The 56,962-nt window shown below is 72.4% G+C and carries 47 protein-coding genes and 3 tRNA genes (2 of these 50 running past the window's edge); 22 read left to right on the top strand and 28 right to left on the bottom strand.

The features are described 5' to 3' along the window. Positions 1-42, bottom strand: the start of a protein-coding gene (locus ACZ6BG_RS03965) for an MFS transporter (protein ID WP_468996589.1). Its footprint begins 1,431 nt before the window's first position; 42 of the gene's 1,473 nt are visible here — the first part of the coding sequence; the start codon lies at positions 40-42; its stop codon lies off the left edge, out of view. A gap of 102 nt (positions 43-144) precedes the next feature. Between ACZ6BG_RS03965 and ACZ6BG_RS03960 the strand changes: the two genes are divergently transcribed. Together ACZ6BG_RS03960 and dusB are read left to right on the top strand one after the other, a co-directional pair. Further along, positions 145-1,035 carry a helix-turn-helix transcriptional regulator gene (locus ACZ6BG_RS03960; RefSeq protein ID WP_468996587.1) on the top strand — a complete coding sequence of 297 codons (891 nt, stop codon included), beginning with the start codon at positions 145-147 and terminating at the stop codon, positions 1,033-1,035. A gap of 50 nt (positions 1,036-1,085) precedes the next feature. Further along, positions 1,086-2,234: a tRNA dihydrouridine synthase DusB gene (dusB, locus tag ACZ6BG_RS03955; protein ID WP_468996585.1), complete on the top strand. Its 1,149-nt coding sequence runs from the start codon at positions 1,086-1,088 to the stop codon at positions 2,232-2,234. Between the two features lie 31 nt (positions 2,235-2,265). Here dusB and ACZ6BG_RS03950 read toward each other — a convergent pair whose 3' ends face one another. Together ACZ6BG_RS03950 and ACZ6BG_RS03945 are read right to left on the bottom strand one after the other, a co-directional pair. Beyond that, a complete protein-coding gene (locus ACZ6BG_RS03950) occupies positions 2,266-4,281 on the bottom strand; it encodes an amylo-alpha-1,6-glucosidase (protein WP_468996582.1) in 2,016 nt (671 codons plus the stop codon). Continuing rightward, on the bottom strand, positions 4,274-5,902 hold the full coding sequence (locus ACZ6BG_RS03945; RefSeq protein WP_468996581.1) for an MGH1-like glycoside hydrolase domain-containing protein: 1,629 nt from the start codon (positions 5,900-5,902) through the stop codon (positions 4,274-4,276). The genes ACZ6BG_RS03950 and ACZ6BG_RS03945 overlap by 8 nt, the downstream gene beginning before the upstream one ends. 287 nt (positions 5,903-6,189) lie before the next feature. Between ACZ6BG_RS03945 and ACZ6BG_RS03940 the strand changes: the two genes are divergently transcribed. Further along, a complete protein-coding gene (locus ACZ6BG_RS03940) occupies positions 6,190-7,446 on the top strand; it encodes an ROK family protein (RefSeq protein WP_468996579.1) in 1,257 nt (418 codons plus the stop codon). Between the two features lie 429 nt (positions 7,447-7,875). Continuing rightward, positions 7,876-10,611 (top strand): pyruvate, phosphate dikinase, encoded by a 2,736-nt coding sequence (gene ppdK / locus ACZ6BG_RS03935; RefSeq protein ID WP_468996577.1) that lies wholly within the window; start codon positions 7,876-7,878, stop codon positions 10,609-10,611. Positions 10,612-10,782: 171 nt separating this feature from the next. On the opposite strand, the gene ACZ6BG_RS03930 is transcribed toward ppdK, so the two are convergent. Next, a complete protein-coding gene (locus tag ACZ6BG_RS03930; RefSeq protein ID WP_468996575.1) occupies positions 10,783-11,229 on the bottom strand; it encodes a DUF6086 family protein in 447 nt (148 codons plus the stop codon). A gap of 152 nt (positions 11,230-11,381) precedes the next feature. Here ACZ6BG_RS03930 and ACZ6BG_RS03925 point away from each other — a divergent pair, with 152 nt between their 5' ends. The 3 genes from ACZ6BG_RS03925 to ACZ6BG_RS03915 all read left to right on the top strand — a co-directional run bounded on the left by ACZ6BG_RS03925 (position 11,382) and on the right by ACZ6BG_RS03915 (position 14,120). Beyond that, complete coding sequence (locus tag ACZ6BG_RS03925) at positions 11,382-12,971, top strand: alpha/beta hydrolase (protein WP_468997908.1); 1,590 nt, start codon at positions 11,382-11,384, stop codon at positions 12,969-12,971. A gap of 221 nt (positions 12,972-13,192) precedes the next feature. Further along, the gene (locus tag ACZ6BG_RS03920; protein ID WP_468449620.1) at positions 13,193-13,567 is read left to right on the top strand and encodes a hypothetical protein; all 375 of its coding nucleotides are present in this window, start codon (positions 13,193-13,195) and stop codon (positions 13,565-13,567) included. Between the two features lie 187 nt (positions 13,568-13,754). Further along, complete coding sequence (locus ACZ6BG_RS03915) at positions 13,755-14,120, top strand: ArsR/SmtB family transcription factor (RefSeq protein ID WP_468997906.1); 366 nt, start codon at positions 13,755-13,757, stop codon at positions 14,118-14,120. Positions 14,121-14,129: 9 nt separating this feature from the next. Here ACZ6BG_RS03915 and ACZ6BG_RS03910 read toward each other — a convergent pair whose 3' ends face one another. The 4 genes from ACZ6BG_RS03910 to ACZ6BG_RS03895 all read right to left on the bottom strand — a co-directional run bounded on the left by ACZ6BG_RS03910 (position 14,130) and on the right by ACZ6BG_RS03895 (position 19,167). Next, positions 14,130-14,966, bottom strand: a complete 837-nt coding sequence (locus ACZ6BG_RS03910; protein WP_468996571.1) for a carbohydrate ABC transporter permease — start codon at positions 14,964-14,966, stop codon at positions 14,130-14,132. A 1-nt stretch (position 14,967) separates the two neighbouring features. After that, entirely contained in the window at positions 14,968-15,897 is a 930-nt protein-coding gene (locus tag ACZ6BG_RS03905) for a carbohydrate ABC transporter permease (RefSeq protein ID WP_468997904.1), read from the bottom strand. An 11-nt stretch (positions 15,898-15,908) separates the two neighbouring features. Continuing rightward, a complete protein-coding gene (locus ACZ6BG_RS03900; protein ID WP_468996569.1) occupies positions 15,909-17,168 on the bottom strand; it encodes an ABC transporter substrate-binding protein in 1,260 nt (419 codons plus the stop codon). 145 nt (positions 17,169-17,313) lie between these two features. After that, positions 17,314-19,167, bottom strand: coding sequence for an APC family permease (locus ACZ6BG_RS03895; protein ID WP_468996567.1), 1,854 nt, complete (start codon positions 19,165-19,167; stop codon positions 17,314-17,316). A gap of 230 nt (positions 19,168-19,397) precedes the next feature. On the opposite strand from ACZ6BG_RS03895, the gene ACZ6BG_RS03890 reads away from it, so the two are divergent. Then, positions 19,398-20,054, top strand: coding sequence for a hypothetical protein (locus tag ACZ6BG_RS03890; RefSeq protein WP_468996565.1), 657 nt, complete (start codon positions 19,398-19,400; stop codon positions 20,052-20,054). 11 nt (positions 20,055-20,065) lie between these two features. On the opposite strand, the gene ACZ6BG_RS03885 is transcribed toward ACZ6BG_RS03890, so the two are convergent. The 5 genes from ACZ6BG_RS03885 to ACZ6BG_RS03865 all read right to left on the bottom strand — a co-directional run bounded on the left by ACZ6BG_RS03885 (position 20,066) and on the right by ACZ6BG_RS03865 (position 26,176). Continuing rightward, positions 20,066-21,019: an oxidoreductase gene (locus ACZ6BG_RS03885; protein ID WP_468996563.1), complete on the bottom strand. Its 954-nt coding sequence runs from the start codon at positions 21,017-21,019 to the stop codon at positions 20,066-20,068. Between the two features lie 79 nt (positions 21,020-21,098). Next, on the bottom strand, positions 21,099-21,875 hold the full coding sequence (locus ACZ6BG_RS03880; RefSeq protein ID WP_468996561.1) for an SDR family NAD(P)-dependent oxidoreductase: 777 nt from the start codon (positions 21,873-21,875) through the stop codon (positions 21,099-21,101). A gap of 90 nt (positions 21,876-21,965) precedes the next feature. Next, entirely contained in the window at positions 21,966-22,367 is a 402-nt protein-coding gene (gene nirD, locus ACZ6BG_RS03875; protein ID WP_468996560.1) for a nitrite reductase small subunit NirD, read from the bottom strand. Continuing rightward, positions 22,364-24,943, bottom strand: a complete 2,580-nt coding sequence (nirB, locus tag ACZ6BG_RS03870) for a nitrite reductase large subunit NirB (RefSeq protein WP_468996559.1) — start codon at positions 24,941-24,943, stop codon at positions 22,364-22,366. The genes nirD and nirB overlap by 4 nt, the downstream gene beginning before the upstream one ends. Positions 24,944-24,946: 3 nt before the next feature. Beyond that, a complete protein-coding gene (locus tag ACZ6BG_RS03865; protein ID WP_468996557.1) occupies positions 24,947-26,176 on the bottom strand; it encodes an NAD(P)/FAD-dependent oxidoreductase in 1,230 nt (409 codons plus the stop codon). A 296-nt stretch (positions 26,177-26,472) separates the two neighbouring features. Here ACZ6BG_RS03865 and ACZ6BG_RS03860 point away from each other — a divergent pair, with 296 nt between their 5' ends. Further along, positions 26,473-27,255, top strand: a complete 783-nt coding sequence (locus ACZ6BG_RS03860) for a sulfite exporter TauE/SafE family protein (protein ID WP_468996555.1) — start codon at positions 26,473-26,475, stop codon at positions 27,253-27,255. 31 nt (positions 27,256-27,286) lie between these two features. Here ACZ6BG_RS03860 and ACZ6BG_RS03855 read toward each other — a convergent pair whose 3' ends face one another. The 4 genes from ACZ6BG_RS03855 to soxR form a co-directional block, all read right to left on the bottom strand. Then, positions 27,287-27,928: a class F sortase gene (locus ACZ6BG_RS03855; RefSeq protein ID WP_468996553.1), complete on the bottom strand. Its 642-nt coding sequence runs from the start codon at positions 27,926-27,928 to the stop codon at positions 27,287-27,289. 175 nt (positions 27,929-28,103) lie between these two features. Next, positions 28,104-28,655, bottom strand: coding sequence for a hypothetical protein (locus tag ACZ6BG_RS03850; RefSeq protein ID WP_468996551.1), 552 nt, complete (start codon positions 28,653-28,655; stop codon positions 28,104-28,106). A gap of 229 nt (positions 28,656-28,884) precedes the next feature. Further along, the gene (locus ACZ6BG_RS03845) at positions 28,885-29,730 is read right to left on the bottom strand and encodes an aminotransferase class IV (protein ID WP_468996550.1); all 846 of its coding nucleotides are present in this window, start codon (positions 29,728-29,730) and stop codon (positions 28,885-28,887) included. A 78-nt stretch (positions 29,731-29,808) separates the two neighbouring features. Next, positions 29,809-30,267: a redox-sensitive transcriptional activator SoxR gene (gene soxR, locus ACZ6BG_RS03840; RefSeq protein WP_468996548.1), complete on the bottom strand. Its 459-nt coding sequence runs from the start codon at positions 30,265-30,267 to the stop codon at positions 29,809-29,811. Positions 30,268-30,330: 63 nt separating this feature from the next. On the opposite strand from soxR, the gene ACZ6BG_RS03835 reads away from it, so the two are divergent. Continuing rightward, the gene (locus ACZ6BG_RS03835; protein WP_468996545.1) at positions 30,331-31,038 is read left to right on the top strand and encodes an NADPH-dependent FMN reductase; all 708 of its coding nucleotides are present in this window, start codon (positions 30,331-30,333) and stop codon (positions 31,036-31,038) included. 74 nt (positions 31,039-31,112) lie between these two features. Here the strand turns inward: ACZ6BG_RS03835 and ACZ6BG_RS03830 are convergent, their stop codons facing one another. Both ACZ6BG_RS03830 and ACZ6BG_RS03825 read right to left on the bottom strand, forming a co-directional pair. Further along, the gene (locus tag ACZ6BG_RS03830; protein ID WP_468996543.1) at positions 31,113-32,441 is read right to left on the bottom strand and encodes an ATP-binding protein; all 1,329 of its coding nucleotides are present in this window, start codon (positions 32,439-32,441) and stop codon (positions 31,113-31,115) included. Beyond that, entirely contained in the window at positions 32,438-33,229 is a 792-nt protein-coding gene (locus ACZ6BG_RS03825; RefSeq protein WP_468996541.1) for a hypothetical protein, read from the bottom strand. The genes ACZ6BG_RS03830 and ACZ6BG_RS03825 overlap by 4 nt, the downstream gene beginning before the upstream one ends. 236 nt (positions 33,230-33,465) lie before the next feature. Between ACZ6BG_RS03825 and cutA the strand changes: the two genes are divergently transcribed. Together cutA and ACZ6BG_RS03815 are read left to right on the top strand one after the other, a co-directional pair. Further along, positions 33,466-33,786 (top strand): divalent-cation tolerance protein CutA, encoded by a 321-nt coding sequence (gene cutA, locus ACZ6BG_RS03820; RefSeq protein ID WP_468997902.1) that lies wholly within the window; start codon positions 33,466-33,468, stop codon positions 33,784-33,786. Then, on the top strand, positions 33,783-34,238 hold the full coding sequence (locus tag ACZ6BG_RS03815; protein WP_468996539.1) for a gamma-glutamylcyclotransferase family protein: 456 nt from the start codon (positions 33,783-33,785) through the stop codon (positions 34,236-34,238). Before cutA ends, ACZ6BG_RS03815 begins: the two co-directional genes overlap by 4 nt. 240 nt (positions 34,239-34,478) lie before the next feature. On the opposite strand, the gene ACZ6BG_RS03810 is transcribed toward ACZ6BG_RS03815, so the two are convergent. Next, positions 34,479-36,605 carry a molybdopterin oxidoreductase family protein gene (locus ACZ6BG_RS03810; RefSeq protein ID WP_468996537.1) on the bottom strand — a complete coding sequence of 709 codons (2,127 nt, stop codon included), beginning with the start codon at positions 36,603-36,605 and terminating at the stop codon, positions 34,479-34,481. A gap of 146 nt (positions 36,606-36,751) precedes the next feature. After that, positions 36,752-37,054 carry a hypothetical protein gene (locus ACZ6BG_RS03805; protein WP_468996535.1) on the bottom strand — a complete coding sequence of 101 codons (303 nt, stop codon included), beginning with the start codon at positions 37,052-37,054 and terminating at the stop codon, positions 36,752-36,754. Between the two features lie 355 nt (positions 37,055-37,409). Here ACZ6BG_RS03805 and ACZ6BG_RS03800 point away from each other — a divergent pair, with 355 nt between their 5' ends. The 5 genes from ACZ6BG_RS03800 to ACZ6BG_RS03780 all read left to right on the top strand — a co-directional run bounded on the left by ACZ6BG_RS03800 (position 37,410) and on the right by ACZ6BG_RS03780 (position 44,884). Then, positions 37,410-38,480: a sirohydrochlorin chelatase gene (locus ACZ6BG_RS03800; RefSeq protein ID WP_468996533.1), complete on the top strand. Its 1,071-nt coding sequence runs from the start codon at positions 37,410-37,412 to the stop codon at positions 38,478-38,480. A gap of 54 nt (positions 38,481-38,534) precedes the next feature. Beyond that, entirely contained in the window at positions 38,535-39,860 is a 1,326-nt protein-coding gene (locus tag ACZ6BG_RS03795; RefSeq protein ID WP_468996531.1) for a deoxyguanosinetriphosphate triphosphohydrolase, read from the top strand. A gap of 164 nt (positions 39,861-40,024) precedes the next feature. Next, positions 40,025-41,287, top strand: a complete 1,263-nt coding sequence (locus ACZ6BG_RS03790) for an NAD(P)/FAD-dependent oxidoreductase (protein WP_468996529.1) — start codon at positions 40,025-40,027, stop codon at positions 41,285-41,287. 166 nt (positions 41,288-41,453) lie between these two features. Next, positions 41,454-43,358: a DNA primase gene (gene dnaG / locus ACZ6BG_RS03785; protein WP_468996527.1), complete on the top strand. Its 1,905-nt coding sequence runs from the start codon at positions 41,454-41,456 to the stop codon at positions 43,356-43,358. Positions 43,359-43,597: 239 nt separating this feature from the next. Then, positions 43,598-44,884: an RNA polymerase sigma factor gene (locus ACZ6BG_RS03780; RefSeq protein ID WP_468996525.1), complete on the top strand. Its 1,287-nt coding sequence runs from the start codon at positions 43,598-43,600 to the stop codon at positions 44,882-44,884. A gap of 19 nt (positions 44,885-44,903) precedes the next feature. Here ACZ6BG_RS03780 and ACZ6BG_RS03775 read toward each other — a convergent pair whose 3' ends face one another. The 4 genes from ACZ6BG_RS03775 to ACZ6BG_RS03760 form a co-directional block, all read right to left on the bottom strand. Further along, positions 44,904-46,853 carry an ABC transporter ATP-binding protein gene (locus ACZ6BG_RS03775; protein ID WP_468996523.1) on the bottom strand — a complete coding sequence of 650 codons (1,950 nt, stop codon included), beginning with the start codon at positions 46,851-46,853 and terminating at the stop codon, positions 44,904-44,906. A 26-nt stretch (positions 46,854-46,879) separates the two neighbouring features. Then, positions 46,880-48,613: an ABC transporter ATP-binding protein gene (locus ACZ6BG_RS03770; RefSeq protein ID WP_468996520.1), complete on the bottom strand. Its 1,734-nt coding sequence runs from the start codon at positions 48,611-48,613 to the stop codon at positions 46,880-46,882. Positions 48,614-48,967: 354 nt separating this feature from the next. Further along, entirely contained in the window at positions 48,968-50,410 is a 1,443-nt protein-coding gene (locus ACZ6BG_RS03765; protein ID WP_468996518.1) for a xylulokinase, read from the bottom strand. A 111-nt stretch (positions 50,411-50,521) separates the two neighbouring features. Next, on the bottom strand, positions 50,522-50,821 hold the full coding sequence (locus ACZ6BG_RS03760) for a YtxH domain-containing protein (protein WP_289951082.1): 300 nt from the start codon (positions 50,819-50,821) through the stop codon (positions 50,522-50,524). A gap of 168 nt (positions 50,822-50,989) precedes the next feature. Here ACZ6BG_RS03760 and ACZ6BG_RS03755 point away from each other — a divergent pair. From ACZ6BG_RS03755 to ACZ6BG_RS03745, 3 genes are all read left to right on the top strand, one after another. Then, a tRNA-Asn gene (locus tag ACZ6BG_RS03755) sits at positions 50,990-51,062 on the top strand. 5 nt (positions 51,063-51,067) lie between these two features. After that, positions 51,068-51,140: transfer RNA gene (locus ACZ6BG_RS03750), tRNA-Asn, on the top strand. 242 nt (positions 51,141-51,382) lie between these two features. Beyond that, positions 51,383-51,456, top strand: a tRNA-Ile gene (locus ACZ6BG_RS03745). Positions 51,457-51,954: 498 nt separating this feature from the next. Here the strand turns inward: ACZ6BG_RS03745 and ACZ6BG_RS03740 are convergent. Further along, positions 51,955-52,521, bottom strand: a complete 567-nt coding sequence (locus ACZ6BG_RS03740) for a type 1 glutamine amidotransferase domain-containing protein (protein ID WP_468996516.1) — start codon at positions 52,519-52,521, stop codon at positions 51,955-51,957. Between the two features lie 361 nt (positions 52,522-52,882). Here ACZ6BG_RS03740 and ACZ6BG_RS03735 point away from each other — a divergent pair, with 361 nt between their 5' ends. Further along, positions 52,883-53,128 carry a DUF6479 family protein gene (locus ACZ6BG_RS03735; RefSeq protein WP_468996513.1) on the top strand — a complete coding sequence of 82 codons (246 nt, stop codon included), beginning with the start codon at positions 52,883-52,885 and terminating at the stop codon, positions 53,126-53,128. 156 nt (positions 53,129-53,284) lie between these two features. Beyond that, positions 53,285-54,751: an aminotransferase class I/II-fold pyridoxal phosphate-dependent enzyme gene (locus tag ACZ6BG_RS03730; protein WP_468996511.1), complete on the top strand. Its 1,467-nt coding sequence runs from the start codon at positions 53,285-53,287 to the stop codon at positions 54,749-54,751. A 159-nt stretch (positions 54,752-54,910) separates the two neighbouring features. Here the strand turns inward: ACZ6BG_RS03730 and ACZ6BG_RS03725 are convergent, their stop codons facing one another. Continuing rightward, complete coding sequence (locus tag ACZ6BG_RS03725; protein WP_468996507.1) at positions 54,911-56,035, bottom strand: D-alanine--D-alanine ligase family protein; 1,125 nt, start codon at positions 56,033-56,035, stop codon at positions 54,911-54,913. A 549-nt stretch (positions 56,036-56,584) separates the two neighbouring features. Then, positions 56,585-56,962: the end of a hypothetical protein gene (locus ACZ6BG_RS03720; protein WP_468996505.1), read on the bottom strand. 2,787 nt of this gene lie beyond the right edge of the window; 378 of the gene's 3,165 nt are visible here — the last part of the coding sequence; its start codon lies beyond the right edge, outside the window; it ends in the stop codon at positions 56,585-56,587.

Raw genomic sequence — 56,962 nt, 5'->3', positions numbered from 1 at the left:
GGTACGCGTACGAGGCGGGGTGCCGTTGGTCGTGGGAGTCACGGGTACGACGATGGGCGGGCGCCCCAGGGGGGTACCAGAGTCTCTTTATCCTGGTAGTGGGCGCACCTGGCAACGGGGTGAGGGGTGCGGCAGCCTGGGGGTGTGACCGTTACCGCAGAGCCCGTCGTCGCGGCGGCCCCCGCAGGAGCCCTCGCAACGGCCCCCGACATCCGCCGCCAGGAGCTCGCCGCCTTCCTGCGCAGCCGCCGCGAGCGGATCTCGCCCGAGCAGGTCGGGCTGCCTCGCGGGGCGCGGCGCCGCACGCCGGGGCTGCGGCGCGAGGAGGTCGCACAGCTCTCCGCGGTCGGCGTCACCTGGTACACGTGGCTGGAGCAGGGCCGGGCCATCCGGGTCTCCGCGCAGGTCCTGGACGCCATCGCCCGCGCGCTCCTCATGGACCCGACCGAGCGCGGCCACCTCTTCGTCCTCGCGGGCGTCATCGACCAGCGCCCCGACTACGACTGCCCGCTCCTCTCCCCGACCGCGCTGCGCCTGATGCACACCATCGCGCCCTACCCGGCCACCCTGCAGAACGCCCGCTACGACGTCCTCGCCCACAACCGCCCCTTCGCGCAGGTCTTCGGCGACCTGAGCGAACTGCCGCCGCGCGAGCGCAACTGCCTGTGGCTGCTGACCACCAGCAAGCGCTGGCGGGAGACGTTCCTCGACCGGGACGAGATGCTGGGTGACCTGATCGCCAAGTACCGCGTGGGCATGGCCGAGCACATGGCCGAGCCCGCCTGGAAGGAGCGGCTCGACGGGCTGCTCGCACAGTCCGCGGAGTTCCGCGAGCTGTGGGGGCGGCACGAGGTCGCGACGATGTCGCCGCACGTCAAGCGGTACCGGCACCCCGAGGTGGGGCTGCTGAGCCTGGAACACCGCAACCTGTGGATGGCCCCGCAGTCGCAGGCGCACCGCCTCGTGGCGTACGTCCCCGCCGACGAGGAGACGGAGGAGCGGCTGGGACGGCTGGCGGAGCTGTCCGGCGCGTGAGGGACAATGGAGGCTTGCCCCCTTCTCGTACGTTCCCGGAGAGCCGCCCGATGTCCCAGCTCACGCCGTCGCTGTCGGCACTGTCGATTGGCCCCCACGATGTGCGGCCGCCCGTCGTGCTCGCGCCCATGGCCGGGATCACGAACGCGCCGTTCCGGACGCTGTGCCGGGAGTTCAGTGGCGGCAAGGGCCTCTTCGTCAGCGAGATGATCACCACCCGCGCGCTGGTCGAGCGCAACGAGAAGACCATGCAGCTGATCCACTTCGACGCGAGCGAGACGCCGCGCTCGATCCAGCTGTACGGGGTCGACCCCGCGACCGTCGGCAAGGCCGTCCGCATGATCGCGGAGGAGGACCTGGCCGACCACATCGACCTGAACTTCGGCTGCCCCGTCCCGAAGGTGACCCGCAAGGGCGGCGGCTCGGCGCTGCCGTACAAGCGGCCGCTGCTGCGGGCCATCCTCAAGGAGGCCGTGAGCGGCGCCGGGGACCTGCCCGTCACCATGAAGATGCGCAAGGGCATCGACGACGACCACATCACGTTCCTGGACGCGGGCCGCATCGCGGTCGAGGAGGGCGTGACGGCCATCGCCCTGCATGGCCGCACCGCCGCCCAGCACTACGGCGGCACGGCCGACTGGGACGCCATCGCCCGCCTCAAGGAGCACGTCCCGGAGATCCCGGTGCTCGGCAACGGCGACATCTGGTCGGCGGACGACGCGGTGCGGATGATGCGGGAGACCGGGTGCGACGGGGTGGTCGTGGGGCGTGGGTGCCTCGGCCGGCCGTGGCTCTTCGGCGATCTCGTGGCCGCGTTCGAGGGCACGGGGGCGCCCGCGGCTCCCTCCCTGCGGGAGGTCTCCGCCGTGATGCTGCGGCACGCCACCCTCCTCGGCGAGTGGATCGGCGACGAGGCCCGTGGCGTCATCGACTTCCGCAAGCACGTCGCCTGGTACCTGAAGGGCTTCGCGGTCGGCTCCGAGATGCGCAAGCGCCTGGCGATCACCTCCTCGCTCGCCGAACTCGAGGACGGCCTCGGCGAGCTGGACCTCGACCAGCCGTGGCCCACCGGCGCCGACGGCCCCCGCGGCCGCACCTCCGGCAACAACCGCGTGGTCCTCCCGGACGGCTGGCTGAAGGATCCGTACGACTGCGCGGGCATCTCCCCGGACGCGGAACTGGACACGTCGGGCGGCTGACCCACCCCTCCCCAGGGCCGGGCACGTCGGACTACGCGCCCCCCACCGCCGTGAGCAGCGCCAGCGGCGCCGCCGCCGAGCGCGACTCGCGCACGCAGGCGTGGGGATACGGGACGGGCACGGGGTACGCCGCGCGTTCGTAGCCCGCGAGGACTTCGGGGAGGCGGCCCGAGGCCGTGGCGGCGGCGTCGACGAGGGCGTGGGCGACGGCGCGGGCCTCGTCGTGGAGGCCGTAGCGGGCGAGGCCGAGGGTGATGAGGGCGTTGTCGTGGGGCCAGACGGAGCCCCGGTGGTAGGAGAGCGGGTGGTAGGCGCCCTGCCCGGCGGCGAGCGTACGGACGCCCCAGCCGGAGAAGAAGTCCGGTTCGAGGAGGCGACGGCCGACCGCCTCCCCGTACTCCTTGTCGAGGAGCCCCGACCACAGCAGGTGCCCCGCGTCGGAGGCGAGCGCGTCGACCTGCCCGCCGTTCCCGTCCAGCGCCAGCGCGGGGAACGACCGCGCGGGCATCCAGAAGTCCCGCTGGAACCGGTCACGGAGGTCCGCGGCGGTCTGCGCGAGCAGCGCCGCGTACACCTCGTCGTCCCACACGGTGCGCGCGAGCCACGCCGTGCGCCGCAGCGCGTCGTAGGCGTACCCCTGCGCCCCCGCGGCCATCACGGGCCCGAGCGTCCGGGTCCCGTCGGCGTCGCAGATCGCGCCGGGGGAGTCCTTCCAGTTCTGGTTGGCGAGCCCGCCCTCGTCCGCGCGGTACACCAGGTAGCCGCGGGCGGTGAGCCCGCCGTGGTCGAGCATCCAGCCGACGGCGGCCCGCGCGTGCGGCTGCAGGCGCAGGGCGAGGGCGGTGTCGCCGGTCTGCTCGGTGTACGCGCCGAGGAGCACGAGGAACAGCGGGGTCGCGTCGACGGAGCCGTAGTACCGCCGGAAGGGGACCTGGCCGAAGTGGGCCAGCTCCCCGTGCCGCACCTCGTGCACGATCTTGCCGGGCTGGGCGACACGGCCCTCGGTGTGCTCGGTGGCCTGGGTGGCGGCGAGCGCGGGCAGCGTCGCGGCGGCCAGACGCGGTACGTAGGGGAGCGCGAACAACGAGGTCAGGAGCGCGTCCCGGCCGAGCAGGGTGAGGAACCACGGCACTCCGGCGGCGGGCACGCTCAGCTCCTCGCCGTCGGGCCCGCGCGCCGGCACCTGGAGCGAGGCGAGGTCGGTGAGGCCGCGCGTACAGGCCGCTGCCAGCTCGGGCCAGCTCGCGGGGAGCGTCACGGAGGACGTCAACTCGGCCTGGGTCTCGGTGAGTTGGCGCAGCGCGGCGCCCGGAGAGCGGGGTGGTGCGGGCAGCGGCGGCCCGCCGTGCGGCCCCGCCGTGACGGTCAGCGCCATGTCGGCCGACCCGTGCGCGGCCAGCTCCAGGGTCCACACCATGCGGCGCGCGCCGGTGCCGGTCTCCTCGACGGTGTCGGGGGCGGGCTCGGAGGTGACGGTGGTGCGGGCCAGCCAGTCACCCCGGCGGTACCCGAACTCCACGCCGAGGACGGCAGGTTGGGCGGTGCCCCGGTGGGTCCCGGCCGCGCCGTCGTCCGGCGCCGTCAGGACCCGCCGCGACCGCACGGCCCCCGTCTTCGTGTACGTACGGTGGTCCGCGCGCAGCTCGAACTGGTCGGTGAAGTCGGCGTCGACGGTCAGCGCGAGCAGCAGCGTCGTCGGCACGGGCCGGTTGCTGGTGATCCGCAGCGCCTCCACCAACGAGCCGTCCACGACGGCCTGTTCGCGGAAGAGGGTGTACGCGGGCGGCTCCTGGCGCCCGCCGCGCGGCACGAGCACGCAGCGCGCCACATCGGCGGCGTCGGCGGCGGGGCCGTACGCGGTGGCGGGCGTGAGCACTTCGGGCACGGCGCCGTCCACCGTCAGCTGCCAGCGGCTCAGATGGCGGGCGTCGCGCACGAACAGCCCGTCGGGGGCGGTGCCGCCGGGCACGCCCCGGATGTCGCCGCCCGCGCCGACGGCGGCGAACGTCGCGCCCCGCACCAGCAGTCGATGCTCCCGGTCAGTCATTCCGAGCCCCTTCGTCCGAACCAGGCCCCGCTGTCGTGTCCCTGCTCAAGTCGAGGTCGAGCGCCGCGGTCGCGCCCGGGTCGAGGTCGTGGGCCGCGGCCACGCCCAGGTCGAGGGCGAGCGCCGCGCTCCAGCCGAAGCCGCGGGCGCCGCAGCCGTCTCCGGTGTACGGATCGACGTACTCGGCGAAGTCCGATGCCACCGCCGCATCGAGGAGCGCGGCGCGCAGCGCGTCCGCGTGCTCCCGCGCGCCGTGCAGCCGCAGCCCGCGCTCCAGGAGCCAGTTGGTGTTGAACCAGGCGGGTCCGCGCCAGTAGCGCCGCGGGTCGAACGCGGGGCTGAGCAGATCGTGGCTCGGCACCAGGCGGGCCCGGCCGCCGAGCTCGAAGTGCGGGCCGCGGACCGTGCGCACCAGGTCGGCGGCGACGCCCCGGGGCAGCCCGGGCACGACCAGGGGAATCAGCCCGGTGACCCCGCGCTCACCCACGAGCGCCCCACTCGCGCCCCCGGCGCCGGACGCACCCTGCGCGAGGCCCTCGGCCACGGGAGCGTGGCCCCCGGCCAGCAGATCCCGGCACCGGAAGATCCCGCCCTCCCCGTCCCACAGCCGCTCCACGAGCACCCGCGTCAGCCGCTCCGCGCGGTCGTGGCGGGCCGTCGCGGGCGCGCCCAGCTCGCGGGTGATGCGGGCGAGGGCGTGCTCGGAGGCGATGAGGAGGGCGTTGAAGGCGGGGTCCTCGACGGCGAAGCCGAACCCATCGGGCCCGCCGCCGGACACTCCGGCGCCCGCCCTCGTCCCGGCCCCGTACCCCCCGTCGCGGTACTCCGCCGCCAGGCGCACATACCGTCCGTAGTCGAGGTCCGTCGGCCGGTCCTGGGGTGAGCCGTGGTCGAGGTCGGCGCGGCGGTAGCTGCGCGGGCGCGCGGGTGGGACGCGGCTCAGGGGGCCGTCCCAGCAGGGGCTGTTGTCCATGCCCTGTTCCCAGGGGTGGACGACGGCCGCGAGGCCCGCGCCGCCGAGGTCGCGGTGGTGCAGCAGATAGCGGTGCCAGGCGGCGAGGCGCGGGTGCAGGCGGGACAGGAAGGAGCGGGCCCGGGAGAGGCCGGGGTCGGCCAGGTGCACCAGCCAGGCGGCGAGCGCGTGCACCGGGGGCTGCACGATGCCGGAGGTCTGCACGGCGCCGGGCGCGCCCGCCGCGCGCCCGGCGGTGGTGGAGAGCCAGAAGTCGGGGCTCGGGAAGTAGGCGTCGAGGGGGACGGCCGGGTTGAACACGATGTGCGGCACGCGGCCGTCGGCCCACTGCGCGGCCAGGAGCGTCTCCAGTTCCAACTGGGCGCGCAGCGGCGAGAGATGACGTAATCCGATGGCGATGAACGCCGAGTCCCAGGACCACTGGTGGGGATACAGCGCGCGGGAGGGGACGGTGGAGGTGCCGGTCCAGTTGGCGCCGAGGACCCGGGCGGCGCGCTCGCGGAGCGCGGCGGGGGCGGCCGGTGGGGCCCCTGGGGTCCGGGGGGTGTGCGGTGGGGGCGCCGGGCCCGCGCCGCGCCGCGCCGGGGGCCCGGCGGTGCTGGCGGCAGGGGACCGGATCGCGGCCCTCGTCGTGGTCGTACGGTCCACGCGGCACTCCCGGGGCTGGGGGAGCGGCGAACCGAAGTCGCGCCCGACAGCCTGTCAGTTTGGATCCATCCACCATAGAGTTACGTCTGCGCAACACGCAAAACTCAATATGTAACGTCGAGTTGACGAGCGCAAGAGGCTGTCCGCCTTGGCGCGGGGGCACCCAAGAGGTAGGCAAGGGCAGGCACGGCACGGGCGCGACGCAGGCACAGGTCAGGCGGCAGGCGGGCCCGGGGCGCGCGCGGGGCGTACAAGGGAGCGGGGCGGCGCATGAGCAGGGAGTGGGCATGAGGAACGGGACTCCGGCACGTCCGGCCGCCGCCCAGGCGAGCGCGGGCGACCTGCTGCACCTGGTCCGCAGCGGCCGCGCGACCACGCGCGGCGCGCTGCAACGGGTCACCGGCCTGTCCCGGGCCACCGTCGGCCAGCGCCTGGACCGGCTGTTCCGCGCGGGCTGGCTGCGGGAGGGCGCGGGCACCCCGGTCAGCTCGCCGCTCGGCGGCCGCCCCTCGGTGCGCCTGGAGTTCGACGACGCGCACGCCCTCGTCCTCGCCGCCGACCTGGAGACCCGGCACGCCCGCACGGCCCTGCTGACCCTCACCGGTGAGGTCGTCGCCGAGCGCGGCGGCGCGCTGCGCGTGGAGGAGGGCCCGGAGCGGGTCCTCGACCGGCTCGGCGCGGTCTTCGGCGAGCTGCTGCGCGAGAGCGGCCGGGACCCGGCCGCGGTGTGCGGCATCGGCCTGGCCGTGCCGGGCCCGGTCGACTCCGGCACCGGCCGGGTGGTGCAGCCGCCGATCATGCCCGGCTGGGACGGCTACGACATACGGGGCAGACTGCGCCGCGCCTTCACGGAGCACACGGCGCGCGGTGAGCACTTCGAGCACGCGGGCGCCCCGGTGCCGGTGCTCGTCGACAACGACGCGAACCTCATGGCGTACGCGGAGCAGCGCGCCCACTACCCGGACTGCTCGGCGTTCGCGCTGGTCAAGGTCTCCACCGGGATCGGTGCGGGCGTCGTCGTCGACGGCTCGCTCTACCGGGGCATCGACGGCGGCGCGGGCGACATCGGGCACATCCGGGTGCCCGGGGTGCCGGGGAGCGCCGCCGCGCCGTGCAAGTGCGGCTCGTACGGCTGCCTGGCCGCCGTGGCCAGCGGGCGGGCGGTGGCGGCCAGGCTCGCGGCGGCGGGGGTGCCGGCCGCGTCGGGCTCGGACGTGCGGGAGCTGCTCGCCGCGGGGCACCCGGAGGCGGTGGGGCTCGCGCGGGAGGCCGGGCGGCAGGTCGGCGAGGTCCTCGCCACCGTCGTGACGCTCCTCAACCCCGGCGTTCTCATGATCGCCGGAGATCTGGCCGGAACCCCTTTCCTCACCGGCGTGCGCGAGCTGCTCTATCAGCGGGCCCTGCCGCGCTCCACGGCCCACCTGGAGATCGTCACCTCGCGGCTCGGCTCGCGCGCGGGGCTCATCGGGGCGGGCGCGCTGGTGGTGGAGCACCTGTACGCGCCGGAGCGGGTGGAGGAGCGGCTCGCTGCGCTCGGGGTGTGAGGGGGTGCGCGGGGGCGCCGACCGGTGGGCGCGGAGGTGCCCGGATGCCGAGACCGGCCCCGGATCCAGCCGCTTCAAACGGCGTGATTCTCGCCACCCTTGATTGGCCTTGCGCTCAGATGAGCGCATTCCGGATGGCTGCACTTCTCCAAGGGGTGGCACTCAGTGCCATCGCTCGATCATTTATGACCTGAACTCACATCTGAGTTCACTCCGCTCATCTGAGCGAAATGGCGGTTTATTGAGGGCTGTGCGTTCAACTCCTGAACTCAATTGCGCCACCTGTGCTACTCCCGAGTCACTTTCGATCTAGCGGCGGACGGGTGGTTACGCCCGGGCGACCCACAAGTGGACGTACCCAGACGCCTTCGATCTGGGTATGTTCCTCGCCGTCAGGGCAGCCACCGCGTCCTCGAGGAGTCGAGACCCGTGTCGGAAAACAAAGATCCCCACGTACCTCAGGGAACTCAGGGCGTGAAGTTCGTCTACGACTTCACCGAGGGCAACAAGGAGCTCAAGGACCTCCTCGGCGGCAAGGGCGCGAACCTCGCCGAGATGACCAACCTGGGCCTCCCCGTGCCGCCGGGCTTCACCATCACCACCGAGGCCTGCAAGGTCTACCTCGACAGCGGCGACGAGCCCGCGGCACTGCGTGACGAGGTGAGTGCGCACCTCTCCGCCCTCGAGAAGGCGATGGGTAAGAAGCTCGGCCAGGCCGACGACCCGCTCCTCGTCTCCGTCCGCTCGGGCGCCAAGTTCTCCATGCCCGGCATGATGGACACCGTCCTGAACATCGGGCTCTCCGACAAGTCCGTGCAGGGCCTCGCCAAGCAGTCCGGCGACGACCGCTTCGCGTGGGACTCCTACCGCCGCCTCATCCAGATGTTCGGCAAGACCGTCCTCGGCGTCGACGGCGAACTCTTCGAGGACGCGCTGGACAAGGCCAAGCAGGCCAAGAAGGTCACGGTCGACACCGACCTGGACGCGGCCGAGCTGAAGAAGCTCGTCACCAAGTTCAAGAAGATCGTCAAGACCGAGGCGGGGCGCGACTTCCCGCAGGACCCGCGCGAGCAGATGGACCTCGCCATCCACGCGGTCTTCGACTCCTGGAACACCGACCGCGCCAAGCTCTACCGCCGCCAGGAGCGCATCCCCGGCGACCTCGGCACCGCGGTCAACGTCTGCTCGATGGTCTTCGGCAACCTCGGCCCCGACTCCGGCACCGGCGTCGCCTTCACCCGCGACCCGGCCTCCGGCCAGCAGGGCGTGTACGGCGACTACCTGCAGAACGCGCAGGGCGAGGACGTCGTCGCGGGCATCCGCAACACGGTCCCGCTCGCCGACCTGGAGCGGATCGACAAGAAGTCGTACGACCAGCTCATGCAGATCATGGAAACGCTCGAAACGCACTACAAGGACCTGTGCGACATCGAGTTCACCATCGAGCGCGGCCAGCTGTGGATGCTCCAGACCCGCGTCGGCAAGCGCACCGCCGGTGCCGCCTTCCGCATCGCGACCCAGCTCGTCGACCAGGGCCTGATCGACGAGGCCGAGGCCCTCCAGCGCGTCAACGGCGCGCAGCTCGCGCAGCTGATGTTCCCGCGGTTCGACGAGGACGCGAAGGTCGAGCAGCTCGGGCGTGGCATCGCCGCGTCGCCGGGTGCCGCCGTCGGCAAGGCCGTCTTCGACTCGTACACCGCCATCAAGTGGTCGCGCTCCGGCGAGAAGGTCATCCTGATCCGCCGCGAGACCAACCCCGACGACCTCGACGGCATGATCGCGGCGGAGGGCATCCTGACCTCCCGCGGCGGCAAGACGTCCCACGCGGCCGTCGTGGCGCGCGGCATGGGCAAGACCTGTGTCTGCGGCGCCGAGGACCTGGAGGTCGACACCAAGCGCCGCCGCCTGACGGTCAACGGCCACGTCGTCGAGGAGGGCGACGTCGTCTCCATCGACGGCTCCACCGGCAAGGTCTACCTGGGCGAGGTCCCGGTCGTCCCGTCCCCGGTCGTGGAGTACTTCGAGGGCCGCATGCACGCGGGCGCCGACGACGCCGACGAGCTGGTCAAGGCCGTGCACCGGATCATGGCGTACGCGGACCGGGTCCGCCGCCTGCGGGTGCGCGCCAACGCCGACAACGCCGAGGACGCGCTGCGCGCCCGGCGCTTCGGCGCCCAGGGCATCGGCCTGTGCCGCACCGAGCACATGTTCCTCGGCGAGCGCCGCGAGCTGGTCGAGCACCTGATCCTCGCGGACACCGACGAGGAGCGCGAGAACGCCCTCAAGGAGCTCCTGCCGCTCCAGAAGAAGGACTTCATCGAGCTGTTCGAGGCGATGGACGGCCTGCCGGTCACCGTCCGCCTCCTCGACCCGCCGCTGCACGAGTTCCTGCCCGACATCACCGAGCTGTCGGTGCGTGTCGCCCTCGCCGAGTCCCGCAAGGACCACAATGAGAACGACCTGCGCCTGCTCCAGGCCGTGCACCGCCTGCACGAGCAGAACCCGATGCTGGGCCTGCGCGGCGTACGCCTCGGCCTCGTGATCCCCGGCCTGTTCACCATGCAGGTCCGCGCGATCGCCGAAGCCGCCGCCGAGCGCAAGAACGCCAAGGGCGACCCGCGCGCGGAGATCATGATTCCGCTCGTCGGCACCGTCCAGGAGCTGGAGATCGTCCGCGAGGAGGCCGAGCAGGTCATCGCCGACGTCGAGCGGACCACCGGCGTGCACTTGAAGCTGGCGCTCGGCACGATGATCGAGCTGCCGCGGGCCGCGCTCACCGCCGGGCAGATCGCGGAGGCCGCCGAGTTCTTCTCCTTCGGCACGAACGACCTCACCCAGACCGTGTGGGGCTTCTCCCGCGACGACGTGGAGGCCTCCTTCTTCACGGCCTACCTGGAGAAGGGCATCTTCGGCGTCTCCCCGTTCGAGACGATCGACAAGGACGGCGTCGGCAAGCTCGTCCGCGACGCCGCCGCGGCCGGCCGCGCCACCCGCCCCGACCTCAAGCTCGGCGTCTGCGGCGAACACGGCGGCGACCCGGAGTCCGTCCACTTCTTCCACGAGGTGGGCCTGGACTACGTCTCCTGCTCCCCGTTCCGCATCCCGGTGGCCCGCCTGGAAGCGGGCCGCGCGGCCTCCACCTCGACGGGCAGCGACCACCGCTGACCCCGGCGGGCCACCGGCCCGCGAAGACCCCGGGCCCGCCACCGTGTCCCCGACCCTCAACCGATGCGGCGGCGGTCCCGGTCCACGATGAAGGGGCGCCACCCTGTGCGGGGGTGGCGCCCCTTCGCCTGTGCCCTGGGTGTTCCCCTCAGCGGGCCCGTGCGTACCGGCTCAGCGGGCCATCCACCGGTCCATCTCCCGCGCCCTCGCGTCCAGCGCGTCGACGGCGGCGGGCGGCGCGGTCTGCGGATCGCCGGGGACCTGTACGTCGCGCCGGGCTCCGGCACGCACCTGGCCGGTTCCTGGGTCGAGCATCTCCACCTCGATCCGCGCCCGCCGTGCCAGCGCGACCGCTGTCGCCACGAACCCCTCGGACAGCGCGAGGATCACGGAATGCCCCGTCCGGCCGTGCCAGGCGACCAGGCGGCGCACGAACTCCGCGTAGAGCGACGCGTCGACCTCCAGGGTGTCCGGGTCGCCCTGACTGCTGCCCGGCCCGATTCCCGAGGGCAGCTGAAGCTCCGCTTCGAAGACCTGTGTCTGCCGCAGGAAGAGACGGCCGGCCCCGTTCGAGGGGTTCCACAGGGTCTCTTCGCCCATGTCGAAGTACATGCTCATCGCCGATCCCCCGCTCAGTCACCCCGGCTCAGAGTAAAGGGCGATCCGGTGGAGGTGTACAGGGTTGCTTCTGCGTCCAACTGAGCGGTACCAAAACCGATCAGAAGGAGCGTCACGTGCAACATCCCGCATATCGGCGGCGCCTCGTGCCGGTGCTCGCGCTGGGAGTGGTGGCCGGGCTCGCGCCGGGGCTTGTCGCCGGGTCGGCGTCGGCGGCCCCGGCGGCCCCGGCGACCCCGTCGGACTCGGCGGCCGGGCCGGCCTCCACGGCGGCCAGAGCCGCTGCCGGAGTCGATGCCGAGCGCCTCGCCCCTTACACCCGTCAGAAGCTCACCTGGAAGCGGTGTGCCGCCGATCGGCCCGCCAAGTACCGGTGCGCCACGCTGAAGGTGCCGCTCGACTACCGGAAGCCCGAGGGGAAGCGGATCGACGTCGCGATATCCCGGGTCAAGACCAGTGTGCCGGGCAAGCGGCGCGGGGTGCTGACCTTCAACCCGGGCGGGCCCGGCGGGGCCGGGCTCGATCTGTCGCTGATGTTCGCCAACGGGCTGCCGAAGAACGTGCGCGAGCAGTACGACCTGGTCGGGTTCGACCCGCGCGGGGTCGGTGAGAGCACGCCCGTCGCGTGCGGGCTCACCGACGCCGAGCAGGTCTACCCGCGCCCCACCCGCGACGCCGCCGAGCACGCCGCGAACAACAAGTGGGCGAAGACCGTGGCCGACAAGTGCCGGGCCAAGTACGGGAAGGTGCTGCCCCACATCAGCACCCGCAACACCGCACGCGACATGGACGTCATGCGCGCCGCCCTCGGCGAGAAGAAGCTGAACTACTTCGGCGTCTCCTACGGCACCGCACTCGGCGCCGTCTACATGCAGCTGTTCCCGCAGCGCGCCGACCGCTTCGTCCTGGACAGCGCCGTCGACCCGGGGCGGATGTGGCGCGGCATGTACCAGGTCTGGGCGCCGGAGGTCGAGCGGGCCTTCAAGCGGTGGACCAAGTGGACGGCCGCGCGCGACGCCACGTACCACCTCGGTGACTCCCCGGCGAAGGTCGCGCGGACCTTCCGCAAGCTGGTGGCGCGGGCGGACGTCGACCCCATCGTCATCGACGGCCAGAAGCTCGACGGTGCCGCCGTGCGGGACATCACCCGCGCCGAGTTCTTCACCGTCCGCAGCGGCGCCAAGACGGTGGCGGACCTGAGGAAGGCGGCCGAGGGCCGTCAGGTGCGCGAACTGCCCGGAACGCAGGAGCAGTCGCTCGACAACATGACCTCCAGCCAGCTCGCCGTCGTCTGCTCCGACGCCTCCTGGCCGCGCGACCCCGAGACGTACCGCCGCGACGCGATCCGTGACGCCGCCCGCCACCCGCTGTACGGCGACTTCGCCTCCACGATCACCCCCTGCGCCTACTGGGACCGGGGCGCCGAGCCCGCCACCAAGGTGAACAACGGCGTCAAGTCGCTTGTCGTGCAGAACGAGTGGGACTCGCAGACTCCGCTGGTCACCGGCCAGGCCATGCACCGCGCGCTGAAGGGCTCCCGGATGGTCACCGTCGCCGGCGGCGAGGGTCACGGCGTCGTCTTCGGTGACAGCCGCAACTCCTGCGCGGAGAAAGCCACCATGGGCTACCTGGTCACCGGCAAGCTCCCGGCGAAGGACGTCACCTGCGAGGCGACCCCCGGAGGCCAGCGGCGCGCCGGGACCGCCAAGCCCGCACCCGCGCCCTTCGGGCCCGGGCGCTAGAACGGGGCCCGCGCGCGGGGACGCCCCGCGCGCGGGCTCAGTCCTCGATCGTGCCCCGCGTCGCGCAGGACGCGATCCGGACCGTGCGAAAGCGCATCCAACCGATCCGGATCGGGCAACTGCAGTTGCTTTCGTCCTATGTCACCTCAGGGGGCGGCGCGACTCCTAGAGTCCCCGCGTGGGCCGGAGAACCAGCCCTCATCACCCTCAGAGGAGGACTCGTGACCAGTGTGGAAGTGTCCCTCAAGACCCTGCTGACCGAGGCCGACGGAGCGCTGGGAGCTGCCGTCGTCGACTACACCAGCGGTATGGCGCTCGGCACCCTGGGCGGCGGAAAGGACCTGGACCTGTCCGTCGCAGCAGCCGGCAACACCGACCTGATCCGCGCCAAGATGCGCACCATGGAGACACTGGGCCTCCAGGACAAGATCGAGGACATGCTGGTCACCCTGGGTTCCCAGTACCACCTCATCCGCCCGGTGGCCGGCAAGGCCGGAAACGGCCTGTTCATCTATCTCGTCATCGACAAGGCCCGGTCCAACCTCGCCATGGCGCGCCATCTCCTGAAGCGCACCGAGGAGCAGATGGAGGTGTGACCGCCGGCGCTTTTTCTGCGCCCGCTACTTGAAGAATTCTTCAAGCAGACATCTCTTCATCTGTCGAACTCTCGGCTCGCAACGCCCAGGCCGGGAAGGATGGGACGTCATGCCGGGCGCGGCGGCAGCCGAGGCCGCCGCGCCCCGTCTCCAGGGCCCCATCCGCGTCAGGAAAGCGAGCGATCCCGTGCAGGCGCCCCTCTACCAGGTCAAAGCAGAGTTCTTCCGCATGCTCGGGCACCCTGTCCGCATCCGCGTCCTGGAACTCCTCCAGAGCGGACCGGTATCCGTACGGGACCTGCTCATCGCCATCGACATCGAGCCCTCGAACCTCTCCCAGCAACTCGCCGTGCTGCGCCGGTCCGGCATCGTCGTCTCCACCCGCGAGGGCACCACCGTCACCTACGCGCTGGCCGGCGGCGACGTCGCCGAACTCCTGCGCGCGGCACGCCGCATCCTCACCGAGCTCCTCGCCAGCCAGACCGCCCTCCTGGCCGAACTCCAGGACTCCAACGACCCCGAACGGCCCCCCGCACACTCACCCCAGGCGTGACGGCGCCCGCTACTCGTCGATCCCCGACCTCTCCACCCCCGCCACGATCCACCGCTGGAAGAACAGGAACACCACCAGGAGCGGAACGATCGACACGGCCGCCGCCACGAAGAGTTCGTGCAGGCGGATCACCTGGGACGTGGAGAAGGAGGCCAGGGCCACCTGGACGGTCCACGCGTCCCGGTCCTGGCCGATCACCAGGGGCCACAGGAAGGAGTTCCAGGCGCCGATGAACACGATCGTGCCGACGGCCGCGAAGACCGGGCGGGAGTTGGGGACGACGATGAGCCAGTACGTACGCCAGTAGCCGAGGCCGTCCACCCGGGCCGCGTCCTCCAACTCCTTCGGGAAGCCCAGGAAGTGCTGGCGGAAGACGAAGCAGGCGAACGCGGAGAAGAGGGTGGGGACGATCAGGCCCCGCATGGTCGAGACCCAGCCGAGGGACGAGACCAGGACGAAGCTGGGGACGAAGGTGACCGCGGCGGGGACCATCATCGTGGCCAGGATCGCGTAGAAGACGTGGTCGGCGTGGCGGTAGGGGATACGGGCCAGGCCGTAGCCCGCGAGGGAGGCGAGGAGGAGGGTGCCCGCGGTCGTGAGGACCGCGATCAGGGCCGAGTTGTAGAGGGAGCGGGCCATCGGGACGGTCGAGTCCTCGAAGAGTTCCCGGACGTTCGACCAGCGCAGGGTGGAGGGGAAGAACGTCCAGTCGGGGGAGGTGATGTCCTGCTCGGCGGCGAGGCCGTTGCGCAGCAGGAGGTAGAAGGGGATCAGGAACAGCAGGGCGAGGGCGATGAGCAGGGCGACCCGCAGGGCACGGCCCACCTTGGCCCAGGCGTCGTACACGTCAGTCCTCCTTCCTGCCGAGGCCGAACCAGCGCGCCTGACTGATCGTCACCACGGCGATGATCAGGGCGAGGAGCACGGCGCCCGCGCTGCCGAGGCCGAGGTTCTGGCCCTGTCCGAGGGCCGTGTAGTAGAGGTAGACGAGGGGCGGGCGGGCGTACGGCGGGTAGCCGCGGGCGTCCGAGAGCAGGTTGTAGAACTCGTCGAAGGCCTGGAAGGCGTTGATGACGAGGAGCAGGGTCACCGCCATGGACGTCGTGCGCAGTTGGGGGAGCGTGATGTGGCGCAGGACCTGCCAGCCGGGGCGGGCGCCGTCGACCGCCGCGGCCTCGTAGAGAGTCGGCGAGATGCGTTGCAGGCCCGCCAGGAACAGGATCATGTAGAAGCCCGCCTGGAGCCAGAGCCGTACGGTGACGATGACCAGCCAGTACCACGGCGGGTCCGTCGTGGACAGCCACGCCGTCTGATCGGCGCCGAACCAGCCGAGCACGGTGTTCGCCAGGCCGAACCGCACCCCGTTGAAGATCGACATCTTCCAGATCAGGGCCGCCACGACATAGCTGCACGCCGCCGGGAGGAAGAACACCGAGCGGAGGAACGCCTGCGCGCGCCGCATCCGGTTCACCATCAGCGCGAGGGACAGCGACAGCACGAACGTCGTCGGCACGATGAAGGCCGTGAAGACCACGAACGTCCACAGGCTGTCGGTGAACGCGTCGTTCTCCAGCATCGACGTGTAGTTGTCGAGGCCGACGAACTCCGTGGGCGAGACGGTGTTGTGCGCGTCGAAGAAGCTGAGGTAGACGCTCCAGCCCAGCGGTACGTACGTGAAGGCGATCAGGCCGAGCGCGAAGGGGCCGACGAACACCCAGAACCAGAGGTTGCGGTTCTGCGGTCCCGCGAGGCGCCGCCACAGCCGCTCGCGCCGCACGGAGCCCGCGCTCACGACGACTTCTTCTTCACCCGGTCCAGCTCCGCCGACACCTTCCGTACGACGGACCGCAGTTCGCTCTCCGGGTTCGCGCCGGACTTGATGATCCGGCTGAGCGCGTCCTGGTACGCGACCCGGCTCGCCGGGGTCCAGCGCAGCGGCTCGGCGTACCCGTTCCCGGTGGAGAAGCGCACCGCGTCGGCCGCCGGGCCCTTGGTGAGGACGTCGGCCTTCTTCGCGAGGGACAGGCGGGCGGGGATGTGGAAACCGTAGGAGAGGGCGAAGTCCCTTTGGTGGTCGGTGCGTTCGACCCACAGCCACTTCACGAAGTCCTTGGCCGCCTGCTTGTGCGCGGTGCGGGCGCTGACCGCCGAGCCGTACGCGCCCACCGGCACCGCGGGCTCCGCGCCGGGCGCGGCGGCGGGGAACGCGGCCACGCCGAAGTCGTCGCCGAGCGCCTTCTCGACCGCGGGCAGCGCCCACAGGCCCGACCACTGCATGGCCGTGAGCCCCTGGACGAACGCCGACGGGTCAGACCAGTCGGAGGGCGCGCCGAGCAGCAGCGACTTGTCCTCGTACAGCGCGCGCAGGTGGGCCAGGGCGCGGGCGGCGGCGGGGTCGTCGAAGCCGACCTTGCCGTCGTCGGTGACGAGGCTCAGGCCCGCCGCGTACAGCGGTGTGCCGCCGAGGGCGCCCGCGCCGCCGTCGTTGCCGAGGAACAGGCCCTTGACCTTCTTCGTCGTCAACTCGCGTGCGGTGTCGACGAGTTCGTCGAGGGACTTCGGCGGGGTGCGGCCCGCGTCGGCCAGCAGGCTCTTGCGGTAGTAGAGGAGCTGCATGTCGACGACCTGGGGGACGGCCCAGATCCGGCCGTCGTACGTCTTCGGCGCGAGCACAGCCGCGTTGAAGTCGCCCTTCACGCCGTCGAGCAGGTCGGTGAGGTCGAGGACCTGGCCGCCCTGGATCTGGTCCAGGGTGGGGCCGTTGACCTCGAAGACGTCGGGGCCGGACTTGGTGAGAAGCGCGGCGGCGGTCTGCTCGTCGTAGTTGCCGGGGCGCCACTGCACGGACACGTCGGCCTTGTCGTACGCGTCCGCGTACCGCTTCACGGCCTGCTCGGTACCGGCCTCCCCGTACTGGTGGTACCACTGGGACAGCTTCGGCCCCTTGCCGTCCGAGCCGCCGCCGTCGCGGCCGGTGTTGGAGCCGCACGCGGTGAGCAGCCCGAGTGCGGCGCCGGACGCGAGCACTGTCCTGCGGTCGATGGTCATGCCGTCTCCCCCTGAAGCCTGGATCGTCGGGTACATGCCGGGCCCAACGATCAACCATGCAGGGGGATTACGACAGGCGTATTGCGGCCGCGTGTTCTCGTGTGGGCGCGCTCCGTCGTTCGTGGCTTGACGTGCCCCGAAGCCGCTACTTCCGCCCGGCGAGCCGGAACCGCAACCGGCAGATCACCGCGTCCGTGTCCCGCCGCACCGCGTGCGCGAGGACCGCGCCGCGCTGGTTCTGGAGGAGGCGCTGCCAGAGGTGCGCGGGCTCCACCTCGGGGATCAGCACGGTGACCCGGGTCCCCGGGTGGTACTGGTACACCTTCCGCACGTACTCGGCGACCGGCCGCCCGACCGTCCGAGCCGTGGAGGGCAGCTCGACCAGGTCCACCCCGGGCCCCCACAGCTCCCAGTCCCGGCGAAGGGACCGCGCGGCGGCCCGGTCCTCGACGTCGTCGTACGTGACCGTCACGGCCCGCACCTCGTCGCCGAGGGACACCGCCGCGTTCAGGGCCTCGCAGGTCAGCCGGGACAGGCCGGACACGGGGACGATCACCAGGGAGTGGTCGCGGTGCGGCGGCTCGGGGACGCGGCCGAGGCCGAGGTCCGCGCCGATGCGGCCGTACGCCCGGTGGACGATCTCGAAGACGGCGACGATCGCGGGCAGCGCGAGCACGATCAGCCAGGCGCCCTCGGTGAACTTCGTGGCCGTCACGACGACGGCGGACACGCCGGTGAGGACCGCGCCGAAGCCGTTGAGCAGCGCCTTCGCGGGCTTGCCCGCCTTGCGCCAGTGGATGACCATGCCGGTCTGGCAGAGCGTGAAGCCGACGAAGACACCGATCGCGAACAGCGGTACGAGGGTGTTGGTGTCGCCGCCGGAGAACACGAGCAGCCCCGCGCCCGCGACGGCGAGCGCGATGACGCCGTGCCGGTGGACCTGCCGGTCGGCCTTGAGGGCGAAGACGTGCGGCAGGTAGTTGTCCCGGGCCAGCAGGCTCATCAGGACGGGCAGGCCGCCGAAGGACGTGTTGGCGGACAGGGCGAGGAGGATCATCGTCGCGAACTGCACGACGTAGAAGGCCCAGTTGTGGCCGAGGGACGCGTCCGTGAGCTGGGCGAGGACGGTGACGCCCTCGACCGGCTGCAGGCCGAAGCGGGAGATGAGGACGGACAGGCCGATCAGCATCACGCCGAGCAGCGCGCCGAGCGCCACCTCCGCGTGCTGGGCGCGCTTGACGCGCGGGGCGCGGAACGACGGCACGGCGTTGGCGATGGCCTCCACGCCGGTGAGCGCGGAACAGCCCGAGGCGAAAGCTTTCAGCAGAAGCAGGGCGCCGACCGTCGTGGCGTTGTCCGACAGCACCGAGGCATGGCCCTGGGCGGCCTCGGTGGAGACCGGGCCGTCCCGGAACAGGCCGACGGCGACCATCGTGAGGATCGCGCCGACGAACACCGCGGTCGGGGCGATGAACACGCGCGCCGAGTCCACGATGCCGCGCAGGTTGACGGCCGTGATGACGACGAGGACGCCGAGGCACAGGGCGACGCGGTCGCCGTACAGCTCGGGGAAGGCGGAGGTGAGGGCCGCGACGCCCGCCGTCACGGCGACGGCGACGTTCAGGACGTAGTCGAGGACGAGGGACGCGGCGGCGACCAGGCCGGAGCGGCGGCCCAGGTGCGTCTTCGCGGCGGCGTAGCTGCCGCCGCCGTCGGGGAACGCGGCGATGACCTGGCGGTAGGAGGCGACGAGCACGGCGAGCAGCGCGGCGATGGCGAGGGTCACCGGCAGCGTGAAGCCGAGCCCGTACCCGCCGGCCGTGGCCAGGACGAGCACGATCGCCTCCGGCCCGTACGCGACCGAGGCCATGGCGTCCAGGGACAGCGCGGCCAGGCCCTGGAGGGCCGTCAGGCGGTGACGGTCGCCCGGGTCCGCCGCGCCGGTATCGGGAGGTTCCGCGATGGCCGGGGCGCCGGGGCGCTCGGAAACGGTCGTCATGGTGGTGCCTTTCGTGCAGGTCAGCCGGTGTGGTCGAGTCGGCGGCCATCCCAGCGTCGGCGCGTGCCGGCCGGTCGCCGCACTCCTTGGCGCGTCCTTGACGGGGCCGGTACTCCTCTTGACGACTTGTTAAGGGGGGTCGTCAGTGATGCGTCAAGGAGTGCCATGGGCGTGTATGCACCACGTCAACGGCGCGGACGGCGCGGGGGCGCCGTCCTACGGTGCCGCACATGGGACATGACTGGACGACTCGGGGCACGCGCCACCGGGTCACGGCGCGCGGCCGTGCGCGCGACCTCGTCCGCGGCTTCGCCCGGGACCACGTGCCGTACCCGCGCACGTCGCCGGAGGACAGCGGCGGCGCACTGCCCGCGCCCCTGGGGCAGGACGCGGTGGTGGAGGACCGGCGCTGGGCGTCCGACCTGCGGGCCGCCGTCTTCTGCTCGCTCGCCCTGTTCGCCCTGATCATGCTGGTCGACTGCGCGGCCGGCACGCTGAGCGCCGTGCGTGCCGGGTTGTGGGCGGGGCTCGGTGCTCTCCTGTACGTGATCCTGCATCCGGCGCGGGTCAGCGCGGGGCCCGGCTGGCTCGCGGTGCGGGGGCCGCTGCACCGCCGGCACGTGTGCACCGGGCTGCTCACCAGCGCCCGGGTCAGCGAGACCGTTGCCGCGCGGCTGGTCCTGTGCGACTCGCTCGGCAATCGCGTGGAGTTCGACCCGAAGATCCTCGCGGAGAATCCGCTGTTGCTGCACCGCCTGGACGCGGGCGCCCGGGCCTCGCGGGAGGCGGGACTGCTGCGGACCGGGTCGGTGGAGCTTTCGCGGCTGTTGGCCCGGCTGGACGGCCGGGAGGCGAAGGCGGTGTTCGCGGCTTCGGGCCTCCGGTAGCGCGCTCGTACTCAGCCCTTCAGCGCCGTGTACGTCACCCCCGTCAGCACCTCCGACGCCGCCCAGAGTCGTTCGCCCGCCACGTCGTTGCGGGTCCAGCCGGCTCGTGGGGACGGGGCGGGGGCGCCGCGCCAGGAGAGGAAGCGGGGGCCCGTGAAGGAGTCCGGTCGCACTCCCGGCGCGGTGGCCGCGTACAGCGTGGGCAGGGCGCCGGTCTCCGCGGACTGGCCCACGAGGCGGTTGCCCACCGCCATGAACACCTCCGTGCCCCGGCGGCCCGCCATCCGGGGCCCGGCCGCCTGGAGGTTCGTCGCGGCGTAGCCGGGGTGTGCCGCCGCCGCGACCACGTCGGCGTCCGACTCGGCAAGGCGCCGTGCCAGCTCGTGGACGAACAGCAGGTTGGCCGACTTGGACCGGGCGTAGGCGGGCCAACGGCGGTAGCGCAGCTCGCTGTTGAGGTCGCCGATGTCGATGTTGGCGAACAGGTGCGCCATGCTGGAGACCGTGACGACGCGGGCGCCGGGCGTGGCGAGCAACCGCGGCAGGAGCAGCCCGGTGAGCGCGAAGTGCCCGAGGTGGTTCACACCGAACTGCGTCTCGAACCCGTCCGCGGTGCGCCGGTACGGCAACGCCATCACACCCGCGTTGTTGACGAGCAGATCAAGCCGCCCGCCGAACCCCCGCTCGACCCCCTCGGCGAACTCCCGCACCGAGCCCAGGTCCCCGAGATCGAGCCGCCGGAACTCGACGTCGGCGTCCGGCACCTCGGCGGCCAGCCGCCGCACGGCATCCCCACCGCGCTCGGCGCTGCGACAGCCGAGCACCACCCGAGCACCCCGCCGGGCCAGCTCACGCGCCGTGACGAAACCGATCCCGCTGTTGGCCCCGGTGACCACGGCGACGCGCCCCTGTTGACCGGGAATGTCACGCGCGGCCCAACTCCTCGTACGCCCACTGCCCGTCATGCGGCTGAGCGTACGCCTGTGTGTGCGGAGGGTCAGGGGGGTGACTGTGCGGGGGTGGTGAGGGAGTCAGGGGGGCCGGTCAGGCCGACGCGCCCCCGTCCACCACCAGGTCCGTGCCCACCACCGACGCCGCGTCGTCCGACGCCAAGTAGAGGACGGCCGCGGCGATCTCCGTGGTGTCCGAGACGCGGCCGAGGGGGGACTCGGCCCGCATGCGGGTGGTGCGGGCGGTGGTGGTCTCACCGGGGCGCAGGGACATCGTGGTGGCCGACGGGCCGGGGCTGACCGCGTTGACGCGGACGCCGTCCTGGATGTGGTCGAGGGCCGCGGCGCGGGTGAGGGCGGAGACGGCGGCCTTCGCGGCCACGTAGCCGGCGATGCCCGGGCGGCGCTTGTGGGCGCCCAGGTTGGAGGCGATGTTCACGATCGCGCCGCCGCCGTCCTGCGTGCGCATCTGCCGCACCTCGGCCCGCAGGGCGAGGAAGACGCCGGTGACGTTGGTGTCGAGCAGGGTGTGCCAGTCCTCCTCGGCGAGGTCGGCGACCGGGGCGCCGCCGCGGAAGACGCCCGCGTTGTTCACGGCCACGTCGAGGGAGCCGAAGCGGTCGACGGCGGCGCGCACCGCGGCCTCGACGTCGGCGGCGCGCGTCACGTCGGCGGTGTGCGCGAGGGCCGTGCCGCCCGTCTCCTCGATGAGCGTCACGGTCTCCTTCAGCGGGGCCTCGGAGCGGCCCGTGACGACGACGTTCGCGCCCTCGGCGGCCAGGGCGAGCGCGATGGCGCGGCCGAGGCCGGAGCCGCCGCCGGTGACGAGGGCGGTGCGGCCGGTGAAGCGGGTGCGGGCGGCGGCGGGCATGGGGACTCCTCGATGTACTCGATGCGGGAGCGCGCTCGGTCCACGGAGGAGAGCGTTCGGTCCGGCAGTATTGGACTGAGTAATCCAATACTAGGCGGAGACCCGCGTCTCGTACACCCCGACCCCCGCCTCGTCATCGTCCAGGCAGCGCCCCGTCCCCAGGTCGAAGCGCTGTTTCAGGAGCGGCGACGCCACGAACGGACGGCCGTCCGCCGAGCCGACCAGGCCCCGTGAGAGCACGGCCGCGCCGGTGAACGGGTCGCGGTTGTCGATGGCGTACAGGCGTCCGGCCCGGTCCAGGAACAGTGCGGCCTGCCGCCGCCCGTCGGGGAGCAGTACGGCCACGCCCCGGCCCGCGGTGAGCCGGGCCGCGGCGCACACGGTCAACCAGGCGCCGTCGACGTGCAGTTGGATGCTGGCGTCGGCAGTGGTGACGCGTGCGGCGGGGGTCGTCTCGGTCATCGCCGCCGTCATCGGCGTCATCGTCGTCATCGCGCGGAGCTTCCTTCCAGGGGCCGCAGCGTCAGCAGCGGCAGGTCGGGCTTGATCTGGTCGCGCTCGGGGACGAACGCCACCAGCGGGTCCGGAGCCTCGGGCGCGTTCACGAACGACACGAAGCGGGCCAGGCGGTCCGGGTCGGCCAGCGTCTGCGCCCACTCGTCGCGGTAGTGCGTGACGTGGTCCGCCATCAGGGCCTCCAGTTCGGCGCAGATGCCGAGCGAGTCGTCCACCACCACGTCCCGTACGTGGTCCAGGCCGCCTTCGATCCGCTCCAGCCACGCCGAGGTGCGCTCCAGGCGGTCGGCGGTGCGGATGTAGAACATCAGGAACCGGTCGACGAGCCGCACCAGTTCGGCGTCGTCCAGGTCCTGGGCGAGCAGGTCCGCGTGGCGCGGGGTGGCGCCGCCGTTGCCGCCGACGTACAGGTTCCAGCCGCTCGCCGTGGCGATCACGCCGAAGTCCTTGGAGCGGGCCTCCGCGCACTCGCGGGCGCAGCCCGACACCGCCGACTTCAGCTTGTGCGGCGCGCGCAGGCCCCGGTAGCGCAGCTCCAGGTCGATCGCCATGCGCACCGAGTCCTGCACGCCGTAGCGGCACCAGGTCTGCCCGACGCACGACTTCACCGTGCGCAGCGCCTTGCCGTACGCGTGCCCCGACTCGAAGCCCGCGTCGACCAGGCGCGCCCAGATCACCGGCAGCTGCTCGACCCGCGCGCCGAACAGGTCGATGCGCTGACCCCCGGTGATCTTCGTGTAGAGGCCGAACTCCCGCGCCACCTCACCGATCACGATGAGCTTGTCCGGGGTGATCTCGCCACCCGGGATGCGTGGCACCACCGAATAGGAGCCGTTCTTCTGGAGGTTGGCGAGGAAGTGGTCGTTGGTGTCCTGGAGGGCGGCCTGCTCGCCGTCGAGGACGTAGCCGTCGGCGCCGATCGCGGGTGCGAGCGAGGCGATGACGGAGGCGACGGCGGGCTTGCAGGTCTCGCAGCCCTCGCCGCCGCGCGCCGACTCCCGTCCGTGCCGGTCGAGCAGGTCCCGGAAGGAGGTGACGCGCAGGGTGCGGACGATCTCGTACAGCTCCTGGCGGGTCTGCCCGAAGCAGCCGCACAGGCCCTGGTCGCCGGACTGCGGAAGGAGCTGGCCGATGAGCTTGACGCAACTCCCGCAGCCCGTACCGGCCTTGGTGCACTTCTTCACCTCGGGCAGCGTGGCGCACGCCCGCACGGCGGCCTTCGTGACGTTGTGGCAGTTGCACACCACGGCGTCGTCCGGCAGCGCCTCCGGGCCGAGGGCCGGGGCGGCGCCCGCGCCCGCGGGCAGCACCAACTGCTCGGCGGGCACCGGCGGCACCGACCCGGTCAGCGCCCGCAGCGTCCCGTACGACTCGGTGTCGCCGACCAGGACGCCGCCGAGGAGCGTGCCGTCCGCGCCGACGACGAGCTTCTTGTACGTGCCCGCGCGCGAGTCGGCGTACGCGACGTCGAGGCAGCCCTCCGCCGTGCCGTGCGCGTCGCCGAACGACGCCACGTCCACGCCGAGCAGCTTCAGCTTGGTGGACATGTCGGCGCCGGTGAACGAGGCGTCCGCGGCGTCGGACGCGAGGGCGGCGGCGGCCGTCTGCGCCATCTCGTAGCCGGGCGCTACCAGGCCGTACACCCTGCCGTCCACGGCCTGCGCGCACTCGCCGATGGCGTACACGTGCGGGTCGCTCGTACGGCACCGCTCGTCGACGGTGACACCGCCGCGCTCACCGACCGCGAGGCCGCAGTCACGGGCCAACTGGTCGCGGGGGCGCACGCCCGCCGAGAACACCACCAGGTCGACGTCCAGTTCGGAGCCGTCCGACAGGCGCATCGCGCGCACCGCGCCCGCCTCGTCCGTCACGATCTCCTGCGTGCCCGTGCCGGTGTGCACGGCGAGCCCCCGCCCCGTCAGCGTGCGCAGCAGCGCCGCGCCACCACCGTCGTCGACCTGGGCGGGCATCAGGCGCGGGGCGAACTCCACGATGTGCGTGGCGAGTCCGAGCCCCTGCAGGGCGCCCGCCGCCTCCAGGCCCAGCAGCCCGCCGCCGACCACCGCGCCCGTCGTGGCGCCCGCCTTCGCGTACGCCTCGATGGCGAGGACGTCCTCGATGGTGCGGTAGACGAAGCAGCCGTCCGCGTCCCTGCCCGGCACCGGCGGCACGAACGGCACCGATCCGGTGGCGAGGACGAGGGTGTCGTAGTCGAAGACGCGCCCCGAGCGCGCGGTGACGGTCCGCGCCGCGCGGTCGACGTGCTCGGCCGGGTCGCCTAGGAGCAGCTCGATGCCGTGCCGCTCCATGAACCCGCCCTCGGTGACGGAGAGTTCGTCCGGTGTGGCGCCCGAGAAGTACGAGGTGAGCTGGACGCGGTCGTAGGCCGGGCGCGGCTCCTCGCACAGGACGACGACGTGGTGCGTCTCTGTCAGGCCGCGCTCGGCGAGGGCTTCGAGGAAGCGCTGGCCGACCATGCCGTGCCCGACCAGGACAAGGTTCTTCTTCGGTGCCGGATGCGGTGCCGGATACGGGGTCGAGGTCGCGTCCATGGGTCAGTGGCCTCCGTCGTGAGTGAGCAGATGCAGCAGCGGGCTGCCGTCATCGGGTAGGGCCTCGTCGGCCTCCCAGGCCCGGGCGAGCGCGCCCACGGCCGTCAGCTCGCCGAGGAGCACGCCCCCGACGAGTCGGTCGCCGCGCACGACGACCTTGCGGTACGTGCCCCGGGTGGCGTCCGTCAGGCGCACCACGTCGTCGTCCGGGCGGGTCTCCGGGTCGCCGAACGCCGCGATGTCCAGGGGGTGTTCGCGGTGCGGCAGGGTCAGGCGGGTCAGGGAGCGGGTGCCGGTGTACGGGCGGGCCGACTCCGGGGCGGTCAGGGCGGCGGCGAGGGCGTCGGCCTGGTCGAGGGCGGGCGCCGCCAGGCAGGGGGCTGCGCCCGCGTGCTCGGCGCAGTCGCCGATGGCGTACACGTGCGGGTCGCCGGTACGCAGCCCGTCGTCGACGACGATGCCGCGCCGCACGTCCAGGCCCGCCGCCGCGGCCAGGCCGGTGCGGGGACGGACCCCGCAGGCGAGGACCGTCAGATCGGTGCCGAGGACATAGCCGTCGGCCAGCTCCACCGACCGTACGGCGCCGTCCACCTGCCGTACGCCCCGCACCCGGCACTCGGTGTGCACCTCCACGCCGAGGCCGGTGAGATGGCGGCGCACCAGCTCCGACGCGTCCGGGTCGAGCTGCCGCTCCATCAGCCGGTCGCCCTGCTGGGCCAGGACCACCCGCACCCCCCGGTCCGCGAGGGCCCGCGCCGCGCACACCCCGAGCAGCCCGCCCCCGACGACGACCGCCCGCGCGCCCGGCCGGGCCGAGTCCGACAGCGCCAGACAGTCCGCCATCGTCCGGAACGCGTGCACCCCGCCCGGCAGTTCGCGGGCGCCCGGCGCGAACAGGCCGCGCAGCGGCGGCAGCACCGGGTTCGCGCCGGTGGCGAGCACCAGACTCTCGTACGCCACCCGGGAGCCGTCCTCGCACAGCACCACCCGCTCCGCCCGGTCGATCCGCACCGCCCGCGCCCGCAGATACCGCTCCGGGGCGGGCTCCGGCAGCGCGATCACCTCCGGTCCGTACCGGCCCGCGAGCACCTCGGTGAGCAGCACCCGGTTGTACGGCGGGTACGGCTCCTCGCCGATCAGCAGCGCGTCGCCGCCGAGCCTGGCGGCGAGCCGGGCTCCGGCGAGCCCGGCGCCCAGGACGACGATGCGTGGCTGCGGGGCGCTGGTGGTCATGGCTTGCAGCCTGCTGGGCGGGGGTTTCCCGGCGGGGGCCGGGGCGTTTCGGTGGGGGAACGGTGGGCTCAGCGAGCCGGCTGGCCGCTTGTGAGGACGGGTCTGGCCTCGGGCCCCGGGGTGGGATTGCTTCCTTGGGCCGGTGGGCCGGTGGGCCGGTGGGTGGGCTTCGCCGCGCGGCGGCGGAGACGGTTGCAGCTCCCGCTCGCACCGTCCGGAGCGGCAAGCTCTGAAGTCCCTCAAGTCCCCCAGATTTTCGTGGACGTACCACCTACCCCCTCCATAGGGTCGCGATCATGCCCGACATACCGACGACCGCCGTCGTCGTCCTGTGCCTCGCCGCGTTCGCGGCCGGGTGGATCGACGCCGTGGTGGGCGGCGGTGGACTCCTGCTGCTGCCCGCGCTGCTGCTCGGGCTGCCGGGGTCCACCCCGGCGGCGACCGCGCTCGGCACGAACAAGGCGGTGGCCATCGTGGGGACCACGGGCGCCGCCGTGACGTACGTCCGCAAGGCGCCCATCGACGTCGGCACCGCCGTGAGGATCGGCCTGGCCGCACTCGCCGGCTCCATGGGCGGAGCCTTCTTCGCCGCCGGGATGAGCACCGAGGTGCTCAAGCCCGTGATCATGGCCGTCCTCGTCGGCGTCGGCGCCTTCGTCATCTTCCGCCCCGACTTCGGCACGGCCCCCGCGACCGGCCCACTGCCGCCGCGCCGCGTCCTCGCCGCCATCGGCCTCGCGGGCGTCGGCATCGGCTTCTACGACGGCCTCATCGGCCCCGGCACCGGCACCTTCCTCGTCCTCGCCCTGACCGCCGTGCTCCGGTTCGACCTGGTCACCGCCTCCGCCAACGCGAAGATCGTCAACTGCTGCACCAACGCGGGCGCCCTCGCCATGTTCGCCTGGCAGGGCGCCGTCCTCTGGCAGCTCGCCGCCGTCCTCGCCGTCTTCAACCTCGCTGGCGGCACCCTCGGCGCCCGCACCGCCCTGAAGAAGGGCAGCGGGTTCGTGCGGATCGTGCTCCTGACGACCGTCGTGGGTCTGGTGGCCAAGATGGCGTACGAGCAGTGGGTGGCGTAGGACGCACGGCGGCGGCCGCGGGCCAGGGACCTCAGCGCGTGCCCGTCAGGTGTGCGAAGACCACCACGTTCCCCTGGTAGCCCGTCTTCTTCGAGTACGCCCCGCCACACGTGATCACCCGCAGCTCCGGCCGCGCCGTCGCCCCGTACACCTTCTCGTCCGGGAAGCCCTTCGCGTCGTACACCTCCACCGCGTACACCGTGAACAGCGCCACCCCGCCGTCCCGCCGCTCCACCTCGATGACCCGGCCCTTCGCCAGGCCGCCCAGGCGGTAGAAGACCGCCGGGCCCTCCGCGTTGTCGACGTGCCCCGCCACCACCGCCGTGCCGCGCTCGCCCGGCGTGGTGCCCGCCTCGTACCAGCCCGCGAGGTTCCTGTGCCGGGACGGCGGTACGTCGAGGCTGCCCTGGCGGGTCAGGCCGAGGCCCATGAGGGGGGCGTCCACGTCGATCGCCGGGATCCGGATCCGGTCGGGCGGTGACGGGGGGAGCGGGGCCACGGCCGGTCCCGCCCGGGTGGTGCCCGGCGCCGCCGCCTGGGCGGCGGACGGCTGCGGGGGCGGATGCCCGACGGTGCCCTCGCGCACCAGCCAGGCGCCGCCGCACAGCGCGAGCGCGATGGCCACCGCCATGACCCAGGTGCCGAACCTGCCTCGCCGCTGTGTCCGCCGCATGGCTCGCCCCCTCGGGAAGGGTGGGAAGAAGGGTGGGCAGGTGTGGGGGTGCGTTCACGTGCGTCGTCCGTTCACGTGCATGGTGCGTTCCCGCCTCCCCCTGCCGGTCACGAGGGACGTGCGCCCGGCGGGGGGAGGGGGAACGGCGGTACCCGCGGACCGCGGAGGGGGCCCGTCAGATCCTGTCGCCTCTCGCCCGGCGATGCAGGAGCCAGGTACCGCCCGCGGCGGCGAGGGCGAGTACCGCCACGCCCGCCGCGGTCTTCACGGGGTCGGGGCCGAGCGCGCCACCGACCCCCGTCTTCACGTGCCCCTTCGGATGCGCCGGCACCGGCACCGGCTGCTCCGCGCGGGCGGACGCCGTGGACGTGAGCGTCACCGACAGGTCGCCGGCCACCTCGCGGCCGCCGGAGCCGGCGCAGCGCGCCACGATCTCGTACGTGCCGGGCTGCGCCGACGGCGGCACCTTGAACCGCCCGGACGCCACCTCGGCCCGCGCCCCCGGGGCCAGCGCGAAGGTGCCCGCGCCGACCGCGCTCGCGTCGCCCGTCGCGGTGCCGTCCGCGCCGCACGCCGTGGTGTTCACCGTGACGGTGGTGCCGGGCGTGACGGTGGCCGGTGACACCTGGAGCCCGCCCGCGGGCCCGGCGGACGCGGGGGCGGCGCACAGGCCGGCCGAGGTGACGGCGAGTGCGGCGGCGGTCGTCAGCTGGCGGGCTGTGCGCATGGGGCTTGCTCCTGTCGAGGCCTTCGTGCGGGACGCACCTCCGAGGTAAGTGGCACTCGGCCGCGTACGCCTGCTGAAGCCCCATCAGAAACCCTGCGCGGACCCGGCCCCTGACGCCTCGACGGGAACGTTCCAGCAGGTCACCACGCGTGTCGCGGAAAGGATCCGAAGCCCTGGCGCGGCGCCTGTGAATGGGTGACCCGGGGTCGGGCCGACAGCTGAGCCCGGCTCAGATCACGTCCCAGGGCGCGGCCTCGTACACCTCGGCGACGGTCGCCATCAGCTTCTCGTCCACGGGCAGGTCCAGGTCGTCGACGCGGCGCACCGGGCTGATGCCCCAGGAGTTCGTGACGAGGGCCGCCCGGTACGAGGGCAGGTCCCGCAGCCGTACCGGACCCAGGCGCGTGGGCAGGCCCGCGTCCGCGAGCCGCGCGAGCAGGAGCCGCATGGTGATCCCCGCCAGGTGCGGGGCGTCCGGCCACACGAGGTCGCGCCCGTCGAAGAAGGCCACATTGGTGATGGCGCCCTCGCTGATCAGGCCGTCGGGGCCGGTGAGCAGCGCCTCGTCGTAGCCCGCGCGGCGCGCCTCCCGGCCGTGGTAGGCCTGCCCGAAGCCGCCGAGGTGCTTGATGTGCGCGACCGGCCGTACGTAAGGCACGGACATCAGGGCCTGCGCCCGCTCGGCCATCACGGCGGCCAGCTCGGCGGCCGGCCGCACGGTGACCATCAGGGAGGGGGTGCCGCCGGGGGCGTGCACGTACACGCGCACGGAGGCGTCGGCGATGACGCCGGTCGCGCTGTCGGCGCCGCCGTCCCCGGCGAGCACGTGCCGGATCAGCTCACGGACCCGCTCCCCGTCCAGCTCCTGGTCGAAGAGTTCCCGCGTCCCGGCGTCCAGGCGCTCCAGGTGCGGCCCGAGGCCGCGCACCTTGCCGTCCCTGACCTGCATGGCGGTGAAGTGCCCGAAGCTGTCGAGGGCGCGGGCCCGGAGCGTGTCGACGGTGGCGGGGACGCCGTCGATCTCCAGTCGGGTGACGTCGGAGGCGGCGGAGGTGAGGGGTGCTGGTGTGGTCATGAGCCCACCGTACGTTCGGAGTTCACCGTCCGGGGGGGGGCTCGGCCTGCTCAGTCCTCTCGGGGGCGCCCGGCCCGCTCAGTCCTCGAGCAGGCGGCGCGGGCCCGGACCGTGCGCGGCCAGTTCGTCCCACGGGTTCGACAGGGCGCAGCGGTCCAGGGAGAGGCAGCCGCAGCCGATGCAGTCGCTCAGATTGTCGCGAAGCCGCTCCAGGGTGCGGATGCGCTCGTCCAGGTCCGCGCGCCAGCATTCGGAGATACGGGCCCAGTCCTCGCGGGTGGGCGTCCGGTCCTCCGGGAGCAGTTTCAGTACGTCGCGGATGGTGGCCAGGGGGATGCCGAGCCGCTGCGAGGTGCGGATGAAGGCGACGCGGCGCAGCGTGTCCCGGCTGTAGCGGCGCTGGTTGCCGGCGGTGCGACGGCTGGAGATGAGCCCTTCGCGCTCGTAGAAACGCAAGGCGGAGGGCGCGACTCCGCTGCGTTCGGCGAGTTCGCCGACGGTGGCTTCCTTGGCGTTCGGTGCGAGATGCGTCGTCATGCCGCCAGATTAATCGCGGTCGCGGCTTGACTTGAACCAAGGTTTAACTAAGAAGCTCTCCGCATGAACACCACTACGGCCCAGTCCGCTTCGCAGCCCGTTCCCCCGTCTCCTTCTTCGTCCTCTTCCTCTTCCTCGCCCGTCGCCTCGTCTGTTTCCCCGTCCGCCGACACCGCTTTCGCGTCCTCGACCGGTACGCCGGTGAAGGTCGCCGTGATCGTCGGCAGCAACCGCGAGGGCCGCTTCGGCCCGGTCGTCGCCGAGTGGCTGCTCGCCCGGGTGCGCGGCCACGAGGGATTCGAGGCGGACCTCGTCGACCTGGCCGAGGTCGACCTGCCCACGTCCCTCTCCTACCGCCCCTCCGCCGAGGTGCTCGCCGAACTCGCCAAGGTGACACCGAAGTTGGCGGAGGCCGACGCGTTCGTCGTCCTCACGCCCGAGTACAACCACTCCTACCCCGCGTCGCTGAAGAACGTCATCGACTGGCACCGCGAGGAATGGCAGGCCAAGCCCGTCGCCCTGGTCTCCTACGGCGGCATCTCCGGCGGCCTGCGCGCCGTCGAGCACCTGCGCCAGGTCTTCGCCGAGCTGCACATGGTCACAGTCCGCGACACCGTCTCCTTCCACAACGCGGGCGCTCTGTTCGACGACGAGGGCGCGCACCGGGACCCGTCGGTCGCGGAGGCCGCGGCGAAGGGGATGCTGGACCAGCTGCACTGGTGGGCCTGGGCGCTGCGGTCGGCCAAGGAGGTTCGTTCGTACGGGAGTTGAGCGGCCCGGAGTTGAGCGGCCCGGAGTTGAGCGGCCCGGAGTTGAGGGGTGCTGAGTTGAGCGGCCCGGAGCGTCTACGCCTCCGGCAGCCGCACCACGGCCACCGCGCCCCCGTCGTCCGCGTTGCCCAGCTCCACCCGCGCGCCGATGACGGCGGCCTGGCCGAGGGCGATGGTCAGGCCGAGCCCGGTGCCCTGGCCGCGCTCGCGGGCGCCCGTCTGGAACCGCTGCGGGCCCTCGCGCAGCAGGTGCGGCGGGAAGCCGGGGCCGTGGTCGCGCACCGTCACCGCGGCTCCCTCGACGCGCAGGTCGACGGGGCCACGGCCGTGCCGGTGGGCGTTGCCGACGAGGTTGGTCAGGATCCGCTCCAGACGGCGCGCGTCGGTGCGTACGAGCCGCTCGTCGACGGTGCTCAGCCGCACCCCGCGCCCCCTGAACTGCTCGGCGCGGCCCGCCCGTTGGACCATGCCCTGAACGAGGGTGCCGAGCGGGTGCACGTCCAGCTCGGGCCGCTCCACGTCGGCGTCGAGCCGGGCGACCTCGAGCAGGTCCTCGGTGAGCGTGCGCAGCGCGCCGACGCGGTCGCGCACCAGCTCGGTGGGGCGGCTCGGCGGCAGGAGTTCGGCCGCGGTGTGCAGCCCGGTCAGCGGCGTACGCAGTTCGTGGGCGACGTCCGCGGTGAACCGCTGCTCGGCCTCCAGGCGCCGCTGCAGCGTCGCGGCCATGGTGTCGACGGCGGTGGCGAGGTCGGCGACCTCGTTCCTGCCGTGCCGGAAGCCCGGCGGCAGCGGATGCCCGATGCGGGCGTCCAGCTCGCCCTGGCTGATGCGGCGCGCGGTCGCCGCCGCGGTGCGCAGGTCACGGCTGAGCCTGCTGGCGAGCCCGGCGCCACCGAGCGCGGCCAGGGCCACCACGACGGCCCCGGACGCGATCAGCTGCTGGTCGAACTCGGCCATCTCGTCGGCCTGTTCGCGCAGTGGAAGCCGTACGGAGAGGACGTGGTCGCCGACCGGTCGCGCCGCCCACACCGACGGCTCGTCCGCGTCCATGTCCAGATACGTACTGCGCTGCCCGTCGAGCGCGGCGGCCCGCAGCGACTCCGGCAGCCCGCGCGCGTCGATCGCCGCGTCCGTGTCGTCCCGCGGGACCTGTCCGGTCAGCTCGTACACCTGACGTACGCGCACGAGCTGCGCCGTGGCCGCCGACCGCGCGCCCTCGCACACCTGGTCCAGTCGCGCGTTGTGGATGAGCAGCCCGATGGCGACGGCGACGACCGCGCACCCTCCCGCGAGCAGCGCGGCGATCTTCCACCGCAGGCCGAGGGCGTGCCAGCGGGGGCCGAGGGCGGCGAGGGCGCGCAGGGGTGCGCGCACGCGGCGGGCGCGGGGGAAGCGGAGCCTCATGGGCGGGCTCCGGGGGAGCGGGGGGTCCGGTCCCCAGGCGCGGCGGGCGAGCCCTCACCACCTCCGTGGTCCCCGCCACCCCCGTGCCCCCCACCGTCTTGGTCACCCCTGCCGTAACTCTTGACGTCACTGACGGTGGACATCCGGGTGCCGTCCCAGTGGAAGCGCACAGCCTGCTCACCGCCCTCCGCGCAGGGGCTGCGTACCAGCAGATCGCTGCCGAGCGTCTCGACGGCGAGGCTCCGCCCCGCGGTGAACAGGATCGGATAGACCTTGCCGCGCTTCTCGTAGTAGACGACGAGGACGCTCCGCCCGCTCTCCACGTCGACGGCGACCAGCATCTCGGGCCTGCCGTCCCCGGTGAGGTCGGTGAGCACCGGGGGCCGGATGCCCGGCCGCCCCGGCTTCTTCACGATCGGCCGGTCGGCGAGGGTCCGAAGGCGGGTGTCCGCGCGCAGCAACTCCCGCACGTCGGCCTTGGCGAGCCCGCCGGGCCCGAGCGGGTCGAGCCCGTCCAGCGGCTCGGGCGGCGGCTGCTGTGCCGTCGGGTCCTCGCCGGGCGCCGACGGCGACGAACCCGACCAGGCGGGCCACAGCGGCTCGGGGCGCGGCTGCACGGACACCGGCGGCGCGGGTTCGCTGTCGCCGATGCCGCTGCCGGCGCCGCACGCGGACAGCACGGCGACGGCCAGGGCGGCCAGGGGCACGCCCGGCAGGATGCGGAAGCGCGGATTCATGTGAGGGCCGGGGGAGTGGGGGGAGACGGGGTGGCGGCGGTGATCGGCCACCGCTGTCGACGGTACGAAGGACGCATCACGAAAACCGGGAGGTTGTGTAACAACAGCACCCAATATTCCTGAACGTCGGATATCGGGACCTTAGGCCTGGCCGGTAGCCTCCCCGTACTTGAGGCCCGAGGAGAGGAAGCACCCCCGTGACGGACCCGACCACCCCCGCACTTCCCGCCACTCGCACCGGCCCCGCTGCCCCCGCCCCCTCCGCTGCCTCCACCACCCCCGCCGTCCTGACCGTCCTGACGACGACCGACACCCCGGACAAGGCGGACGCGCTGGCGCGCGGTGCCGTGGAGGCGCGGGTCGCGGCCTGCGCGCAGATCAGCGGCCCGGTGACGTCGGTGTACCGCTGGGAGGGTGCGGTCGAGACGGCCCGGGAGTGGCAGGTGCTCCTGAAGACGACCGAGTCCCGCTACCCCGCCTTGGAGTCCTGGCTCCTGGCGGCCCACGACTACGACACCCCGGAGATCATCGCGACCCCCGTTGCGCGGGGCAGCGCGGCGTACCTGACGTGGGTGGCGGAGGAGACGTCTGCGGGAGACCCGGCATGACCTCCGCCTCCGACGGCGACACCGACCACCTGCCGTTCTTCGTCTACGGCACCCTCCGCCCCGGCGAACGCAACCACACCCCCCACCTGGGCGGCCGCGTCACGTCCCACACCCCCGCCCACCTCCCCGACACGGCCCTGTACGACGGCCCCGGCTACCCCTACGCCGTCGAGGCCCCCGGCGCGGGCCCCGTCCACGGCGACCTGATCACCCCGACCCCCACGGCGTACGAGACGGTCCGCGCGGCCCTGGACCGCCTGGAGGACTACGCCCCGGGCGACCCCCACAACCTCTACGAGCGCGTGGCGCGCGAGGTGCGGTGCGCGGACGGAGTGTGGAGGAGGGCGTGGGTGTATGTGGCGGGGGAGAGGCTGGCGGCGGGTCTGCGGGCGAGCGGGTCACTCCTGCCGGAGGGCAACTGGCCTCCGGACGCCGACCCGTCCGGCACTTGAGGCCGAGGGGGAGGGCTCTCGGCCCGTCCGGCGTTTGAGGACGAGGCGCGGAGCGCCGTTTCGGGGGTGGGCTGTCCCACTCGCACGGGGCGACCGGGCCATTTCAGCCGTCCGGCGTTTGAGGACGAGGCGCGGAGCGCCGATTCGGCGCCGGCCCGTCCCACCCGCACGGGACACCCACCCCCGGGGTCCAGGGGCGCGGCCCCGGTTTCGGGAAGGGGCGGGGTCGGGGAACCCCCCTCAAACCCGCTCCACCCGCACCGCGCAAACCTTGAACTCCGGCATCCCCGACACAGGGTCCAACGCGGGATGGGTGAGCGTATTGGCCCGCCCTTCCCCCGGCCAGTGAAACGGCATGAACACGGTATCGGCCCGAATCCCCGAGGTGACGCGCGCAGGCACCACCACCCGCCCCCGCCGCGACACCACAGCGACAGCGTCCCCCTCGACGACCCGCAACCGCGCGGCAAGCCGAGGATGCACCTCCACGAACGCCCCCGGCGCGGCGGCGTTCAACTCCTCCACGCGCCGCGTCTGCGCCCCCGACTGATACTGCGAGAGCACCCGCCCGGTGGTCAGCACGACGGGATACTCACCGTCGGTCTCCTCGGCGGAGTCCCGATGAACGACGGCCACGAACCGGGCCCGCCCGTCATCAGTGGCGAACCGCTCGAGAAAGAGCCGAGGCGTACCTTCATGCACGCCCTCACCCCCCCGAGGGCAGGGCCAGAAAACCCCCTCACCGCCCCCCTCCCGCAACCGCCCGTAAGAGATCCCCGAGTAATCCGCGACCCCACCCGAACTGGCCCGCCGCAACTCCTCGAACACCTCCTCGGCCACGACCGGAAACTTCTCCCCGTGCCCGAGCCGCGAGGCAAGCCCGTGCAGCACCTCGAGGTCACTGCGCACACCGTCCGGCGGATCGACGGCACGCCGCCGGAGCAGCACCCGCCCTTCCAGGTTGGTGACGGTCCCGGTCTCCTCGGCCCACTGGGTGACCGGCAAGACGACATCGGCGAGCTGCGCGGTCTCGGAAAGCACCACATCGGCAACGACCAGAAAGTCCAACGACCGTATCCGCTCCTCCACATGGGTGGCACGAGGAGCGGAGACAACAGGGTTGGACCCCATGAGCAGCAGCGACTTCACGTCACCGCCGAGCGCGTCGAGGAGTTCATAAGCGGACCGTCCGGGCCCGGGCAGGGAATCGGGATCGACGCCCCAGACCCCGGCGACATGAGCCCGCGCCACGGGATCCGTGAGCTTCCGGTACCCGGGCAACTGATCGGCCTTCTGCCCGTGTTCACGCCCGCCCTGCCCGTTCCCCTGCCCGGTCAGGCACCCGTACCCGGAAAGCGGCCGCCCGGGCCGCCCGGTGGCCAGACACAGATTGATCCAAGCCCCCACGGTGTCGGTGCCCTTGGCCTGCTGCTCGGGCCCACGGGCGGTGAGCACCATGGCGTTCTCGGCATCACAGAACAGCCGTACGACGTCACGGAGTTGAGGCACGGGAACGCCCGTGACCCGCTCCACGTGCTCGGGCCAATGCGCCATGGCGGCGGCCCGCGCCTCTTCCCACCCGGTCGTACGCTCCTCGATGTACGCCTCATCGGTGCGCCCCTCGGCCACCACGAGGTGCAACAGTCCGAGCGCGAGGGCGAGGTCGGTGCCGGGGCGCGGGGCGAGATGCAGGTCGGCCTGCTCGGCGGTCCGGGTGCGCCGCGGATCGACAACGATCAACGTACCGCCGTTCTCCTTCAATTCCGTCAGGTACCGCAGGGCGGGTGGCATGGTCTCGGCGAGGTTGGACCCGACGAGGATCACGCACCCGGTACGGGCGACGTCGGCGAGCGGAAACGGCAGCCCACGATCGAGCCCGAAGGCCCGCGTTCCCGCGGCGGCGGCGGAAGACATGCAGAACCGCCCGTTGTAGTCGATCTGCGAGGTCCCCAGCACGACCCGCGCGAACTTCCCCAACGCATAGGCTTTCTCATTGGTGAGCCCGCCGCCGCCGAACACCCCGCAGGCATCGGCCCCGTACTCCCCCCGAACCCGCGCGAACCCCTCCGCGACCCGGTCCAGCGCCTCGTCCCACCCGGCGGGTTCGAGCTCCCCGCTGACACGGGACCGCACGAGCGGCTCGGTCAACCGCACCCGCGAGGACAGCAGGGCGGGCGCCGTGCGCCCCTTCCCGCACAACGCGCCCCCATTGACGGGAAACGCGGGCCGCTCGACGACTTCCACCCCCGAACTTCCCTGGACGAGGCCCATGCCGCACTGGAGGGCGCAGTAGGGGCAGTGGGTGGGAGTGGCGGGACCTGGCGCGAGTGCCGTCGGGGTCCGTTCGGGTGCGGCCGTGGGGTGCATGCTCCCACCCTCGGACGCGCGTGTTTCACGCCACGGGCCGGCGGGTTACATGGGCGGTACGGCGACCTCCGGCCGAGGTGGGCCCGGCTGTGAGGCCCGGGACCGGCGCCGGTCCCCACCCGGCGCCGTACCCCCGTCAGCGGACCTCAGACGATGTGAACGCCCTGGCCGCCCGACACATAACCGGTGGCCCCAGGCGCGACGACCTGGAGCTCCTTCAGATCCCGGCAGTGCGGGTCGGCGTACACGTAGGCGTCGACCCCGGTGTTGTTGACGACCAGGGCGTTGGGCGCGTTGCTGGGGTAGCAGCCGGGGCGCGGGTCGTTGTACGTGGTGCCGTTGATCGTCAGGGAGCCGCCGGGCTCGGCGGCGAGGGCGGGGGTCGTGAACGGCAGCGTCAGGGCCACGGCGGTGGCGGCGGCGTACATCAGTGTGGAAGCGCGGGTCATGGAGTGGATCCTTGTCTGGTGCCTGGGTGGATCAGGCCGGGAGCCTATCGACCCCGGGGCCGCGTCCTGTCCGTGTCGACCCCGCGCGCGTCCGGCTTCTGGTTCGTCCACTCCTCGTGGCCGACACCGAATCCCCGCTCCGGCCAAGGGCCCGGCGCAGCGCCGCCGCTGCCTCGGCCACGGCTTCAAGCCGATCCTCGGACCACTCGTTCTCAGGAACGTCGCCGGTGCCGTCCACGGTCCGGCACCGGCGAGAAGCCCCCTGACAACCCCCCACCCCCACCCGTGAGCCCTCCGAAAACACTCGTCACGGCGACGCAACGGGACCGCAATCTGCCCCCGCCATCCTCGGTCCATGACGCCGTCGAACCCGCATCCGCACCCCACGGCCCTGCCGGACCCCACGGCTTCGCAGGACCCCGTCCCCCCGCCGGACCCGACCGCCCCCCGCGACCCCACCCTCCTGGACACGACCCCCCTCGACACGGCCTCTCCCGACACGACCCCCCTGGACACCACCGCCCAACTCATCACCCGCATCACCAGCGAGCTGGGCACCCGCCTCGGGCACGTCACCCTCAACGGGGCCCGCAAGACGGACCCCGACCGCACCCCCGTCCCCACCTTCCCCGTCCCCACCCCGTCTTCCCCGCTCCCCGACCTCCCCGCCCTCGTCGTCGTGGCCCACGGCAGCCGCGACCCCCGCGCCCGCCTCACCGTGACCGCGCTGCTCGACCTCGTCCGCGCCCTCCGTCCGGGCCTGGACGTGCGGCTCGGCCACATCGAGCTGAACGAGCCCGCCCTCGACGAGACGCTGCGGGCTCTGCCCGCCGACGGCCCCGGCGCCGTCCTCGTACCGCTCCTCCTCAGCCGCGGCTACCACGTCAAGCACGACATCCCCGCCGCAGCCGCAGCCGTCGGCGCGCCCGGTCGCCCAGGCACGCCCCGCCCCCTCCGCCTAGCCGCCCCCCTGGGCCCCCACCCCCTCCTCATCGAGGCCCTGCACACCCGTCTCACCGAAGCGGGCTGGCCCGCCGGGGCCGCGGCGGAAGGGCACGGTGTGGTCCTCGCCGCCGCGGGCTCCCGGGACCCGGACTCCGCCGTCGACACCCGCCGCGCCGCCGGTTTCCTGGCCCGCCGCCTCGGCGTCCCGGTGGTGCCCGCGTACGCCGCGCCGACCGAGCACACCCCGACAACGGTGCCCGCGGCCCTGCGCGCGCTGGCCGACCGAGGGGTCCGCCACGCCGCGGTCGCCTCGTACTTCACCGCGCCCGGCCGCTTCGCCACCCAGGTCGCCGACGCCGCGCCGTGGCTGGCCGCAGCCCCGCTCGGCGCCCACCCGGCCCTCGCCGCCCTGCTGCTGCACCGCTACGACCAGGCCCGGTCGGCCGCCCCGACGTCACACCGGCAACTGGCGTCGGCCTGACACCGGCACCGGGCCCCCGCGCACCCCGCCCCCCGAGCCGTCTACTGTCAGTCCATGGAAGGCACCGCACCGCACCCGCACACCGTTTTCTACGACGAGGCAGCTGTTGAGCGATGGGCGCCCGAGCCTGACAAACGGCCGGGGCGTACGGATTTTCAGCGGGATCGGGCGCGGGTGCTGCATTCGGCGGCGCTGCGGCGGCTCGCGGGGAAGACGCAGGTGGTGACGCCGGGGACCAAGAGCCAGGAGTGGGACGCGAGTGCGCGGACGCGGCTGACGCATTCGCTGGAGTGTGCTCAGGTCGGCCGGGAGCTGGGCGCGGCGCTGGGGTGTGATCCGGATCTGGTGGAGACGGCGTGTCTGTCGCACGACCTCGGCCATCCGCCGTTCGGGCACAACGGCGAGCAGGCGCTCAACGAAGTCGCGCAGGGGTGCGGCGGGTTCGAGGGCAACGCCCAGTCGTTGCGGTTGCTGACGCGGATCGAGCCGAAGCGGTTCACGCGGGGAGGGAAGGACGGCGAGCTCGTCAGCGTGGGGCTCAACCTCACGCGGGCCGCGCTCGACGCCGCCACCAAGTACCCGTGGCCGCGCGGTTCCCATCCGACCGACCCGTCCTCGGTGAAGTTCGGTGTGTACGACGACGACCGGCCGGTCTTCGACTGGGTGCGCAAGGAGGCGCCGGCCCACCCGGGCTCCGGGCACCGCACCTGCTTCGAGGCGCAGATCATGGACTGGTCGGACGACGTCGCGTACTCGGTGCACGACGTCGAGGACGGTCTGCACGCCGGGCACATCGACCCGAATCTGCTGCACGCCGAGCCCGAGCGGCAGGATGTCTTCGCTGTTGCCATCGGACGGTACGTAGCGGAAGACACCGATCCCGAGGAGCTGGCCGCGGCCCTCGACCGGCTTCAGGAGCAGGAGTGGTGGCCGCACGGGTACGACGGGTCGGCCGTCGCCCAGGCCCGGCTCAAGGACGCCACCAGCCAGCTCATCGGCCGCTTCTGTCTGGCGGCGGAGACCGCCACCCGGGAGCGGTACGGGACGGGGCCGCTCACCCGGTACGCCGCCGAACTCGTCGTGCCCCGCGCGGCGCGCCTGGAGTGCGCGGTCCTCAAGGCGGTCGCGGACCGTTACGTGATGCAGCGCCCCGCGCAGGAGCGGCTCCGCGCCGACCAGCGCGTCGTCGTCGCGGAACTCGCCGACGCCCTCACCGCCCGCGCCCCCGAGGGCCTCGACCCGCAGTTCCGGGCGCTGTACGACGCGGCGACCGACGACCGCGCCGCGCAGCGCGTCGTCATCGACCAGATCGCGTCCCTCACGGACGCCGCCGCCCGGTCCCTGCACCTCCGGCTCGTGGGCGGTCGTCCTGGGCAATGATCAGCGCAACCCATAGATTGGGGAGTCCGAACGGCGAGTAACCAGTTCCGCGAGAGCGGCGCCGGTTTAGGCGCAAAGGGGTGCCATGAGGCCGCGCAACCTCTTCCGTCCTCACGCTCCGTGCGGGACGCTCCCATGAGCTGAAGGTTTCGAGGAGGCATCAAGTGGTCGACGCGGATCAGACGTTCGTCATCGTCGGAGGGGGCCTCGCGGGCGCGAAAGCGGCCGAGACGCTCCGGGCCGAGGGCTTCACCGGCCGGGTGATCCTCATCGGCGACGAGCGCGACCACCCCTATGAACGCCCGCCCCTCTCCAAGGGCTATCTGCTGGGCAAGGAGGACCGCGACAGCGTCTTCGTCCACGAGCCCGGGTGGTACGCGCAGGCGGACGTCGAACTGCACCTGGGCCAGACCGTCGTCGCCATAGACCGCGCCGCGCACACCGTCCGCCTCGGCGACGCCACCGTCATCCGCTACGACAAGCTGCTCCTCGCCACCGGCGCCGAGCCCCGCCGCCTGGACGTCCCCGGCACCGGCCTCGCGGGCGTGCACCACCTGCGCCGCCTCGCGCACGCCGACCGACTGCGGCACGTGCTCGCCGCCCTCGGCCGCGACAACGGCCATCTGGTGATCGCGGGCGCCGGCTGGATCGGCCTCGAAGTCGCCGCGGCCGCGCGGGAGTACGGCGCGGAGGTCACCGTCGTCGAGCCCGAGCCGACCCCGCTGCACGCCGTCCTCGGCCCCGAGGTCGGCCAGATGTTCACCGACCTGCACGCCGAGCACGGCGTCCGCTTCCACTTCGGTGCCCGCCTCACCGAGATCACCGGCCAGGACGGCATGGTCCTCGCCGCCCGCACCGACGACGGCGAGGAGCACCCTGCGCACGACGTGCTCGCCGCGATCGGCGCCGCCCCGCGCACCGCGCTCGCCGAGTCCGCGGGCCTGGACCTGGTGGACCGCGCGGACGGCGGCGGCATCGCCGTCGACTCCTCCCTGCGCACCTCCGACCCGGACATCTACGCCGCCGGTGACGTGGCCGCGATCCACCACGCCCTCTTCGACACCCGGCTGCGCGTGGAGCACTGGGCCAACGCCCTCAACGGCGGCCCGGCCGCCGCCCGCGCCATGCTCGGCAAGGACGTCACCTACGACCGGGTGCCGTACTTCTTCTCCGACCAGTACGACCTGGGCCTGGAGTACTCGGGCTGGGCGCCCCCGGGCTCGTACGACCAGGTGGTGATCCGCGGCGACGCGGCCAAGCGCGAGTTCATCGCGTTCTGGCTGCGCGAGGGGCAGGTCCTCGCCGGGATGAACGTGAATGTGTGGGACGTCACGGAGGCCATCCAGAAACTCATCCGCACGGCCGCCCACCCCGACCCCGACGCCCTCGCCGACCCGAACCGCCCGCTGACGTCCCTGCTCGGCTGACGGCCCTGGCCGGACGGGCTGTCTGCAGCCCGTCCGGCGATTGAGGACGAGGCGCGAAGCGCCGACAGCGGGGGCCCGGGGGCACAGCCCCCGGTTTCGGAGAAGGGGCGGGACCGGGGCGCCCCGCGAGGACAGGAGTGTCGGTGCCGAGCCGTAGAATCCCAGGGTGGCTGGACGGATCAATGACGAGGATGTGAAGGCGGTTCGGGACGCGGTCCCGATCGACGCCGTCGTGTCCGAGTACCTCCAACTGCGCAACGCGGGCGGCGGGAACCTCAAGGGCCTCTGCCCCTTCCACGACGAGAAGTCGCCGTCGTTCCAGGTCAGCCCCAGCAAGGGCCTGTTCCACTGCTTCGGCTGCCAGGAGGGCGGCGACACCCTCACCTTCGTGATGAAGGTCGACCACCTCACCTTCTCCGAGGCGGTGGAGCGCCTCGCGGGCAAGGCGGGCATCACGCTGCGTTACGAGGAGGGTGGGTACAACCCCTCCCACCAGCGCGGCGAACGCATCCGCCTGATCGAGGCACACAAGGCGGCCACCGACTTCTACATCGCCCAGCTGGAGAGCGCCGAGGCCGAGATCGGCCGCAAGTTCCTCGCCGAGCGCGGCTTCGACCAGGCCGCCGCCGCGCACTTCGGCGTGGGCTACAGCCCGGCCGGCTGGGACCACCTCACCCGCTTCCTGCGCGGCAAGGGCTTCACGGACAAGGAGCTGATCCTCTCCGGGCTCTCCCAGGACGGCCGTCGCGGCCCCATCGACCGCTTCCGCGGCCGCCTGATGTGGCCGATCCGCGACATCGGCGGCGAGGTCGTCGGCTTCGGCGCCCGCAAGCTCCGCGACGACGACAACGGCCCGAAGTACCTGAACACGCCCGAGACCCCGGTCTACAAGAAGTCCCAGGTCCTGTACGGCATCGACCTCGCCAAGAAGGACATCGCCAAGGCCAGCCGGGCCGTCGTCGTCGAGGGCTACACCGACGTCATGGCCTGCCACCTCGCGGGCGTCACCACGGCCATCGCGACCTGCGGCACGGCCTTCGGCACCGACCACATCAAGATCCTGCGTCGCCTGCTCATGGACAACGGCTCCGCCCGGGTGATCTTCACCTTCGACGGCGACGCGGCCGGCCAGAAGGCGGCCCTGCGCGCCTTCGAGGACGACCAGAAGTTCGCCGCCGAGACGTACATCGCCATCGCGCCCGACGGCATGGACCCCTGTGACCTGCGGCTCGCCAAGGGCGACGAGGCGGTCGCCGACCTCGTCCAACCCCGCACCCCGCTGTTCGAGTTCGCCCTCCGCCAGATCGTCGCCCGGTACGACCTGGAGACCCCCGCGGGCCGCGCCGCCGCGCTCGACGAGGCCGCGCCCGTCGTCGCCCGCATCAAGAACACCGGCGCGCAGCACGAGGTCGCCGTGCAGCTCGCGGGCATGCTCGGCATCCTCGACACCCAGTTCGTCGTCAAGCGCGTGGCGCAGCTCGCCCGCTGGGCCCGTGAGCGCGGCGGCAAGGGCCCGGCCCCGCAGCGCGGCGCCGCCCCGCAGGGCCCCGCCCCCGCCGCCCGGCAGGGCCACGCGGGCCCGGCCCTGAACCTGCGCAACCCGGTGTACGCCACGGAGCGCGAGCTCCTGAAGCTCGCCCTCCAGCACCCCGGCCTGGTCTCCCCGGCCTTCGACGCGTACGGCGTCGACGAGTTCACCGCCGCGCCCTACGCGGCCGTGCGCCAGGCGATCCTCGACGCGGGCGGCGCGGAGTACGGCACCCAGGACCCGCAGGACTACCTGGTCCGGGTCCGTGACGCCGCCCCCGACGACGGGGTCCGCGCCATGGTCACGGAGCTGGCCGTCGAGGCGATCATGCGCCGGACCGTCGACGCGGCGTACGCGGGGGAGCAGTTGGTCACCGTGCGGCTGCGTGCGGTGGACCGCCGGGTCCGGGACGTCCAGGGCACCTTCGCCCGACTCGCGGGCAGCCACGGTGATCCGGAGCAACTCTCCGCCGTGCAGAACGAGTTGTGGGTCCTGCAGCAGTACGGCCGCGCCTTGCGCGAGCGGGGCGCCGCGGCGCTCTGACCTTCGAGGGGCCCCGCTCCCCACACGTCGGAGGGGCTGTCTGTAGCCCGTCCGGCGATTGAGGACGAGGCGCGAAGCGCCGATCGGCGGGGGTCCAGGGGGGCGGCAGCCCCCGGTTTCGGGAAAGGGGCGGGACTGGGACGCCCCGCGAGGGGTAACCGTCCGGTCACGCACCGGACTCAAAAAGTCCCCGCACGCCCCTCGTGGCGGCCGCGTGTCGTACTCCACACTGGGGTGCGGTGCCTGAGTCCTCGGAGCGCGGCCGGCCCGCAGCAGACAGCGGGTCCGACATTCCCGCGGTTCCACACATCGTGTTCGGGACGGACAGCGGCGAGGCCGTCGACGCCGGTCCCGCTGTACCGCTGCCGTCCCCCGCGGCAGCGATCACCCTGGAGGTCGCCCCCGTGCAGACCCAGACCCTCACCCAGACCGACACCGCCGCGCCCGTGGACGCCGCGGTGGACGCCGACGTCATCGCGGCGGTGCCGCCGCAGGGCCACGCACCGCTCCATCCGGAACTGCCGGAGGCCGCCGAGCCGGCCCCCGAGCAGCCGCCCGAGGAGGTCGTCGAGGTCGTCGAGGTGCCGAGCCCCCGCAGCCGCGCCGACACCGGCGGCCCCTCCTCCGACCTGTTCCGCCAGTACCTGCGCGAGATCGGCCGCATACCCCTGCTCACCGCCGCCGAGGAGGTCGAGCTGGCGCGTGCCGTCGAGGCGGGCCTGTTCGCCGAGGAGAAACTGGCGGGCACCCCCGACCCGGACTCCCAGCTCGCCCTCGACCTGGACAAGCTGGTCGTGATGGGCCGGATGGCCAAGCGCCGCCTCATCGAGGCCAACCTGCGCCTGGTCGTCTCCGTCGCCAAGCGGTACGTGGGCCGCGGCCTGACCATGCTCGACCTGGTCCAGGAGGGCAACCTCGGCCTGATCAGGGCGGTGGAGAAGTTCGACTACGCCCGCGGCTACAAGTTCTCGACGTACGCCACCTGGTGGATCCGCCAGGCCATGTCCCGCGCCCTCGCCGACCAGGCCCGCACCATCCGCGTGCCCGTCCACGTCGTCGAACTCATCAATCGCGTCGTCCGCGTGCAGCGCCGCATGCTCCAGGAGCGCGGCTACGAACCGACGCCCGAAGAGGTCGGCGCCCACCTGGACCTGCCGCACGAGCGCGTCAGCGAGGTCCTGCGCCTAGCCCAGGAGCCCGTGTCGCTGCACGCGCCCGTGGGCGAGGAGGACGACGTCGCGCTCGGCGACCTCATCGAGGACGGCGACGCGACGAGCCCCGTGGAGTCGGCGGCGTTCCTGCTCCTGCGCGAACACCTGGAGGCGGTGCTCTCCACGCTCGGCGAACGCGAACGCAAGGTCGTCCAGCTCCGCTACGGCCTCGCGGACGGCAGGCCCCGCACCCTGGAGGAGATCGGCAGGATCTTCGGCGTCACGCGCGAACGCATCCGCCAGATCGAGTCGAAGACCCTCAACAAGCTGCGGGACCACGCCTTCGCGGACCAGCTCAGGGGTTACCTGGACTGAGGAGCCGCCCGCGACGGCGCTAGTCGACCTCCGCCACGGCCTGCGCGAACTGAGCGGCGTACAACCGCGCGTAGGCGCCTTCCGCCGCCAACAGCGCGTCATGCGTGCCCTGTTCCACGATCGCCCCGTCCTCCATCACCAAGATGGTGTCGGCGTCGCGGATCGTCGACAGACGGTGCGCGATGACGAACGAGGTCCGCCCATGGGCCAGGCGAGCCATGGCCTTCTGGATGAGTACCTCGGTACGGGTGTCCACAGAACTCGTCGCCTCGTCGAGGACGAGGATCACCGGGTCGGACAGGAACGCCCGCGCAATGGTGATCAACTGCTTCTCACCGGTGCTGACACCGGTGCCCTCATCGTCGATGACGGTGTCGTACCCGTCGGGCAGCGTCCGGATGAACCGGTCGGCGTGCGCGGCCCGCGCGGCCTCCTCGACCTGCTCGCGCGAGACGCCCGCCCGTCTCCCGCCACCGCCCTTGCCCGAGGCGCTGCGCGCCGCCCCTCCTGATTCCGCGCCGTACGCGATGTTCTCGGCGATGGTGCCGCCGAACAGCCAGGTGTCCTGGAGCACCATGCCGATGCCGCCGCGCAGTTCGTCGCGGGACATCCGGGCCACGTCGACCCCGTCGAGGGTGATGCGCCCGCCGGTGACCTCGTAGAACCGCATGAGCAGATTCACCAGGGTCGTCTTGCCCGCGCCCGTCGGCCCGACGATGGCGACGGTGTGCCCCGGCTCCACCACCAACGACAGGTCCTCGATCAGCGGCTTGTCCTTCTCGTACCGGAACGACACGTGCTGCATCTCCACGCGCCCGCGCGGATCCACGGGACGCTCGCCCGGCACCGGGTCGGCCTCCTGCTCGTCGGCGTCGAGGAGTTCGAAGATCCGCTCGGCGGAGGCGACGCCGGACTGCACCAGGTTCGCCATGGAGGCGACCTGCGTCAGCGGCATCGAGAACTGCCGCGAGTACTGGATGAAGGCCTGCACGTCACCGATGGACAGCGATCCGGAGGCGACGCGCAGACCGCCGACGACGGCCACGAGGACGTAGTTCAGGTTCGACATGAAGAACATCAGCGGCTGCATGACGCCGCTGTTGAACTGCGCCTTGAACGACGCCTCGTACAGCGCGTCGTTGTGCTCCGCGAAGGCCTTCGCGGACTCCTCCTGGCGGCCGAAGACCTTCACCAGGGTGTGCCCGGTGTACATCTCCTCGACGTGTGCGTTCATCGCGCCCGTGGACTTCCACTGCTGGACGAACTGCGGCTGCGAGCGCTTGCCGACCTTCGTCGCCACGACGAACGACAGCGGCACGGTCACCAGCGCCACCAGGGCGAGCAGCGGCGAGATCCAGAACATCATCGCGAGCACGCCGACGATGGTCAGCAGCGAGTTGATGAGCTGGCCCATCGACTGCTGGAGCGTCTGGTTGATGTTGTCGATGTCGTTCGTGGCCCGGCTCAGGACCTCGCCGCGCTGCCGCTTGTCGAAGTACGACAGGGGCAGCCGCGACAGCTTCGCCTGGACGTCGCCGCGCAGCCGGAACACGGTCCGGTTGATGGCCCGGTTGGAGAGCCGCGTGGCCACCAGCATCATCAGGCCCGCCGCGAGGAACGCGCCCGTCGCGAGCAGCAGCACCGAGCCGACAGCGCCGAAGTCGATGCCCTCGCCGGGCGTGAAGTCGAGCCCGGAGAGCATGTCGGCCATGCCGCCGTCGCCGTGCTCGCGCAGCCGCTCGATGGCCGCGGCCTTCGACTCGCCCTCGGGCATGTCCCTGCCGACGATGCCCGCGAAGACCAGGTCGGTCGCGTGGCCGAGGATCTTCGGGCCGAGCACGGACAGCGCGACGCTGATGACGACGGCCGCGAGCATCCCGTACATCGTGACCCGCTCCGGCCGGAACTGCGCGAGCAGCCGCTTCCCGGAGCCCTTGAAGTCCATGGACCGCGAGTCGGGCCCCATCATCGGTCCACCGATGCCACCAGGGGGCATTACGCGGCCTCCGCTTCCGTCAGCTGGGAGAGGACGATCTCCCGGTACGTCTCGTTGTCGTCCATCAGTTCGTGATGGCGGCCCGTGCCGACGACCCGGCCCTCGTCGAGGACCACGATGCGGTCGGCGTCACGGATGGTGGACACGCGCTGGGCGACGATCACGACGGTCGCCTCGCGGGTCTCCTGGGTGAGCGCGGCCCGCAGCGCCGCGTCGGTGGCGTAGTCGAGCGCGGAGAAGGAGTCGTCGAAGAGGTAGATCTCCGGCCGCTGCACCAGCGTCCGCGCGATGGACAGGCGCTGGCGCTGTCCGCCGGACACATTGGAGCCGCCCTGCGCGATCGGCGCGTCCAGCCCCTCCGCGAGCCCCGCCACGAACTCCTTGGCCTGCGCCACCTCAAGGGCGTGCCACAGCTCTTCGTCCGTCGCCTCCGGATTGCCGTACCGCAGATTGCTCGCCACGGTCCCGGCGAACAGATACGGCTTCTGCGGTACGAGTCCGACGGTGCGGGCGAGCAGCGCGGGCTCGACGGTGGCCACGTCGACGCCGCCCACCAGGACCTCGCCCTCGGTGGCGTCCATCAGCCGCGGCACCAGGCCGAGCAGCGTCGACTTGCCGCTGCCCGTCGACCCGATCACGGCGGTGGTCTCGCCGGGGCGCGCGACCAGGTCGATGGCCTTGAGGACCGGCTCCTCGGCGCCCGGGTAGCGGAAACCGGCGCCGCGCAGCTCCAGATGGCCGTGGCCGCGCAGCTCCCGCACCGGCTCCACCGGGGGCACCACGCTGGTGTCGGTGTCCAGGACCTCCTGGATGCGCTCGGCGCACACCTCGGCCCGCGGGATCATCATGAACATGAAGGTGGCCATCATGACGGACATGACGATCTGCATGAGGTAGGCGAGGAACGCGGTGAGCGCGCCGATCTGCATGTCGCCGTCGTCGATGCGGTGCGCGCCGAACCAGACGACGGCGATCGACGACAGGTTCACCACCGTCATGACGATCGGGAACATCAGCGCGAGCAGCTTGCCGGTGCTCACCGAGACGTCGGTCAGCTCGGCGTTGGCGCCCCGGAAGCGCTCCTTCTCGTAGGAGTCGCGGACGAAGGCGCGGATGACGCGGTTGCCGGTGATCTGCTCGCGCAGGACCCGGTTCACCGTGTCCAGGCGCTCCTGCATGGTGCGGAACAGCGGCCGCAGGCGGCGCACGATCAGGCTGACGCTGATGCCGAGCACCGGCACCACGGCGAGCAGCACCGCCGACAGCGGCACGTCCAGGCCGAGCGCCATCACGATGCCGCCGACGCACATGATCGGCGCCGACACCATCAGCGTGAACGCCATCAGCACGAGCATCTGCACCTGCTGGACGTCATTGGTCGTCCGTGTGATCAGCGTGGGCGCGCCGAACTGGCCGAGCTCCCGCGCGGAGAAGGACTGTACCCGGTCGAACACGGCGGCCCGGACGTCCCGGCCCACGGCGGCGGCGGTGCGGGCGCCGTACAGGACGGCACCGATGTTGCACACCATCTGGCCCACGGTGACGGCCAGCATCAGGGCACCGAACGACAGGATGTAGCCGGTGTCCCCCTTGATGACACCGTTGTCGATGATGTCGGCGTTCAGAGTGGGGAGATAGAGCGAGGCACAGGTCTGCAGGAACTGCAGGAGCACCAGCAAGGCGATGGGCTTCTTGTACGGACCCAGATGGGTCCGCAGGAGTCGTATGAGCACGCTCGTCTCTCGGCTGAGTCATGGATGGGGGGAGGCGGGGGGAGGCGTCGACGAAGTCGCCCACCATCCTGCGCCACCGCACCCGCCCCCGTGCAACCGATTAACCCATGACCCGGTCAAAAATCAGCCTTGGTCAAGAACTGGGCACACTGAATGCTTTGGTTCACTCACGCAGCGCTGCGGAATACCCAATTCCGCACCAAACCGACCGACCCGGCCGCCCGGGCCGCGGTGAGGCGACTCGGGCGACCGGGTCTGTGGTGAGGGCGACTCGGGCGACCGGGTCCGTGGTGATCCACGGCGAGGCGGCTCGGACAGCCGGGCGCCCGGAGCGATCCAGGGCGAGGCGGCGGCTCAGGCGACCGGCGTCCCCGAGAACGCCCCCGGATGCGCCTGCTCCCGCACCGTCACGTACTGCTGCCGCACCGCCTGCCCGACGGCCAGCTCCTCGCCGGGCTCGAAGACCTGCGACACCGCGCCCTGCCACAGCGGCAGCTGCCCGGTCAGGGCCCAGGCGGCCTGCCGCGCGGCGCCGATCGCCGCGTAGTCCGCGGGCTGTACGACCACGACCTGGGTGCCGAACAGCATCGGCGCCATCGCCCGCACCGCCGGCAGGTCGGCGGCCGGTCCGAGCAGGAACACGCGCCGCACCTCGACGCCCCGCCCGCGCAGCACGTCGAGGGCGTCGCCGAGCCCGCACAGCATGCCCTCGAACGCGGCCCGCGCCAGGTGCTCGGGCTTCATCGACTCGCGCCGCAGCCCCGTCAGGGTGCCCGCCGCATGCGGCAGGCTCGGCGTCTTCTCGCCCTCCAGATAGGGCAGCAGGACGAGCCCATGGGCGCCCGGGGTCGACTTCAGGGCCAGGTCGGAGAGCGCTTCGAGGTCGGGCAGGCCCAGCATCTCGGCGGTGCCGCGCAGCGCCCGTACGGCGTTGAGGGTGTGCACGACCGGCAGGTGCATGCCGGTGGCGTCGGCCAGCGAGGTGATCGTCCCGCTCGCGTCGACCAGCGCCTCGTGGTGCACGGCCATCACGGAACCGGAGGCGCCCAGCGAGACGACGGCGTCGCCCTGCTGCACGCCGAGCCCGAACGCGGCGGCCATGGTCTCGCCGGTACCGGCGGAGATCAGCAGCCCCTCCGGCGTCGTACCCGCGGCATCCGCAGGACCGATGACCTCCGGCAGCATCGACTGGTGCCCGAGCGCGAGCTCCACCAGGTCGGGACGGTAGGAGCCGGTCGCCGCCGACCAGTACCCCGTGCCCGAGGCCCCGCCCCGGTCGGTGGTACGCCGCGCGGGCCGCCCGAGCAACTGCCACACCAGCCAGTCGTGGGCCTGCATGAGCAACTGGGTGCGCAGCGCCGCCTCCGGCTCGTGCCGGGCCAGCCAGCGCAGCTTCGTCACGGGCATCGGGGCCTGCGGTACGCAGCCCACCGCCTGGGCCCACGCCTGGCGGCCGCCGAGCCCGTCGACGAGGTCGGCGGCGGCGACCTGGGCGCGCGGGTGGTTGCCGACGAGGGCGGGCCGGACCGTGTTGCCCTGCGAGTCGAGCGGAACCAGCGCGTGCTGCTGCGCGCACACGCCGATCGCCTGCACGCCTTCGAGGAGCCCGCCGCCCGCCGCCTCGCCGAGGGAGAGCAGCCAGGCCTGCGGGTCGACGTCCGTCGGTTTCCCGCCGCCCTCCGGGGCCTCCACCGGATGCGGGGCATAGCCCTGCCTGAGTACGGCACCTGTGTCGGCGTCACAGACCACGATGCGTGTGAATTCGGGCGAACTGTCCAACCCCGCGACTATCCCCATGCCGAGGATTCTGCCGCACAACGGACGATGCCCCGCACGGCTGTCCGTACGGGGCCCGTCGTCGCAGGTGACCGCGCGGCGGTGGCGCGCCCGGCGCCCGCCGCGCACCGGCTACGTATTGCTGGTGCCCCAGTCGTCCTCCGCGCCCTGCCCGCGCTCGCGCAGCGACCGCACCCGGTCGGCCACGGAGTCCGGCATCCGGTCGCCGACCTTCTCCGACACCGAGTGGAAGGCCTTGCCCGCGACGCCCCGGCCCTGCTGGGCCGCGGACTCCACGGTGTTGCGGACGGCGGGGTTCTGGGAGATCTCGCGAACCGATTTCTTCAGCTGCTCGTAACGCTCGCGTCCGGCCCGGGTCCCGAGCACGTACCCGAGTGCCAGACCTGCCACGAATGTGAGCCGGTAGCGCATGACGGCCACCCTTCCCTTGCCTCGACTGTCCCGACGTCGGTCGCGGGGGATACCGATTGGCGGAGCACCCCCCTGCTTGCGCTAATGTATGTGTCGCAGCGAGCGCACGCCGCCCGGGAATCCCCAGGTAGGTGACATTGTTGCAGTGACTCCGTCACCACGAGTCATTCCCCTGTAGCTCAATTGGCAGAGCAGCCGGCTGTTAACCGGCAGGTTACTGGTTCGAGTCCAGTCGGGGGAGCGCGGTCTCCTGTAGCTCAATTGGCAGAGCAGCCGGCTGTTAACCGGCAGGTTACTGGTTCGAGTCCAGTCGGGAGAGCTGTTCGAGAGGGCCCCTGAAGCGTTCGTTCGCGGCGCTGCGGGGGCCCTCTCGCATACCCGGGCCCCTCCGGGATCCGCCCCCAACGATCCCTCGTACGTGCTTGTTTCGCCCCCGGTGGAACCGCGCGGGCCGCAGCGGGGTCCTCATGGTCGTGCATAGCCGACCAGCCGGAGCAGGAGATCGTATGAGCGGCTATGCTGCGGCAGACGGCGCGCACAAATGTGCGCGACGCGCCGTTAGGGGCGGTAGCTCAGCCGGTTAGAGCAGCGGACTCATAATCCGTCGGCCGTGGGTTCGAGTCCCACCCGCCCCACTCCGCACTATGTGCGAAGAATCGTTCTGACCAGCGACTTTGCTGGTCGGGGCGATGGCCGAGGGGGCCTGGCGGCTCTTCCTCGATCAAGATTTCATGATCCAGAGGACAAGTTGAGGACGCGCGTCAAGCGGCGGGACGCAGACTCTCGTTCGGGTCGTCTTCCTGGACGCTCCTGCCCGTCCGAGGGGCCTCGATCTGATGGTTCGCGTCCTGCTGCGGGCGCTGAGGCCGGACGAAGTTCTCGACGTCGCGTCCTGCGGGCCGGGCGACGAAGAACCTCGGCAGCGCGAAGGCGGTTCGACGGTGACGGGTGCGCCGGAAATGATGTCGCGTACTCGCTGGGCCACGGGATCTCCTTCGTCAGGCTCCGACGGTGCCGCCACCGTCGCCCGACCCGGGTACCCGAGCCGACGCGCTCCATCCGCACCGCCGGGCACCGTCCCGCACGCAGCAGCCCCGGACGCCCCTCCGCCAGGTGTGGGGCGGCCGGTCGCCTCAGGGTCCGGCCAACGCCTTGTGGACCTCGCGCACGAAGTCGTCGAGATCCTTCGGCGTCCTGGAGGTGACAAGGGTGTAGCCCTGGGCGCTGTCGCTCACAACCGCCTCGTCGACCCAGCTCTGGGCGCCCGCGTTGCGGGCGTCAGTGCGAACCGAGGGGTAGGAGGTCAGGGTCTTGTCGCGCAGCACGTCCGCTTCCACCAGGGCCCAGGGGCCGTGGCAGATCGCAGCGATCGGGCGGCCCGACGCCGCGAACTTCTTGATCACATCGAGGGCCTTGGGCTGCAGGCGCAACTGGTCGGCGTTGATGGTGCCGCCGGGGATCAGCAGCAGTTGGTACGCGCCGGGGTCCACCGTCTCGAGCACGGTGGTCGGCTCGACCGTCTCGCCCGGATCCCGGTCGCCGACCAGTGTCGCGATGGGGCCCGGACTCACGGCTGCGATGGTGACGTCCGCGCCGTCATCCCGTAGCCGACGGACGGGCACCAGCAACTCGTCCTGTTCGACTCCGTAGTTGGTGACGAGCACCAGCACACGGCGGCCGTCGAGCGGCTTGTCGGACATGCGATGCGCCTTCCTCTCGTAACGCGCGCTTCGTGATGTGTCTTGTCCGTATGGGCGTATGTGTCTTGTCCGTCCTCGCCACGCCGGAGCGGATACGCCCTGACACTTCCAGCCCCGGCAGTCGGCTGTGCCTGTCGACCCGTTTCTCAAGGGTGCGCCCGCAGGCACGCGAGCGCGCGTGGAGCGGTGCCCGTGTGGCGGCGCCCGTGTGGCGCGTCCCACCTCGGTGGCTCGTACGCGTTCGTCCCACCCCGGTACCCCCCGGCGAGCACTCGCAATCACCGGCCGACGGCCGCCTGGTCCCTCGATTCTCACCCGACCGGCCCTGCGATTTCTGCCGACGATCGGGTACTCCACCGGGATGCGTACTCACAGCCACACCGCCCTGGCCGCCTCCGGTGGCGCCTCGCTGGTCCTCATCCTCGTCGGCGTCGTCGTGGTCATCGGCCTCATCGCCATGTTCGTCGCGGGCCGCCGCCGCGCGGCCCGCCGCACCCGAAGCAGCACGCCCGCCCACGGCGCCACGCCCACCAGCGGTGAGGCGCAGCGAGGTGACACCTGGCAGACCCCCGACGACGACCCCGACCAAGGAAGCCCTCACCCCTGATCGGCGATTTCGAACGGCAGAGCGCAGCGCCTCACCTTCGAGGGTCGCGTGCATTCCGGGCTTCGAAGGACAGGTGCTCCCTGCCACCGGCTTCCTGGCCCCCGCCGCGCGGACGCACGGGGGAGGGTCTCGCTCTCAGCAGGGAAGGTAGGCACCATGGCACTCGATCACTCACGGGCTCCCGTCGTGGAGGCGGTGGAGGCTCATCGGCGCCGCGGGATGCTGTCGTTCGCGCCACCCGGGCACAAACAGGGCGCGGGCGTCGATCCCGACGTACGACGTCTCCTGGGGCGGGAGGTCTTCGAGCACGATCTCCTGGCCTCCGGGGGCCTGGACGACCGGCGTACGCGGGGCGGGTATCTGCGGGACGCCGAGAAGCTGATGGCGGACGCCGTACACGCGGACCACACGTTCTTCACCACCTGCGGCAGCTCCCTCTCGGTCAAGGCGGCGATGCTGTCCGTGGCCGGGCCCGGCCGGCGACTCCTGGTCAGTCGGGACGCCCACAAGTCCGTGGTCGCCGCCCTGATCCTGTCCGGCATCGAACCCGTGTGGATCGAACCGCGCTGGGACGACGAACGGCATCTGGCACACCCGCCGTCGGCCGAGGACTACGCGGCCGCCTTCGCACGCGAACCGCAGGCCCGGGGAGCGCTGATCACCAGCCCGACCCCCTACGGCGGCTGCGCGGACCTGCGCGGTGTCGCCGAGGTCTGCCACCGCCACGGCCGGCCGCTGATCGTGGACGAGGCATGGGGTGCCCATCTGCCCTTCCACCGGGATCTGCCCGCCTGGGCGATGGACGCGGGCGCGGACATCTGCGTGACCAGCATCCACAAGATGGGCAGCGGCCTGGAGCAAGGGTCGGTCTTCCACCTCCAGGGCGACCTGGTCGAGCCCCAAGTGCTCAAGAACCGGGCCGACCTGATGGGAACGACGAGCCCTTCGGTCCTCGTCTACGCCGCCATGGACGGCTGGCGCCGCCAGATGGCGCTGCACGGGCACGAGCTGATCGGCCACGCCCTCGCCACCGCCGACGAACTGCGGCGCGCCATCGAACGGATCGACGGCCTCCACGTGAACGACGCGCGGGACTTCTGCGGGCCCGGCCGCGCGGACGATCTCGACCCGCTGCCCGTGGTCGTCGACCTGCCCGGCCCCGCGCTCTCCGGCTACCGGGCGGCCGACTGGCTGCGGGAACACCGCTCCATCAACGTCCACATCGCCGACCATCGCCGTATCAACGTGCAGATCACCCACGCCGACAGCAGGCGGACCACCGAGCCCCTGCTGCGGGCGCTCCACGACCTCGTGGACACGGCCCGCGGCTGGGACGAGGCGCCCGTCGTGGCGGTGCCGAGCGCCGACGGTCTGCGCATGGAACAGGCGTGCCTGCCCCGGGACGCCTACTTCGCCCCGACCGAGGACGTCCCCGTCGAGCGGGCGGCGGGCCGCGTGGCGGCGGAAATGGTGACTCCCTACCCGCCGGGGATCCCGGCGGTCCTGCCGGGCGAGCGCCTCACCGAACCGGTCCTGGCCTATCTGCGGACCGGCGTGGCAGCCGGGATGAACCTCCCCGACGCCGCTGACCCCGCCTTCGACACCGTACGCGTGGTCAAGTAGCCGCCGCGCGCTCGCGGCGGCCGGGCAGGGCGGAGGCCGAGGAGGAAACCGTGGTCCAGCACCACCCCGGGAGCGGGAGCGGCGAGTCAGCCGGGCGGGAGGCAGGCCGAAGGCGGGAGCACTCCGCGCCGAGTCCGAAGCCGCCTTCGCCCCTCGATGTCAAAGATCAAGCCAGTGCTCGTCACGATCGATGCCGCGCCTCCGCTGCTCGTCATGGTCCATGCCGTGCTTCTGCTGCTCGTCGCGGTCAATGCCGTGCTTCTGCAGGTGCACGATCCGGTCGATGAGGGCGGGGTAGGGAATGTCAGCGCCTTCGGCCGCGTGCGCGAGGGCGCTGGTCGTGCGCAGTCCCGGGCAGGCGTTCACCTCCAGGCAGTGCGGTTCTCCCCGCCGGTCGCAGCGGAAGTCCGAGCGGGAGTAGTCCGCGTCCCCGAGGCCCACGGCCCGGTGGGCCCGCAAGGCCTGCTCGCGCAGATGCCGCTCCAGCCGCGGCGGGATTCGGGCGGGGCAGGTGTGGGACGCGCCGCCCTCGGCGTACTTCGCCCGGTAGTCCAGGAAGGGGCCGTCGAACACGTACTCAACGGCGGGCAGTACGCGCGGGCCCAGCACTCCCACCGAGAATTCCCGGCCGGGCAGATACGGGGTGAGCACCAGTTCCTCGCCCGCGGGCATGTCCTGCAACACCCGGGACAACTCGTCTTCCCCGCAGACCAGATGGAGCATCTCATGGGCTGTGCCCGCTGCGGCCTTCACCACGACCGGGCCGTCTTCAAGGAGCGCGATGGGCTCGGGCGGCAGGTGCCCGTCGTCCGTGCGGTGCGCCGTCCACGGCCCGACCCGTACCCCCGCGTGCGGCAGCAGTTGCAGCGTGCGTCGCTTGTCCCAGGCGAGGCTGCACTGCGCGCTGCCCGCACCGGTGAAGGGGATGCCGGCCATCTCCAGCAGGGACTGCATGTGCCCGTCGCCGCCCCAGCCCCCGTGCAGCGCGAGGAAGACCAGGTCGGCGGTGTGCAGCGCCTCCAGCACGGGCCCGTGGGTGAGAACGGCGAACATCCGTCGCCTGTCCTGCGCTTCGTCCCTGTCGGGGAGGCGGGCCGGTGAGGTGAACCGTGGCAGCGCGTCGGCGGTGCGGGTCGGCCCCGCCAGTAGCGGGTCCGGGGCGGCCGGGTCGATCACCTTGACCTCGTGTCCGAGCTCCGTCAGCGCGCGGGCCACCGACAGGCCGGATTCCAGGGAGACGTAGCGTTCGAGGCTCTCCGCACCGCAGAGCACGACAATCCTCATGGAGCAGCAGTACCCGCCGTGCGTCAGGACTACCGCCCTGGGGTGCGTATCGAGTCGTGATCAACAGGCGGTCCGGGAGAGGCCTTTGACCCACATCGCGGGCGGTCATGTCCGTCTGTTCCCTGGTGGCCGTAGCGGGTTTCGGGGGCCCTTCCGGAACAGGTCGAGGCGGCGCAGGACGGGGAAGCCGTTGAACGAGAACAGGACGGCGTCGCGCACGCGCGGGGACCACCGGCCGCGACCTGCGGCTCTACAGGGTCGGCAGTGGATTTTCCCTTACATCTTGAGATACCGGCATCCCATCCTCGTGTGCACAAACTGCTGACATACGCCGCAAACCCCTCCCCAGCCACAGCATCCCGGCGACGAATTCGCGCTGGAGCCTCGTCTGTAGTGACGCGTCGGCGTGAGCCTTGGCTGGGCGTCATCGGTAGGGCTGGGTACGGCGCAGGACGTTCCTGCTGGGTAGCCACTCTTCGTAGTCGTAGGTGGGCTGAGTTCAGCAGCTGTCGCCCCCGGCTCCTGGAACAGGCCCCGCGAGGGCTCGCCTCACAGGTGGTCGCGCACCTCGCGCCGCCTGCGTGCGATCGCCGCGAGCAACGTGCCTGCCGCGAGCAGTGCCGCGGCGATGCCCGACGCCATCCACACGCCCCCGGACCCGGTGTCCGGCAGCGGCGGGGTCGGGGACGGGGTCGACTCCGAGGGGGACGGCGACGGGGAGTCCGACGGGGTCGGCGAGTCCGAGGGCGAGGGGGACGGGGAGTCCGAAGGGGACGGGGAGTCGGACGGCGACGGTGAGTCCGAGGGTGACGGGGACGGCGAAGGTGAGTCCGAGGGTGACGGTGACGGCGAAGGTGAGTCCGAGGGCGACGGGGACGGGGACGGGGAGTCCGAGGGCGACGGGGACGGGGACGGGGAGTCCGAGGG

This window comes from Streptomyces sp. NPDC041205 (assembly GCF_055591765.1).
This window is presented reverse-complemented; position numbering and strand designations above follow the sequence as displayed.

Excerpts from the sequence above, each read along its gene's own strand:
- dusB (WP_468996585.1), top strand. The coding sequence starts at position 1,086 with ATGTCCCAGCTCACGCCGTCGCTGTCGGCACTGTCGATTGGCCCCCAC.
- ACZ6BG_RS03950 (WP_468996582.1), bottom strand. The coding sequence starts at position 4,281 with ATGACTGACCGGGAGCATCGACTGCTGGTGCGGGGCGCGACGTTCGCC.
- ACZ6BG_RS03940 (WP_468996579.1), top strand. The coding sequence starts at position 6,190 with ATGAGGAACGGGACTCCGGCACGTCCGGCCGCCGCCCAGGCGAGCGCG.
- ACZ6BG_RS03930 (WP_468996575.1), bottom strand. The coding sequence starts at position 11,229 with ATGAGCATGTACTTCGACATGGGCGAAGAGACCCTGTGGAACCCCTCG.
- ACZ6BG_RS03900 (WP_468996569.1), bottom strand. The coding sequence starts at position 17,168 with ATGACCATCGACCGCAGGACAGTGCTCGCGTCCGGCGCCGCACTCGGG.
- ACZ6BG_RS03895 (WP_468996567.1), bottom strand. The coding sequence starts at position 19,167 with ATGACGACCGTTTCCGAGCGCCCCGGCGCCCCGGCCATCGCGGAACCT.
- ACZ6BG_RS03890 (WP_468996565.1), top strand. The coding sequence starts at position 19,398 with ATGGGACATGACTGGACGACTCGGGGCACGCGCCACCGGGTCACGGCG.
- ACZ6BG_RS03885 (WP_468996563.1), bottom strand. The coding sequence starts at position 21,019 with ATGACGGGCAGTGGGCGTACGAGGAGTTGGGCCGCGCGTGACATTCCC.
- ACZ6BG_RS03880 (WP_468996561.1), bottom strand. The coding sequence starts at position 21,875 with ATGCCCGCCGCCGCCCGCACCCGCTTCACCGGCCGCACCGCCCTCGTC.
- nirD (WP_468996560.1), bottom strand. The coding sequence starts at position 22,367 with ATGACGACGATGACGCCGATGACGGCGGCGATGACCGAGACGACCCCC.
- nirB (WP_468996559.1), bottom strand. The coding sequence starts at position 24,943 with ATGGACGCGACCTCGACCCCGTATCCGGCACCGCATCCGGCACCGAAG.
- ACZ6BG_RS03865 (WP_468996557.1), bottom strand. The coding sequence starts at position 26,176 with ATGACCACCAGCGCCCCGCAGCCACGCATCGTCGTCCTGGGCGCCGGG.
- ACZ6BG_RS03860 (WP_468996555.1), top strand. The coding sequence starts at position 26,473 with ATGCCCGACATACCGACGACCGCCGTCGTCGTCCTGTGCCTCGCCGCG.
- ACZ6BG_RS03855 (WP_468996553.1), bottom strand. The coding sequence starts at position 27,928 with ATGCGGCGGACACAGCGGCGAGGCAGGTTCGGCACCTGGGTCATGGCG.
- ACZ6BG_RS03850 (WP_468996551.1), bottom strand. The coding sequence starts at position 28,655 with ATGCGCACAGCCCGCCAGCTGACGACCGCCGCCGCACTCGCCGTCACC.
- ACZ6BG_RS03845 (WP_468996550.1), bottom strand. The coding sequence starts at position 29,730 with ATGACCACACCAGCACCCCTCACCTCCGCCGCCTCCGACGTCACCCGA.
- soxR (WP_468996548.1), bottom strand. The coding sequence starts at position 30,267 with ATGACGACGCATCTCGCACCGAACGCCAAGGAAGCCACCGTCGGCGAA.
- ACZ6BG_RS03835 (WP_468996545.1), top strand. The coding sequence starts at position 30,331 with ATGAACACCACTACGGCCCAGTCCGCTTCGCAGCCCGTTCCCCCGTCT.
- ACZ6BG_RS03830 (WP_468996543.1), bottom strand. The coding sequence starts at position 32,441 with ATGAGGCTCCGCTTCCCCCGCGCCCGCCGCGTGCGCGCACCCCTGCGC.
- ACZ6BG_RS03815 (WP_468996539.1), top strand. The coding sequence starts at position 33,783 with ATGACCTCCGCCTCCGACGGCGACACCGACCACCTGCCGTTCTTCGTC.
- ACZ6BG_RS03810 (WP_468996537.1), bottom strand. The coding sequence starts at position 36,605 with ATGCACCCCACGGCCGCACCCGAACGGACCCCGACGGCACTCGCGCCA.
- ACZ6BG_RS03805 (WP_468996535.1), bottom strand. The coding sequence starts at position 37,054 with ATGACCCGCGCTTCCACACTGATGTACGCCGCCGCCACCGCCGTGGCC.
- ACZ6BG_RS03800 (WP_468996533.1), top strand. The coding sequence starts at position 37,410 with ATGACGCCGTCGAACCCGCATCCGCACCCCACGGCCCTGCCGGACCCC.
- ACZ6BG_RS03795 (WP_468996531.1), top strand. The coding sequence starts at position 38,535 with ATGGAAGGCACCGCACCGCACCCGCACACCGTTTTCTACGACGAGGCA.
- ACZ6BG_RS03775 (WP_468996523.1), bottom strand. The coding sequence starts at position 46,853 with ATGATGGGGCCCGACTCGCGGTCCATGGACTTCAAGGGCTCCGGGAAG.
- ACZ6BG_RS03765 (WP_468996518.1), bottom strand. The coding sequence starts at position 50,410 with ATGGGGATAGTCGCGGGGTTGGACAGTTCGCCCGAATTCACACGCATC.
- ACZ6BG_RS03760 (WP_289951082.1), bottom strand. The coding sequence starts at position 50,821 with ATGCGCTACCGGCTCACATTCGTGGCAGGTCTGGCACTCGGGTACGTG.
- ACZ6BG_RS03740 (WP_468996516.1), bottom strand. The coding sequence starts at position 52,521 with ATGTCCGACAAGCCGCTCGACGGCCGCCGTGTGCTGGTGCTCGTCACC.
- ACZ6BG_RS03735 (WP_468996513.1), top strand. The coding sequence starts at position 52,883 with ATGCGTACTCACAGCCACACCGCCCTGGCCGCCTCCGGTGGCGCCTCG.
- ACZ6BG_RS03730 (WP_468996511.1), top strand. The coding sequence starts at position 53,285 with ATGGCACTCGATCACTCACGGGCTCCCGTCGTGGAGGCGGTGGAGGCT.
- ACZ6BG_RS03725 (WP_468996507.1), bottom strand. The coding sequence starts at position 56,035 with ATGAGGATTGTCGTGCTCTGCGGTGCGGAGAGCCTCGAACGCTACGTC.